At 62.9% G+C, this 56,641-nt stretch carries 52 protein-coding genes and 1 riboswitch (2 of these 53 cut by a window edge); of the genes, 29 read left to right on the top strand and 23 right to left on the bottom strand.

Annotated elements, in window-relative coordinates; translation table 11 throughout:
• The 4 genes in view from FYB76_RS21425 to FYB76_RS21410 are tightly spaced (at most 57 nt apart) and all read left to right on the top strand, a layout consistent with a single transcriptional unit that may run on beyond the window.
• Nucleotides 1-288, top strand: partial view of an ABC transporter ATP-binding protein gene (locus tag FYB76_RS21425; RefSeq protein ID WP_154134976.1) — the 3' end only. Its footprint begins 762 nt before the window's first position; 288 of the gene's 1,050 nt are visible here — the last part of the coding sequence; the start codon falls outside the window, past its left edge; its stop codon occupies nt 286-288.
• Between the two features lie 57 nt (nt 289-345).
• Nucleotides 346-1,638 carry an ABC transporter substrate-binding protein gene (locus FYB76_RS21420; protein ID WP_154134975.1) on the top strand — a complete coding sequence of 431 codons (1,293 nt, stop codon included), beginning with the start codon at nt 346-348 and terminating at the stop codon, nt 1,636-1,638.
• 27 nt (nt 1,639-1,665) lie between these two features.
• Complete coding sequence (locus FYB76_RS21415; RefSeq protein ID WP_154134974.1) at nt 1,666-2,541, top strand: carbohydrate ABC transporter permease; 876 nt, start codon at nt 1,666-1,668, stop codon at nt 2,539-2,541.
• Nucleotides 2,538-3,368, top strand: coding sequence for a carbohydrate ABC transporter permease (locus FYB76_RS21410; protein ID WP_154134973.1), 831 nt, complete (start codon nt 2,538-2,540; stop codon nt 3,366-3,368). The genes FYB76_RS21415 and FYB76_RS21410 overlap by 4 nt, the downstream gene beginning before the upstream one ends.
• Before the next feature lie 12 nt (nt 3,369-3,380).
• Here the strand turns inward: FYB76_RS21410 and bamE are convergent, their stop codons facing one another.
• Nucleotides 3,381-3,908, bottom strand: a complete 528-nt coding sequence (bamE, locus tag FYB76_RS21405; RefSeq protein ID WP_088753264.1) for an outer membrane protein assembly factor BamE — start codon at nt 3,906-3,908, stop codon at nt 3,381-3,383.
• A 71-nt stretch (nt 3,909-3,979) separates the two neighbouring features.
• On the opposite strand from bamE, the gene FYB76_RS21400 reads away from it, so the two are divergent.
• From FYB76_RS21400 to FYB76_RS21385, 4 genes are all read left to right on the top strand, one after another.
• Complete coding sequence (locus FYB76_RS21400) at nt 3,980-4,183, top strand: DUF3460 family protein (RefSeq protein WP_034337181.1); 204 nt, start codon at nt 3,980-3,982, stop codon at nt 4,181-4,183.
• 9 nt (nt 4,184-4,192) lie between these two features.
• Nucleotides 4,193-5,089 carry a ScpA family protein gene (locus tag FYB76_RS21395; RefSeq protein WP_034337179.1) on the top strand — a complete coding sequence of 299 codons (897 nt, stop codon included), beginning with the start codon at nt 4,193-4,195 and terminating at the stop codon, nt 5,087-5,089.
• An 89-nt stretch (nt 5,090-5,178) separates the two neighbouring features.
• The gene (panC, locus tag FYB76_RS21390; protein ID WP_088753262.1) at nt 5,179-6,018 is read left to right on the top strand and encodes a pantoate--beta-alanine ligase; all 840 of its coding nucleotides are present in this window, start codon (nt 5,179-5,181) and stop codon (nt 6,016-6,018) included.
• 3 nt (nt 6,019-6,021) lie between these two features.
• Nucleotides 6,022-6,909, top strand: coding sequence for a cobalamin-binding protein (locus FYB76_RS21385; RefSeq protein ID WP_154134972.1), 888 nt, complete (start codon nt 6,022-6,024; stop codon nt 6,907-6,909).
• A 45-nt stretch (nt 6,910-6,954) separates the two neighbouring features.
• Here the strand turns inward: FYB76_RS21385 and FYB76_RS21380 are convergent, their stop codons facing one another.
• The 5 genes from FYB76_RS21380 to FYB76_RS21360 form a co-directional block, all read right to left on the bottom strand.
• Complete coding sequence (locus tag FYB76_RS21380) at nt 6,955-7,566, bottom strand: porin family protein (protein WP_154134971.1); 612 nt, start codon at nt 7,564-7,566, stop codon at nt 6,955-6,957.
• Nucleotides 7,567-7,917: 351 nt separating this feature from the next.
• Nucleotides 7,918-8,517, bottom strand: coding sequence for an outer membrane beta-barrel protein (locus tag FYB76_RS21375; protein ID WP_154134970.1), 600 nt, complete (start codon nt 8,515-8,517; stop codon nt 7,918-7,920).
• Between the two features lie 192 nt (nt 8,518-8,709).
• Complete coding sequence (locus FYB76_RS21370) at nt 8,710-9,477, bottom strand: ABC transporter ATP-binding protein (protein WP_154134969.1); 768 nt, start codon at nt 9,475-9,477, stop codon at nt 8,710-8,712.
• Nucleotides 9,477-10,460: an iron ABC transporter permease gene (locus FYB76_RS21365; RefSeq protein WP_154134968.1), complete on the bottom strand. Its 984-nt coding sequence runs from the start codon at nt 10,458-10,460 to the stop codon at nt 9,477-9,479. The genes FYB76_RS21370 and FYB76_RS21365 overlap by 1 nt, the downstream gene beginning before the upstream one ends.
• A gap of 22 nt (nt 10,461-10,482) precedes the next feature.
• Nucleotides 10,483-12,459, bottom strand: coding sequence for a TonB-dependent receptor (locus FYB76_RS21360; RefSeq protein WP_154134967.1), 1,977 nt, complete (start codon nt 12,457-12,459; stop codon nt 10,483-10,485).
• A gap of 79 nt (nt 12,460-12,538) precedes the next feature.
• Nucleotides 12,539-12,808, bottom strand: a riboswitch (cobalamin riboswitch).
• Between the two features lie 494 nt (nt 12,809-13,302).
• Here FYB76_RS21360 and FYB76_RS21355 point away from each other — a divergent pair.
• Both FYB76_RS21355 and FYB76_RS21350 read left to right on the top strand, forming a co-directional pair.
• A complete protein-coding gene (locus FYB76_RS21355; protein ID WP_088753257.1) occupies nt 13,303-14,043 on the top strand; it encodes a protein phosphatase CheZ in 741 nt (246 codons plus the stop codon).
• Entirely contained in the window at nt 14,043-15,944 is a 1,902-nt protein-coding gene (locus FYB76_RS21350) for a chemotaxis protein CheA (protein WP_154134966.1), read from the top strand. Before FYB76_RS21355 ends, FYB76_RS21350 begins: the two co-directional genes overlap by 1 nt.
• Nucleotides 15,945-16,036: 92 nt before the next feature.
• Here the strand turns inward: FYB76_RS21350 and FYB76_RS21345 are convergent, their stop codons facing one another.
• Nucleotides 16,037-16,978 (bottom strand): CysB family HTH-type transcriptional regulator, encoded by a 942-nt coding sequence (locus FYB76_RS21345; protein WP_088753255.1) that lies wholly within the window; start codon nt 16,976-16,978, stop codon nt 16,037-16,039.
• Between the two features lie 186 nt (nt 16,979-17,164).
• Between FYB76_RS21345 and FYB76_RS21340 the strand changes: the two genes are divergently transcribed.
• The 8 genes from FYB76_RS21340 (at nt 17,165) to FYB76_RS21305 (ending at nt 24,473) form a co-directional block, all read left to right on the top strand.
• Nucleotides 17,165-17,938, top strand: coding sequence for a sulfite exporter TauE/SafE family protein (locus FYB76_RS21340; RefSeq protein ID WP_088753254.1), 774 nt, complete (start codon nt 17,165-17,167; stop codon nt 17,936-17,938).
• 63 nt (nt 17,939-18,001) lie between these two features.
• Entirely contained in the window at nt 18,002-19,699 is a 1,698-nt protein-coding gene (locus FYB76_RS21335; RefSeq protein ID WP_154134965.1) for a nitrite/sulfite reductase, read from the top strand.
• Nucleotides 19,692-20,219, top strand: a complete 528-nt coding sequence (locus FYB76_RS21330) for a DUF934 domain-containing protein (RefSeq protein ID WP_154134964.1) — start codon at nt 19,692-19,694, stop codon at nt 20,217-20,219. The genes FYB76_RS21335 and FYB76_RS21330 overlap by 8 nt, the downstream gene beginning before the upstream one ends.
• Before the next feature lie 30 nt (nt 20,220-20,249).
• Nucleotides 20,250-20,981: a phosphoadenylyl-sulfate reductase gene (locus FYB76_RS21325; protein WP_154134963.1), complete on the top strand. Its 732-nt coding sequence runs from the start codon at nt 20,250-20,252 to the stop codon at nt 20,979-20,981.
• 49 nt (nt 20,982-21,030) lie between these two features.
• The gene (cysD, locus tag FYB76_RS21320; protein ID WP_034335061.1) at nt 21,031-21,966 is read left to right on the top strand and encodes a sulfate adenylyltransferase subunit CysD; all 936 of its coding nucleotides are present in this window, start codon (nt 21,031-21,033) and stop codon (nt 21,964-21,966) included.
• Nucleotides 21,966-23,297, top strand: coding sequence for a sulfate adenylyltransferase subunit 1 (locus FYB76_RS21315; protein ID WP_154134962.1), 1,332 nt, complete (start codon nt 21,966-21,968; stop codon nt 23,295-23,297). Before cysD ends, FYB76_RS21315 begins: the two co-directional genes overlap by 1 nt.
• 37 nt (nt 23,298-23,334) lie before the next feature.
• Nucleotides 23,335-24,096, top strand: a complete 762-nt coding sequence (gene cobA / locus FYB76_RS21310; RefSeq protein ID WP_088753250.1) for a uroporphyrinogen-III C-methyltransferase — start codon at nt 23,335-23,337, stop codon at nt 24,094-24,096.
• 5 nt (nt 24,097-24,101) lie between these two features.
• Nucleotides 24,102-24,473, top strand: coding sequence for a tRNA-binding protein (locus FYB76_RS21305; protein ID WP_154134961.1), 372 nt, complete (start codon nt 24,102-24,104; stop codon nt 24,471-24,473).
• A gap of 78 nt (nt 24,474-24,551) precedes the next feature.
• Here the strand turns inward: FYB76_RS21305 and FYB76_RS21300 are convergent, their stop codons facing one another.
• The 3 genes from FYB76_RS21300 to lptF are packed head-to-tail and all read right to left on the bottom strand — an operon-like array spanning nt 24,552 to nt 27,246.
• The gene (locus FYB76_RS21300; protein WP_175343668.1) at nt 24,552-24,935 is read right to left on the bottom strand and encodes a sirohydrochlorin chelatase; all 384 of its coding nucleotides are present in this window, start codon (nt 24,933-24,935) and stop codon (nt 24,552-24,554) included.
• A 48-nt stretch (nt 24,936-24,983) separates the two neighbouring features.
• Nucleotides 24,984-26,114 carry an LPS export ABC transporter permease LptG gene (gene lptG / locus FYB76_RS21295; protein ID WP_154134959.1) on the bottom strand — a complete coding sequence of 377 codons (1,131 nt, stop codon included), beginning with the start codon at nt 26,112-26,114 and terminating at the stop codon, nt 24,984-24,986.
• 1 nt (nt 26,115) lies between these two features.
• Entirely contained in the window at nt 26,116-27,246 is a 1,131-nt protein-coding gene (gene lptF / locus FYB76_RS21290; protein ID WP_088753246.1) for an LPS export ABC transporter permease LptF, read from the bottom strand.
• A 166-nt stretch (nt 27,247-27,412) separates the two neighbouring features.
• On the opposite strand from lptF, the gene FYB76_RS21285 reads away from it, so the two are divergent.
• From FYB76_RS21285 to FYB76_RS21265, 5 genes are all read left to right on the top strand, one after another.
• Complete coding sequence (locus tag FYB76_RS21285) at nt 27,413-28,933, top strand: leucyl aminopeptidase (RefSeq protein ID WP_154134958.1); 1,521 nt, start codon at nt 27,413-27,415, stop codon at nt 28,931-28,933.
• 35 nt (nt 28,934-28,968) lie between these two features.
• On the top strand, nt 28,969-29,943 hold the full coding sequence (locus FYB76_RS21280) for a dienelactone hydrolase family protein (RefSeq protein WP_195724692.1): 975 nt from the start codon (nt 28,969-28,971) through the stop codon (nt 29,941-29,943).
• A gap of 155 nt (nt 29,944-30,098) precedes the next feature.
• Nucleotides 30,099-31,205 carry an alkene reductase gene (locus FYB76_RS21275; RefSeq protein ID WP_088753244.1) on the top strand — a complete coding sequence of 369 codons (1,107 nt, stop codon included), beginning with the start codon at nt 30,099-30,101 and terminating at the stop codon, nt 31,203-31,205.
• A gap of 157 nt (nt 31,206-31,362) precedes the next feature.
• Nucleotides 31,363-32,130, top strand: coding sequence for a MipA/OmpV family protein (locus tag FYB76_RS21270; protein ID WP_154134957.1), 768 nt, complete (start codon nt 31,363-31,365; stop codon nt 32,128-32,130).
• 683 nt (nt 32,131-32,813) lie between these two features.
• The gene (locus FYB76_RS21265; protein ID WP_154134956.1) at nt 32,814-33,386 is read left to right on the top strand and encodes an FxDxF family PEP-CTERM protein; all 573 of its coding nucleotides are present in this window, start codon (nt 32,814-32,816) and stop codon (nt 33,384-33,386) included.
• A gap of 303 nt (nt 33,387-33,689) precedes the next feature.
• Here the strand turns inward: FYB76_RS21265 and FYB76_RS21260 are convergent, their stop codons facing one another.
• Nucleotides 33,690-34,652, bottom strand: a complete 963-nt coding sequence (locus FYB76_RS21260) for an acyltransferase family protein (protein WP_154134955.1) — start codon at nt 34,650-34,652, stop codon at nt 33,690-33,692.
• Nucleotides 34,653-35,627: 975 nt separating this feature from the next.
• On the opposite strand from FYB76_RS21260, the gene xth reads away from it, so the two are divergent.
• Complete coding sequence (xth, locus tag FYB76_RS21255) at nt 35,628-36,395, top strand: exodeoxyribonuclease III (protein WP_088756982.1); 768 nt, start codon at nt 35,628-35,630, stop codon at nt 36,393-36,395.
• Nucleotides 36,396-36,476: 81 nt separating this feature from the next.
• On the opposite strand, the gene FYB76_RS21250 is transcribed toward xth, so the two are convergent.
• From FYB76_RS21250 to prpB, 6 genes are all read right to left on the bottom strand, one after another.
• Nucleotides 36,477-36,764, bottom strand: a complete 288-nt coding sequence (locus FYB76_RS21250) for a hypothetical protein (RefSeq protein WP_088757052.1) — start codon at nt 36,762-36,764, stop codon at nt 36,477-36,479.
• Nucleotides 36,764-37,267, bottom strand: coding sequence for an arsinothricin resistance N-acetyltransferase ArsN1 family B (locus FYB76_RS21245; RefSeq protein ID WP_088756983.1), 504 nt, complete (start codon nt 37,265-37,267; stop codon nt 36,764-36,766). The genes FYB76_RS21250 and FYB76_RS21245 overlap by 1 nt, the downstream gene beginning before the upstream one ends.
• 112 nt (nt 37,268-37,379) lie before the next feature.
• Nucleotides 37,380-39,266 (bottom strand): propionate--CoA ligase, encoded by a 1,887-nt coding sequence (locus FYB76_RS21240; protein WP_154134954.1) that lies wholly within the window; start codon nt 39,264-39,266, stop codon nt 37,380-37,382.
• 321 nt (nt 39,267-39,587) lie between these two features.
• Complete coding sequence (locus FYB76_RS21235; protein ID WP_154134991.1) at nt 39,588-40,025, bottom strand: hypothetical protein; 438 nt, start codon at nt 40,023-40,025, stop codon at nt 39,588-39,590.
• Nucleotides 40,026-40,287: 262 nt separating this feature from the next.
• Nucleotides 40,288-41,442, bottom strand: coding sequence for a 2-methylcitrate synthase (gene prpC / locus FYB76_RS21230; protein WP_088756986.1), 1,155 nt, complete (start codon nt 41,440-41,442; stop codon nt 40,288-40,290).
• Between the two features lie 76 nt (nt 41,443-41,518).
• Nucleotides 41,519-42,409, bottom strand: coding sequence for a methylisocitrate lyase (gene prpB, locus FYB76_RS21225; RefSeq protein ID WP_088757053.1), 891 nt, complete (start codon nt 42,407-42,409; stop codon nt 41,519-41,521).
• Nucleotides 42,410-42,728: 319 nt separating this feature from the next.
• Here prpB and prpR point away from each other — a divergent pair, with 319 nt between their 5' ends.
• From prpR to FYB76_RS21210, 3 genes are all read left to right on the top strand, one after another.
• A complete protein-coding gene (gene prpR, locus FYB76_RS21220) occupies nt 42,729-44,411 on the top strand; it encodes a propionate catabolism operon regulatory protein PrpR (protein ID WP_154134953.1) in 1,683 nt (560 codons plus the stop codon).
• Between the two features lie 242 nt (nt 44,412-44,653).
• Nucleotides 44,654-45,937, top strand: a complete 1,284-nt coding sequence (locus FYB76_RS21215) for an MFS transporter (protein WP_154134952.1) — start codon at nt 44,654-44,656, stop codon at nt 45,935-45,937.
• A gap of 461 nt (nt 45,938-46,398) precedes the next feature.
• Entirely contained in the window at nt 46,399-48,030 is a 1,632-nt protein-coding gene (locus FYB76_RS21210; RefSeq protein WP_370516390.1) for a methyl-accepting chemotaxis protein, read from the top strand.
• 193 nt (nt 48,031-48,223) lie between these two features.
• Here the strand turns inward: FYB76_RS21210 and ntrC are convergent, their stop codons facing one another.
• The 4 genes from ntrC to FYB76_RS21190 form a co-directional block, all read right to left on the bottom strand.
• Complete coding sequence (gene ntrC / locus FYB76_RS21205) at nt 48,224-49,723, bottom strand: nitrogen regulation protein NR(I) (protein WP_088756990.1); 1,500 nt, start codon at nt 49,721-49,723, stop codon at nt 48,224-48,226.
• Nucleotides 49,724-49,860: 137 nt separating this feature from the next.
• Nucleotides 49,861-50,934 carry a nitrogen regulation protein NR(II) gene (glnL, locus tag FYB76_RS21200; RefSeq protein WP_034331333.1) on the bottom strand — a complete coding sequence of 358 codons (1,074 nt, stop codon included), beginning with the start codon at nt 50,932-50,934 and terminating at the stop codon, nt 49,861-49,863.
• A gap of 164 nt (nt 50,935-51,098) precedes the next feature.
• On the bottom strand, nt 51,099-52,514 hold the full coding sequence (gene glnA / locus FYB76_RS21195; RefSeq protein WP_034331334.1) for a type I glutamate--ammonia ligase: 1,416 nt from the start codon (nt 52,512-52,514) through the stop codon (nt 51,099-51,101).
• Between the two features lie 97 nt (nt 52,515-52,611).
• A complete protein-coding gene (locus FYB76_RS21190) occupies nt 52,612-52,956 on the bottom strand; it encodes a hypothetical protein (RefSeq protein ID WP_154134950.1) in 345 nt (114 codons plus the stop codon).
• A 53-nt stretch (nt 52,957-53,009) separates the two neighbouring features.
• Between FYB76_RS21190 and FYB76_RS21185 the strand changes: the two genes are divergently transcribed.
• Entirely contained in the window at nt 53,010-53,471 is a 462-nt protein-coding gene (locus tag FYB76_RS21185; protein WP_154134949.1) for a rhodanese-like domain-containing protein, read from the top strand.
• A gap of 16 nt (nt 53,472-53,487) precedes the next feature.
• On the opposite strand, the gene FYB76_RS21180 is transcribed toward FYB76_RS21185, so the two are convergent.
• Nucleotides 53,488-54,216: a response regulator gene (locus tag FYB76_RS21180; RefSeq protein ID WP_229297055.1), complete on the bottom strand. Its 729-nt coding sequence runs from the start codon at nt 54,214-54,216 to the stop codon at nt 53,488-53,490.
• Complete coding sequence (locus FYB76_RS21175; RefSeq protein ID WP_088756992.1) at nt 54,217-54,942, bottom strand: response regulator transcription factor; 726 nt, start codon at nt 54,940-54,942, stop codon at nt 54,217-54,219.
• Between the two features lie 373 nt (nt 54,943-55,315).
• On the opposite strand from FYB76_RS21175, the gene FYB76_RS21170 reads away from it, so the two are divergent.
• Nucleotides 55,316-56,641 carry the 5' portion of a DUF1800 domain-containing protein gene (locus FYB76_RS21170; protein ID WP_154134948.1) on the top strand. Its footprint extends 216 nt past the window's final position, so only the first 1,326 of its 1,542 coding nucleotides appear in the window; it begins with the start codon at nt 55,316-55,318; its stop codon lies off the right edge, out of view.

The following is a 56,641-nucleotide window of genomic DNA, read 5'->3' as shown; positions in this document are numbered from 1 at the left end:
GGCAGCAATGTGGTGCTGCGCGAGCTCGGCCAGACACCGCGGCAACTCGGGCTGCGCCCTGAACATATCCGCCTGGCCGGTGCCAGCGAGGCCACCGCGCCCGCCTTGGTGGAGACGGTCGAATACTTCGGTGCCGACACCATCATCGGCGCCCGCATCGGCAGCGCCTCGCTGCTGGTGCGCGCGCCCGGGCAACACCGGTTCGACGCAGGCGCAGCGATCCACCTGGCCTGGGATACCCGCCACCAGTATTTCTTCGACCAGGAAAGCGGCCTGCGCCGCGCCTGATCCCTCCCCCGACGATTTCCGCAGCAAGCCAACCCATCCACCTCATGGAGATGCATCATGCGTAGAACCTTCCTCAAGTCCTTGGCCGCCCTGGCTGTCTCAGCCGCCTTCTGTGCGCCGGTACTGGCCGCCAATCCGGTCGAGATCAGCTTCTATTACCCGGTCGCCGTGGGCGGCGCGGTCACCAAGACCATCGACAGCATGGTGGCCGATTTCGAGAAGGCCAATCCCGACATCAAGGTCAAGGCCATCTATGCCGGCACCTACCAGGAAAGCATCGTCAAGGCGCTGACTGCCTTCAAGGGCGGCACCCCGCCGACCCTGGCCGTGCTGCTCTCGACCGACCTCTTCACCCTGATCGACGAGAACGCCATCGTCCCCATCGACAGCCTGGCCAGCAGCGCCGAGGACAAGAAGTGGATCGACGGCTTCTACAAGGGCTTCATGGAAAACAGCCAGACCGACGGCAAGACCTGGGGCATTCCCTTCCAGCGCTCGACCATCGTGATGTACTACAACAAGACCCTGTTCAAGGAAGCCGGCCTGAACCCGGAGAAAGCCCCGGCCAACTGGAACGAGATGGTGGAAGCCGCCAAAAAGCTGACCAAGCGCGATGCCGCCGGCAACGTCAGCCAGTGGGGCGTGAAGATTCCTTCCACCGGCTTCGGCTACTGGATGTTCCAGGCCATGACCGCTTCCAATGACACGATCCTCATGAACAGCGCCGGCACCAAGACCTACTTCGACAAGCCGGGCGCCGTGCAGGCCCTGCAGCACTGGGTCGACCTGACCACCAAAGACAAGGTGATGCCGGCCGGCTCCATCGAGTGGGGCACCACACCCAAGGACTTCCTGGAGCAGAAGGCTGCCATGGTCTGGACCACCACCGGCAACCTGACCAACATCCGCACCAACGCCAGCTTCCCCTTCGGCGTGGCCATGCTGCCGGGCATCAAGCACCCTGGCAGCCCCACCGGCGGCGGCAACTTCTACGTCTTCAACAAGACCTCGCCGGCCGAGCAGCAGGCCGCCATGAAGTTCATCCGCTTCGCCACCGAACCGGCGCGCGCGGCGCAGTGGTCCATTGCCACCGGATATGTGGCCCCGCGCCAGGATGCCTGGGATACCCCGGAAATGAAGAAATATTTGCAGGAAGTGCCGGCCGCCGACGTGGCGCGCGAGCAGATGAAGTACGGCGTGGCTGAACTGTCCACCCATGACAACCAGCGCGTGACCAAGGCCCTGAACGACAACCTGCAGGCAGCACTCTCCGGCACCAAGACACCGGAGGCCGCCCTGAAGGATGCCCAGCGCGAAGCCGAGCGCATCCTGCGCGCCTACGGCCGCTAAGCGCGCTCCGTTGCACAAGGCCTGCCGATGAAACGCCTGCCCTCCACCGTGCTGCCCTGGCTGCTGCTGTCACCAGCCATGGTGCTGCTGATCGCCTTCACGCATTACCCGGCGCTGGCCACGCTCTGGCACAGCGTCTTCTCCACGCCCAAGGGAGCCCGCCCGGCGGTCTTCGTCGGGCTGGAGAATTACCGGCTGATGGCGGAGGATCCGGTGTTCTGGCAGGCCCTGTGCAACAACCTCTGGTTCGCCCTCGGCACCATTCCGCTGGCCATTGCCCTGGCCATCCTGATGGCGCTGTGGGTCAACGAGAAACTGGCCGGGCGCGGCGTACTGCGCCTGGCCTATTTCACGCCGACCGTGCTGCCCATGATCGCGGTGGCCAATATCTGGCTGTTCTTCTACACCCCGCAATACGGCTTGCTGGAGCAGATCACCGGTGCGCTGGGCCTGCCCTCGCACAACTGGCTGGGCAATCCGCAGACCGTGCTGGGGGCGCTGATGGTGGTGGCGGTGTGGAAGGAAGCCGGTTTCTTCATGATCTTCTACCTGGCCGCCCTGCAGCAGATCTCGCCGGTGCTGGCCGAAGCGGCCGCACTGGAGGGCGCATCGCGCTGGCAATACTTCTGGCGCGTGCAGTTCCCGCTGCTCATGCCCACCACGCTCTTCGTGCTGATCAATGCGCTCATCAACGCCTTCCGCCTGGTCGACCACATCGTGGTGATGACCAAGGGCGGACCGGACAATGCCAGTTCCCTGCTGCTGTATTACATCTATGAAGTTGGCTTCGCCTTCTGGGATTCTTCCTACGCCGCAGCCCTGACGGTAGTGCTGCTGGCCCTCTTGGGACTGATTGCTCTGGTGAAGTTTCGTGTACTTGACCGCAGGACCCACTACCAATGATCGCGCCCACCTCGCCTTTTGCCGAACGCCATCGCGCGCTGGAGACCGTCTCCGCCTGGGTGCTGGCACTGCTGTGGCTGCTGCCGCTGCTGTATGCGCTGTGGACGGCCTTCCATCCGGCCGCCTACGCCACCCGCTTCGTGCCGGATGCACCGCTGACGCTGCAGAACTTCGCCAACGCCTGGCAAGCTGCACCTTTTCCGCGCTACTTCCTCAACACCTTCCTGCTGGTGACGATGATCCTGGCAGCCCAACTGGTATTGGCCACCCTGGCCGCGTATGCGTTTGCCCGCTTCACTTTTCGGGGCAGCAATGTGATGTTCATGCTGGTACTGCTGCAACTGATGGTGATGCCCGACATCCTGATCGTGGAGAACTACCAGACCATGAACCTGCTGGGCCTGCGCGACACCATCCTCTCGATCGGCCTGCCCTACTTCGCCTCGGCCTTCGGCATCTTCCTGCTGCGCCAGACCTTCAAGACGGTGCCGCGCGAGCTGGATGAAGCCGCCACCGTCGAGGGAGCATCAGCCTGGCAGATCCTGATGCAGGTGTATGTGCCGCTGGCCAGGCCGATCTATATCGCTTTCGGGCTGGTCTCGGTGAGCACCCACTGGAACAACTTCCTCTGGCCGCTGATCGTGACCAATTCGGTGGAATCGCGCCCGCTGACGGTGGGGCTGCAGGTGTTCTCCTCCACCGACCAGGGGGTAGACTGGTCCATCATTACGGCGGCTACGCTGATGACCTCAGCCCCCCTGCTGCTGGCGTTCCTGCTGTTCCAGCGGCAGTTCGTGCAGTCGTTCATGCGGGCGGGGATACGCTGAACCCGTAGCGGTTCAGTGGCCCGAAATTTCAGAAATCGAGGTACGCACGACTTGCTTGGTCGTGATGTCGAAATGCACGTTGAAGAGCCGGTCCTCGTGCACGTAGTGATACTTCCAGTCCCACACTTCCTCATTCTTGCGGGCGAACTGCACTACGCTGCGCGGCCGGCCAAATTCGCGGCGGATCTGCTCGGTAGTCATGCCTGGACGGATAGTGTCGAAATGCTCCTGGGTCAGCACCTGCGTGTAATCGATCAAGGTGCCGGAAGCCCCGATGCGGAACATCCAGGTCCGGATGCCTTCCGGCCCCTTGGGATATTCCAGGGTCCTGGCGCCGCCACCGTCTTCCCAGACGGTATCGGGCTGGCCCATCACGCCGCGCACGTCGGCTTCGCTGGAAACACCCTTTTGCAGCTTGTCCAAACCGAACTCCTCGATGGGATTGCCGTTGCGGTCGCAGCCAAACAGGGCCAAAGCAGCAAGCAAAGCGCCGAAATGACCGGCGTGGCGACGCAGGCGGGTGAAGATGGGTTCACGCATAGGTAATTGATTATCCCTGATGAAGACAAGGTAAAATACGGCTTCTGTGTAACATTTGGCCTGAAAATATCATGCTCTTCGGAAAAAAGACCACCTACGTATCTGAAATCACCCAGTTCATCGACGAACTGAAGACGAAGAACCCGAAGCTGGAAGAGTCCCAACGCGCCGGCCGCGCCCTGCTGTGGGACAAGGAACCGCTGGACCTGGACAAGTCCGCCCGTGACAAGGCTTCGCGCGTGGCCCAGCAGCCCTACGTCTACCAGAGCCACTAAGCTGTTCGCATGACGGTTCAAGCAGGTGGCGCCGACCCCGCCGGCCAGCCCGGCGCGGAACCCAGCGCCGACGCCATCGACATCACCCCCGCAGGCCAGCAGGACACCACGCCCGACGTGATCGACGGCGTGGCATTGGCGCGCCTGTACGGCGAACCGCTGTTCCAGCTGCCCAATGACCTCTACATCCCGCCGGATGCGCTGGAGGTCTTCCTGGAAGCCTTCCAGGGTCCGCTGGACCTGCTGCTCTACCTGATCCGCAAGCAGAACTTCAACATCCTCGACATCCCGCTGGCGCAGGTCACCGCGCAATACCTGGAGTACGTCGAGCAGATCCGCAAGCAGAACCTGGAACTGGCCGCCGAGTACCTGCTGATGGCCGCCATGCTCATCGAAATCAAGTCGCGCATGCTGCTGCCGGCCAAGAAGGCCGAGCCCGGCGAGGAGCCGGAAGATCCGCGCGCCGAGCTGGTACGCCGCCTGCTGGAATATGAACAGATCAAGCTGGCCGCCCAGGAGCTGGACCAGTTGCCGCAGGTCGGCCGCGACTACGTGCGCACCCAGGTCCACATCGAGCAGACCGTGGTCACGCGCTGGCCCGAGGTTGACATCGATGACCTCAAGGCGGTCTGGGCCGATATCTTGAAGCGCGCCAAGCTGACCCAGCATCACCACATCAGCCGCGAAGAATTGTCCGTGCGCGAGCACATGACGGGCATCTTGCGGCGCCTGCAGTCGGCGCGTTTCGTCGAGTTCTCGGACCTCTTCGATCCCTCGCGCGGGGTACCGGTGGTGGTGGTCAACTTCATCGCCCTGCTTGAACTGGCCAAGGAGACGCTCATCGAAATCACCCAGGCCGAAGCCTTCGCGCCCATCTATGTCAGACTGTCGTACTCGCCCAGCTGAGCGGGCGCAGCCGACCGGCAACCGGGGCCGGGCCGCGCAGGCTTGAGCGACAAGCCACGCGACGGTCCGCCCGCAACCAGAGAATCCGCATGAAAATCATTTCCTCCATCGAAGAACTCCGCGACCACCTGCGCGGCCAGTTGCGCACCGCCTTCGTGGCCACCATGGGCAACCTGCACGAGGGCCATCTGTCCCTGATGCGCCTGGCGCGTACCCATGGCGACCCGGTGGTCGCCTCGATCTTCGTGAACCGCTTGCAATTCGGCCCCAACGAGGACTTCGACAAGTATCCCCGTACCTTCCAGGCCGACGTCGAGAAGCTGGAAAAGGAAGGCGTCTATGTGCTCTTCGCCCCGACCGAAAAGGACATGTACCCGGAACCGCAGGAATACCGCGTGCAGCCGCCCAATGACCTGGGCAACATCCTGGAGGGCGAATTCCGCCCCGGCTTCTTCACCGGCGTCTCCACCGTGGTGATGAAATTGTTTTCCTGCGTGCAACCGCGCGTGGCCGTGTTCGGCAAGAAGGATTACCAGCAGCTCATGATCGTTCGCAACATGGCGCGCCAGTTCGCCCTGCCCACTGAAATCGTCGGCGCCGAGACCTACCGCGCCGAAGACGGCTTGGCGCTATCTTCGCGCAACGGCTACCTGTCGGCGGAAGAACGCGCCGAAGCGCCGCTGCTCTACAAGGTGCTCAACGACGTCGCCAACGAAGTGCGCGGCGGCCAGCACAACGTCGCCCTGGTCGAGCAACTGGCCATGGAACGCCTGGCCGGCCGTGGCTGGCAGCCGGACTACGTGGCCGTGCGCAAGCGTATCGACCTGCAGCCGCCGTCGGCTGCGGACATGGAGCAAGGCGCACCGCTGGTGGTGCTGTCGGCCGCCAAGCTGGGCGCCACGCGCCTGATCGACAACCTGGAAATCTGATCCATGCCTGCGCTGGCGGCCAGGCTGCTGTTCTTCACCGGACTGCTGGCCGCCGGCGCGGCCCAGGCGAGCATCACCGTCCAGGATGACCTGGGCCAGAACGTCACCCTGCCCCAGCCCGCGCGCCGCATCGTCAGCCTGGCGCCGCATGTCACCGAACTGCTGTACGCGGCCGGCGCGGGCGAACAGATCGTCGGCGCCAGCAATCACAGCGACTATCCCCCGCAAGCTGCGCGGCTGCCCAACCTGGGCGGCTACAACGCGCTCGACCTGGAGCGCATCGCCAGCCTCAAGCCCGATCTCATCGTGGCCTGGCACAGCGGCAACAAACCCCTGCAACTGGCGCGCCTGCGCAGCCTGGGCATTCCCGTCTTCGAGAGCCAGCCGGCCGATTTCGGCATGATCGCTTCTTCGCTGGAACGTCTCGGCCAGTTGGCCGGTACCGAGGCCACTGCGCAGGGAGCGGCGACCGCCTTCCGTGCGCGTTGGCAGCAGCTGGAAACGCAATATCGCGGCCGTACGCCGGTGAGCGTGTTCTATCAGATCTGGAGCCAGCCGCTGATGACGCTCAACGGCCAGCACATGGTCTCCTCCGTACTGCGCCTGTGCGGCGGCCGCAACATCTTCGCCGACCTGCCGCAACTGGCGCCCACGGTCAGTGTGGAAGCGGTCGTGGCAGCGGATCCCCAAGTGATCCTCACGGCGGGCGACGCGCGCGACCAGCCGCTGGAGCGCTGGAAAGCCTTTCCACGCCTGCGTGCCGTGCGCGACGGGCAGCTCCATACCGTCAATGCGGATTGGCTGAACCGCGCCGGGCCACGGGTACTGGAGGCGGCCCAGGAAGTGTGCGGGAAGTTGGACCAGGCGCGGCAAGCAACACGCGCACAATGAAAACATCCCTCACGAGGAGGGATGCGTGGCGCCGGAATGAAGCACTCAGAAGCGATATTTCAGGCCCAGGCTGAACAGATTGACGTCAGCTTTGGAATTGCCGCCCAGGCTCTGGTAGCGGGTATAACCGCCGTTGAGGCTGACGCTTTTGGTCACGTCATACTCGTAGCCCAACCCCAGCAGATAGCCAGCTCCCGATTGGCTTGCACGCTCATGGCTGACCGATGACGTGTAGCCATCGTTGAATTCATAGGAGCCAGTCTCCGTCAATGTTGCCAAGGTAAGCCCGCCCTTGACATACACTCCCGGCAACACACTGGTGAATTTATAGGTCGCCAGCAGATCGAAGCCCTTCACATCGCCGCTGTAAAACTCCCGGGAATATCTGTCGCGATATTCCAGCGTCGTATCCCCGATCCGGAAATAACCAGCCTCCACCGAAAAATTGGGATTGAACTGATAACCCACGCCCAGCCGTACCATGCCGGCATCATTGTTTTCGCGGACATCATGGTGGCGTTCGATATCGATATCGTAGGTGGCGGCACCACCTTCCAGGCCCACATAGAATCCCTGGTCAGCCTTTACCGCCTGCGCCGATGCGACGGAGGTCACCAGCAGCATCGTCCCGGAAACCAGCAATTTGATTTTTTTCATCATTACCCCGACAAAGTAAGTGCATGTTTGACAGACCCGCAACGGCAAACGGCCCGCGCGGAGATTGCCATCCGGCCCAGACAGCGGCATCGGAAAGCGGGCGCGATATTAATGAGCATCAGGATTGCGCTGGCTGTCCAACACCAAAGTTCAGCTGCTTTGTCGATGGAGTTCGATGTCACTCCAGAAGCTTTTCTAGATTTGATGAAAGTTTGACTTTCCCCTCTGCGGCGTAATGGGAAAAGCCTGCCCGACCTGCAACGGGAAAACAGATCGTCATCAAATTGCACGGGCAAAAAAAATCCCTCCACAAGGGAGGGATTTCAAGACCCGCAAAACTGCAGGTCAATCTTAGAACTTGTACTTCACGCCAGCCGAGTACAGATTCATCTTGTTGTTGCTTTCGCCACCCAGCTTTTCGAAGCGGGTGTAGCCGACGTTGATACCGACGCTCTGGGCCACGGCGAACTCATAGCCCAGGCCGAACAGGTAACCGGTACCGCTCTGCGACGCACTGGAGGAGCCAGCCGGCTGGTTCAGTGTCAGGGAGACCTTGGAATGGGTAGCACCCGCCTTCAGGTACAGGCCCGGCACGAATTCGGTGAACTTGTAGATCAAGGACAGATCCGCGCCCTTGACATCAGCCTTGACGTTATAACGCACAGTACCGGTGCGGTTGGTACCATCCTGCTTGAAATCGTCGGTAGCGAAGTAGCCCAGTTCGACCGCGAAGTTCTTGTTGATCTGATAACCGACCAGTGCACGCAGGGCCGCGGCTTCGTTGGTCTCGGAGGTCTTCACGCCATTGGTCGGGGTAGCGATGGCGCTGATGGAGGCGATGCCGCCTTCCAGGCCGATGTACAAACCGCTGTCGACGGTCTGGGCAGCCACCGAACCGGCGGCCATCATTGCTGCGATTGCTGCGACTGCTGCTGCGATATTCTTTTTCATTCCTGATTTCCCTTGATAATTGTCAGAACTTCTTCAGGGTTTTCCCCGGCGGCAATTATATCGGGAGATGAGAATACGTAAATATCAGTAAAGAGATTGACGTTGAATTTTCGAGGCATTTTGTACAAATACAACATATCGCGCGGTGAGAACATGAAGTAAATGACAAATGCTGCGGCGTTGCGGCGCGCCCTACCTCGCCACGAAGACCACCCCGTGCTGGCTGCCGATCTGCTCAAACCGACAGCCGAAGGCCGCGGCGAGGAGAGCCGGCTGCATCACGGTTTCGACATTGCCGGCGTTAGCGCTCGTGCCATCGAGCAGCAAGATATGAGAGGCAAAGCGCCGCGCCAGGTTGATGTCATGACAACTGGCCACCACCGCCTTGCCTTGCTGCGCCAGGCCTTCCAGCAATTGCATGACTTGCAACTGCGCGGCGATGTCCTGATGGGAGGTCGGTTCGTCCAGCAGGTACAGCGCCGGCGATTGCACCAGCAAGGTTGCCAGCGCCACGCGTTGACGTTCCCCGCCTGAGAGGCGCAGGACATCCTGTGTGCCGAGATGGCCCAGGCCGACCTGCTCCAGCGCTTGCCGCGCCAGGCCGAGGTGGGCGCCGGGGCCACCCCAACCGTCGCCATGGGCAAAGCGGCCCGCCATGACGGCCTCCAGCACCGGCAGGGAGAACGCATCCTGCTGGTGCTGCAGCACCAGCCCGCGCCGCAGCGCCAGTTGCAGAGGCGAGAAGGCCGACAAGGCTTGCCCCTGCAGCAGCACCTCACCCTCAAACGGATGCAAGCCGGCCACCGCGTGCAACAGGGTGCTCTTGCCGATGCCGTTGCGCCCGAGCACGCACCAGAATTCCCCGGCCTGCACACGCCAGTCCAAGCCTTGCAGAAGCGCCCGCGACCCGGCGCGCAAGGTCAGCTGGCGCGCCTGCAAGAGCACAGGAGGAGATGGCATCACAGGCGGCTCCTCGCCAGCAGCCACAGGAAAAGAGGTACCCCCACCAGCGCCGTGATCACGCCCACCGGCAGCTGGATGGGCGCCACCACCGTGCGCGCCAGCAGGTCCGCCAGGCTCAGCATCGCCCCGCCTGCCAGCACGCACGCCGGCAACAGCAGGCGCTGGTCATTGCCCAGCAGCAGCCGCAGACCATGCGGCACTACCAGCCCGACAAAGCCGATGGTCCCGGCCATGGCCACTGCACAGGCGGTACAGGCTGCCGCTACGCACAGCAGCATCACCCGCAGCCGCCGCACCGGCACACCCAGCAATTGCGCGAAAGCGTCGCCGCGCGCGAGCAGGTTCAGCGAAGCGGCATGGCGCCAGCTCCACAGCAGCGCCAGCAGCAGCACCAGCGCCGCCAAGGGCAGCAGCCGTGCATCATCGAGGTCGCCAATGAGCCAGAACACCATGCCGCGCAACTGCGCATCCGGTGCGATGGACAAGGCCAGGGAAATGACGGCGCCAAACCCTGCAGCCAGCATCACGCCGGTCAACAACAGGCGCTGGCTGGAGAGCAAGGGCGACATCGCCAGATGCCGCAGCGAGGAACGCACCAGTCCGAACAGCAGGAGCATGGCTAGCGCGGCGCCCAGCAGAGCGCCCGGCGCCGTCACCGCCTGCAAGGGCCAGCCCAGCCGCAGTGCCGCCAGCATGGCCAGCAAGGCGCCGGCGGCCGATCCCCCGGACAGCCCCAGCACATAAGGATCGGCCAGCGGGTTGCGCAACAGCACCTGCATCAGCGCCCCCGACAAGGCCAGCGCGCCGCCCACCGCAAAGGCAGTCAGCGCGCGCGGCACGCGCAGCGACAGCAGCAGCGCCACGTTGTCGGCCGAGGCCGAGACACGCAAACAGCCCGTGCTGCCGCACAGCACCGCCGCCGACAAGGCCAGCAGGGACAGCAGCAGCAAGGTGCACAGCACGGGCAGGTAACGTCGCATCGGTGGCAGGGTCAGGTCAGGATCAGAAGTCGTAGCGGGCGGTGAATTTTACTGCCCGTCCGTCTTCCGGGTAGATGCCGGAGACCGAACCGCCGCTGCAGTCATAGGCCTGCGAGTAATACTTGCGGTCGGCCAGGTTGGTGCCGGTCACGGCAAATTCCCAGGCGCTCACCCGCACCGCATAGCGGGCATCGAAGGTCGTGAAGGACGGCATGCGCGCGCAGGTGTTGGCAAAGTCGTTGCCCATGCGCTGGCGGTCCACCCAGCGTGCGCCCACGTCGGCACTCTGCTGGCCCGACTTCCAGTTCAGGCGCGTCGACAGCGTATTGGCCGGCACCAGCGCCAGCTGCTTGCCGCTGTTGTCGCCCTGGTCGAAACGGGCGTCGATGTGCTGGTAGGTGGCATTCCAGCCGAGCGTCTCGGTCAGCTGCACGCGCGCTTCCAGCTCCACGCCCTGGTGGCGGGTCGGGGCCAGGTTGCTGTTGGCCCCGAAGCCGCCATTGGCGGTCGGGTCGTAATACAGTTCGTCGCGCACGCGATGGCGGAACCAGCGCAGCGTCACCTGGCGCGCCGTATTGCCCAAGGTCGCGCCCAGTTCCACGTCATGCGAACGCTGCGGTTTGAGGACCGTGCCGCTGGGCAAGGCGGTAAAGCCGTTCTCGTCGGCGGTCGCCAGGCGGTAACTCTGGCCGGTCTTGACGAAACCGCGCAGCAGCGGCAGCGGCGCATAGCTGGCCTGCAGGTCCCAGGCGTTGACCGCGCTGTTGCGGCCATAGGCGCCGGAAACGCTCTGCTGGGTGAACTGCTCGCGGCGCACGCCACCCGCGAGGCGGGCGTTGCGGTCGAACTCGATTTCATCGCGCAGGTACAGCGCCTTCGAATGCTGGGAGGCATCGCTGTTGCCATAGCTGGCATTGGTGGCCGAACTCCATTCGGCCAGGTCCACCCCGGCAATGGCCTCGTTCTTCCACGCGCCGCTGTCGATCACATGGCGCAGGCGCGGCGAAAACTGGGTGGTCCGGATGTTGGCTTGCGCCGTGGAGCCGCTGCTCACATAGGTGGAGCGCGAAATCTTCTCGCGATGCGACAGCTCGGCTGCCACGTCGAAGCTGCCGAAGCGGCGCTCCAGGAAGGCAGTGATGCTGTCATTGTCATAGGAGCCATGGTCCAGCGGCTTGCTGGTCTGGCGCGCATTGGCCTCGTATTGGGCTTGCGTAAGGCTGCCGGGCAGGCCGAAATCAGAGCGCGCGAGGTTGGCGCGCAGGCCGAAGCGCCAGTCGCTGGCGAACCATTGCACGGTGGTGCTGAGGTTTTCCTGATTGGACTTGCTGTTGTCGCGCCAGTTGTCGGCATGCGACTTGGCATAGCTGGCGTCGATGGACATGTTGTCCCAGCCGCGCGATACCGCTGCCCGGCCGGCGCGTTGGCCATTGCTGCCGACTTCGCCGACGACGGTGCCGCGCACCGCATTGGCCTGCGGGCGCCGCGTGATGATCTGGATGGTGCCGCCGGTGGCGCCGCTGCCATAAAGCACGCTGCTGCCGCCGCGCACGATCTCGATGCGCTCGATGGTCTCGATGGGAATGGCCGACAACAGGGGCGTGCTCAATTCGTTTTCGGAAATGCGCACGCCATCGACCAGTACCACCATGTTCTGGTCGCCATTGGGCCCGAAGCCGCGCAGGTCCAGCGGGAAGTCGCGCGGGCCGGACAGGCTCTGGCGCCCATAGACGCCGCCCAGCTTGCGGATGGCTTCGTTGGCGTTGTCGATACCCGCATCGCGGATCTGCTCGGCAGTGATGACAGTGGCCGCCACCGGGGGAAATGCCGGGTCATTGGGAAAGCGCGAGGCTGACACCACCACGGCCGACAGGGGCACATTGGCATCGGCAGCCTGGCTGGCGGCGGCGACGACCGAGAGGACCAGCGCGCCGGTGGTACGCAGGGCAAAACGGGGGCGAGGACCGCGGCAGCGGGCCTGGAAATAAGCGATATGCATGAAAATGTAAGCAATAGATAGGTGCAGCCTGCCTCCCCGCAGGCTGCAATCAACGGAAAACCGCACCAGCGTTGACTGTGCAGCCTCCTCCTGTTCTGGCCGGTCTCCGGACTGCAGGCATGACTCTCGGCCTTCCCATGTGGCGAAGTGAAGGTTCGCGCAAAAACACAGTGGCGTGGAAGAGCGTCTTGCCGGCGAGACGCAGCGCATCGTCGCCGGCACCTGGTTACCGTTGCGGGGGCAGTACACCTTGGCCGGACCTGCTGCTTTACACAGGGGACTGGCGCGTGTTTCCCGTTTAACTGCCGGCGAGGACACGCCGGCGGGCACCAAAAACGCGCCATTGTAGGCGTGCAGCGTAGCGGCCACAAGCCGAACGCCCCGGATGATGTAAATCAGCACAAGCGGGATAGCCGCAATTGCTTTCAGGAAAAAGACGGATAGAATTCATCCTCAGTGCTTTTATATAGAACAAATTCGATTTTTTTATCGAAAAACATTTGAACCGTGGTTTCCATCCTGTGCCGGGGCGGAAAAATGGAAACAAATGGGGGATTTCACTCGCTGTTTGGCCGATGAGATAGCGGCAAGCGGTCCTATACTCGGCGCCATGGCATCGTCGACCGGGGGACCCTTGCGTGGTCGGCCGGCCTCACCTGTCATCCTGAACGTTGTCGTGGTCTGCGGGCCTTCAGAGACTGCCTCTGGCTGCCGATATCAGTCTGATATCGGGGAAGTGGTGGTGGCTGTGCCTCCCGGAACGACGCATTAGATCCGCCTACGGGCAACTTTGCACAGCAGTGCGCCGACGAGCGCACACCTTTGTTGGGAGAATCAGTAATCATGAGCGACGACGTTGATCTGGAAGCATTGTTTGACGAAATTTCCTCGCAGACGCTACCGGGCATGACCGCCGAGCCGGCTGCTGCGGCCACCGCCGCCGGCACCGACGAAGCGGCTGCGGGCGAGCAGGAGGACCAGAGCGACAAGCCCATGTATGAACGCCTGGGCGGTATCGTGCGCCTGCTGCACGACTCCATGCGCGAGCTGGGCTACGATCGTTCGCTCACCGACGTGGCCGAACAGATCGGGGACGCCCAGAGCCGCCTGGAACACATCGCCACCCTCACCGAGCAGGCCGCCAACAAGGTGCTCAATGCCCTGGATTCGGGCATGCCTGCCCAGGACCGCCTGCAGGAACAAGCCAAGGACATCAACGCCCGCTGGACCAAGCTCTATGCCGGCCAGATGAGCATCGACGAATTCAAGGCGCTGGCCGGCGACTCGCAGCAGTTTTCCAACGCGGTGCTGGAATCGACCGAAGCCGAAAAGGCACGCATGCTGGAAATCATGATGGCCCAGGATTTCCAGGACATCACCGGCCAGCTGATCAAGAAGATCGTGGCCATTACCGCCAGTGCCGAGCGTGAACTGGCGCAGTTGCTGCGCGACAATGCACCGCCGGAAGTCAAGGCACAGATCGATGCCGACAAACCGGTCACCCTGATGAATGGCCCTTCCGTCGGCGGCACGGCCATGGGTCAGGACGATGTGGACGACTTACTCGATAGCCTGGGGTTCTAATGGATGACGAAATGCTCAAGGATTTTGTCGTTGAAGCGTTGGAGCTCGCCACCAACGTGGAAGAGCACCTGCTGACGCTGGAACGACATCCTGATGACCTTGAAATCCTCAACGCGGTCTTCCGCGCATTCCACACCATCAAGGGTGGCGCCGGGTTCGTGAACCTGCCGGCCATGGTGTCGGCCTGCCACCTGACCGAAAACCTGTTCGATGCGCTGCGCACCGGCAAGGCCCCGGTCACGCCGCTGGCCATCGAAGCTGCGCTGCAGGCCAGCGGCTTCGTGGCCGACCAGTTGAACGAATTGTCCAACGGCGCCGCGCCCGACAGCCTGGCCTCGATGCCGGCGGAACTGAAAGACATCCTGACCCAGGCCATCGAAGGCAAGAGCGAAGCGCCGGCACCCGCCGCGGCTGCACCTGCCCCGGCGGCAGCGGCACCCGCGGCCGCGCCGGTGGCAGCAGCCCCCGCTGCAGCAGCCAGCGTCGATGGCAGTGCCAGCGTGATGAAGAATGGCGAACTGGACTGGCCCGCGCTGTATCAGGCGCTGGTGCCCGGTGCTGCCGTGGCTGCACCGGCTGCCGCCGAGAGCAGCGCCAGCGCTGCCCCGGCCGCGCCTGCGGCGGCGCCCGCTGCCGCTCCGGCCGCTGCCGCCGATGGCGAGCCCAAGGCCGCCGCCCCGGTCCAGCAGAATCGCCGCGCCACCGACTCCCCTGGCGGGGCCAAGGAAGAAAGCATCCGTATCGATGCCGTCAAGCTGGACGCCCTGCTGGAAGTGGCCGGCGAATCGGTGCAGGCCGCCAACCAGGCGGCCGTGCTGCTGGAAAAGCTGCAGCAGTTCAAGTTCGAAGGGACTGCGGCAGCACTGATGTCGACCCTGGCCGAAACCCTGGGCCGCGCCTCGCGCTACTCCAGCGAACTGCAACGCGCCACGCTGTCCACGCGCATGCAGCCGGTGGGCCGCCTGTTCCAGAAATTCCCCCGACTGGTGCGCGAACTGGCCAAGGACCTGGGCAAGGACGTGGACCTGGTCATCACCGGTGCCGAAACCGAAGTCGACCGTGTGGTGGTGGACAGCCTCTACGACCCGCTGGTGCACATGCTGCGCAACTCGCTGGACCACGGTATCGAAGTGGACCGCGCCGCCGCCGGCAAGCCCAACAAGGCCACCATCTCGCTCAACGCCTGGCAGGCCGGCAGCAGCGTGATGATCGAAGTCTTCGATGACGGCAAGGGCATGGACCCTGACATGCTGCGCAGCAAGGCGCTGGCCAAGGGCCTGATCAACGAGCACCAGGCGCTGACCGCAGATGAAGCCTTGCAGCTGGTGTTCCTGCCCGGATTCTCGACCAAGGAAGTGGCTTCCAGCGTCTCGGGACGCGGCGTGGGCATGGACGTGGTCAAGACGGCGGTGGAAAAGCATCGCGGCACCATCCGCATCGAATCCACGATTGGCAAGGGGACCAAGTTCTCGATCCGCCTGCCCATCGAACTGTCGATCATCCCGACCATGCTGGTGCGCTGTGCCGGTGCCCCGTTGGCCCTGCCCATGGCGGTGGTGGAGCGCGTGGTCGAACTGCCCGAGACCTTCGACGAAGTCGGCGGCGCCCCGGTGCTGCGCGACCAGGGCCGGCCACTGCCGGTCAATTCGCTGGCCGGCGTACTGGGCTACGAGCCGGGCAATGAGCGCGTGGGTATCGTCATGGCGGTTCCGCACCCCTACATCCTGGGCGTGGAATCGGTGGAAGGCACGGCCGACCTGGTGATCAAGCCGCTGACCGCCATCCACACCGCCGGCATCACCGGCACGGCCCGTTCGGCCGAAGGTGAACTGGTGCTGGTGGTGGGCTTGTCCTTCCTGCTCGATGGCTGCCGCGACCTGGAGCGCACGGCAGTGGCATAAGGCTCGCGCCAACAGCTGCAAATGCAAACGGCCGGATCTGCAAGGATCCGGCCGTTTTGCTTCAGGCCTGGCGTGGTGCCCGGCGCCGGGACTTAAAGTTCATACATGTCCTTCTCGCCTTCCATGACCTGCGCAATGAGCTTGCGATTGAGGGTCGGGGCCAGCAATTCGATGAAGGTATAGACATATCCCCGCAAATAAGCGCCTTGCTTCAAGGCCACGCGCGAGACATTGGTGCCGAACAGGTGGCCGGCCGGAATGGCGCGCAGGCCACGGTCACGCTCGGCATCGAAGGCGATGCCGGCAATGATGCCCACGCCCATGCCCAGCTCCACATAGGTCTTGATGACGTCGGCGTCGATGGCCTCGAGCACCACGTCCGGCTTCAGGTGGCGCAGCGAGAAGGCGTGATCGATCTTGCTGCGGCCGCTGAAGGCGGAATCATAGGTAATGAGCGGATTGCCGGCGATCTCTTCGAGCGTGAGGCTCTTGGACTGCAGCAAGGGGTGATCCGGCGGCACCACCACCACGTGCTCCCACTGGTAGCAAGGCAGCGAGACCAGGCCCTCGCCTGAGGCCAGTGCCTCGGTGGCAATGGCAATGTCCGCCTGGTCGTTGCGCACCATCTCGGTGATCTGCTTGGGGTTGCCCTGGAGTAAAGAAAGATGCACTTTCGGATACTTCTGGGTGAACGCCTGCACCACCTTGGGCAGCGCATAGCGCGCCTGGGTGTGGGTGGTGGCGATGGTGAAACTGCCGCTGTCGTGGGCAGCGAATTCCTTGCCGATGCGCTTCAAGCCATCCACTTCCTGCATGATCAGCTCCACCGAGCGCAGCACTGCCCTGCCCGGCTCGGTCAGGCCGCGAATCCGCTTGCCGTGGCGGGTGAAGATGTCCACGCCCAGTTCTTCCTCCAGCTCGATGATGGCCTTGGAAACGCCTGGCTGCGAGGTGTACAGGGCCTTGGCGGCCTCCGTGAGGTTGAAGTTCTGCCGTACCGCTTCACGAACGAAACGGAATTGATGAAGATTCATGTGGGAATTCCTTCGCTTCTACATGGTACGGCGGCGTCCCGCGCCTGCCTTGCCGGCCTCACTGGCCTTACCTGCCTCGTTTGGCGCATTTCCATATGCCAAAGGCGTATATAAGCAAATAAATACTATGTAGTTTGGTTTGAAACATAAGTTTATTACGATTCGCAGACTAATGGGCGAGGTGTTATGACTGTTTCTTATGTAGTAAGCGGATTTGCCGTAGGACTGCTGGTCGGACTGACCGGGGTCGGTGGCGGCTCGCTCATGACACCGCTGTTGACCTTGCTGTTCGGCATTCATCCCTCGGTGGCCGTGGGCACCGACCTGGCGTTCGCCTCTGCCACCAAGACCGCCGGCACCCTGGCCCACCGCTTCAAGGGCACGGTACGCTGGGACGTGGTGCGCCGCCTGTCTTACGGCGCCCTGCCCGCTGCACTGGTGACCACGTTGCTGCTCAAGCATTTCGGTGCCGTCAGCGACGGCATTGCCCTGACCATCCGCTACTCGATTGCGATCTCGGTGTTCCTGACCGTGATAGCCCTGCTGTTTCGCGCGCGCATGCAAGCCTGGCTCAATGCCCATCCGCAGCGCCAGCTGCAAGGTGCCACGCTGTCCAACGCCACCATCGCCGCAGGTGCCCTGCTGGGCACGCTGGTGACCATTTCTTCCATCGGTGCCGGTGCCGTGGGCGCCACCCTGCTCGTGTTGCTGTATCCTCGCCTGTCTCCGGCGGAAATTGCGGGCACCGACATCGCCTATGCCGTACCGCTGACGGCCATTGCGGCACTGGGCCACTGGTGGCTGGGTTCGATCAATTGGGAACTGCTGGCGACCTTGTTGCTGGGTTCGGTCCCGGGCATCACCATCGGATCGCTCGCAGCGCGAGCGGTGCCGGAGAAATTCTTGCGCGGCCTGCTGGCCATTACGCTGACGAGCGTTGCAGTCAAGCTGATTTGGTAGGCTCATTTTCAATCGGGCGCACCCTGATCCGGGCGCCCATAAGACGTTAACAGGGAAGACAAGATGTACCGCTATGACCAATACGATCACCTGATCGTCAAAGAGCGAGTCGCACAATACCGGGACCAGGTGCGTCGGCGCCTGTCGGATGAACTGGCCGAAGACGAATTCCGCATCCTGCGCCTGCAGAACGGGCTCTACCTGCAACGCCATGCCTACATGCTGCGCATCGCCATTCCCTACGGCATGCTGGCCTCCAATCAACTGCGCAAGTTCGCCGAGATCGCCGTCAAGTATGACCGCGGCTACGGTCACTTCACCACCCGCCAGAACATCCAGTTCAACTGGATCAAGCTGGAAGAATCGCCCGATATCCTGGACGAACTGGCCAGCGTGGAAATGCACGCCATCCAGACCTCCGGCAACTGCATTCGCAATACCACCTCGGACGAACTGGCCGGCGTGGCCGCCGATGAAATCGTCGATCCGCGTCCCTATGCCGAACTGATCCGCGAGTGGAGCACCTTCCACCCCGAGTTCGCCTACCTGCCACGCAAGTTCAAGATCGCCATCAGCGGCGCTGCCGAAGACCGTGCCGCCACTGCCGTGCACGACATCGGCCTGCATGTCATCAAGAACGAGGCTGGCGAAGTCGGCTTCCGTGTGCTGGTCGGTGGCGGCATGGGCCGCACCCCGATCCTGGGCAGCGTGATCCGTGACTTCCTGCCCTGGAAGCACGCCATGTCCTACCTGGAAGCGATCCTGCGTGTGTACAACCAGCACGGCCGCCGCGACAACATGTACAAGGCGCGCATCAAGATCCTGGTCAAGGCCATCGGCCCCGAGGAGTTCGCGCGCCAGGTCGAAGCCGAATGGGCCGACATCAAGGATGGCCCCTCCACCCTGACCGAAGAAGAACTGCAGCGCGTGGCCAAGTTCTTCACCGATCCGGCCTACGAAACCCTGCCGGCCGTGGATGCGGAATATGAACGCCTGAAGGCTGAAGACCGTGGTTTCGCCAACTGGATCAAGCGCAACGTCAAGGCGCACAAGAAGGCCGGCTATGCAGCCGTGCTGCTGTCGCTCAAAAAACCGGGCGTGCCGCCGGGCGACATCACCGCCGACCAGATGAACTTCGTGGCCGACCTGGCCGACCAGTACAGCTTCGGCGAACTGCGCGTGACCCACGAACAGAACCTGGTGCTGGCCGACGTCAAGCAGTCTGATCTGTATGCGCTGTGGAAGGCCGCCAAGTCGCATGGCCTGGCTACGCCCAACATCGGCCTCTTGACCGACATCATCTGCTGCCCCGGCGGCGACTTCTGCTCGCTGGCCAATGCCAAGTCGATCCCGATCGCCCAGGCCATCGCCGAGAAATTCGAGAACATCGACTTCCAGCATGACATCGGCGACATCGAACTGAACATCTCCGGTTGCATCAACGCCTGCGGCCACCATCACGTGGGCAACATCGGCATCCTCGGCGTGGACAAGGATGGCTCCGAGTGGTACCAGGTGTCGCTGGGCGGTGCCCAGGGCAACGAGTCCTCGATCGGCAAGATCATCGGCCCCTCGTTCTCGGCCACCCAGATGCCCACCGTGATCGACCGCCTGCTGCAGGTGTATGTCAAGCAGCGCACCGAGGAAGAACGCTTCATCGACACCGTGCGCCGCATCGGTGTGACCCCGTTCAAGGAATTCGTTTACGCAACGCCGATCCGTTCGGCCGAGTATGTCGCAGGAGAGGACGCAAATGCCTGAAATCATCAAGAACAAGACCGTCGTGAGCGACGACTGGACCGTCCTGCGCCTGGCTGAAGGCGAGACCGCAGAGACCGTGACCGTGCCGCAAGGCCGCGTGATCGTGCCGCTGAAGGTGTGGCAGGCACAGGGCGAGGCCCTGAAGGCGCGCGCCGAGATCGGCGTGTGGCTGGCCAGCGACGAACGTCCGGAAGAACTGAAGGGCCAGCTGGACAGCTTCAAGGTCGTCGCCGTGGACTTCCCCAAGTTCGCCGATGGCCGTGGCTATTCCATCGCCTACAACCTGCGTGCCCGCCTGGGCTATACCGGTGAGCTGCGTGCCATCGGCGACGTGCTGCGCGACCAGCTGTTCTACATGCAGCGCGTGGGCTTTGACGCCTTCGCCGTGCGTGCCGACAAGAACATCCACGATGCCGTCAAGGGCCTGACCGACTTCTCCGAGAAGTACCAGACCTCCTGGGACGAGAAGAACCCGCTGTTCCGCCGCGTCAAGCGCGACACCGTGCAGGCCGCTGACTGAACGGCCATTGTGAAGAAGGAAGGACAGCCCATGGCCAACCCAGGCTTGCAAGAACTCATCGCCAAGACCCAGGCCACCCTGGAACGCATCGCCGCCGAGTACGCCCCGGCGGCGCTGGCCTCCAGCCTGGCCGCGGAGGACATGGTGCTGACCGACCTGATCCTGCGCGGCAAGCTGCAGGATCGCATCAGCATCTTCACGCTGGAAACCGGTCGCCTGCACAAGGAAACCGTCGGCATGATCGACCGCATCCGCGAGACCTACGATTACGACGTCGCACCCTACCGTCCCCGGCCTGAGGCGGTCGAGGCTTACGTGCAGAAGAACGGCGCCAACGCCTTCTACGACAGCGTGGAACTGCGCAAGGAGTGCTGCCACATCCGCAAGATGGAGCCGCTCAATCGCGCCCTGCAGGGCAAGGCCTCCTGGGTGACCGGCCAGCGCCGCGCACAATCGGTCACGCGGGCCGAGCTGCACGTGCAGGAACGTGACGAAGCCCACGGCATGGAGAAGTTCAACCCCCTGGCCGACTGGTCCGAACAGGACGTCTGGGACTACATTCGCGCCAATGACGTGCCCTACAACCCGCTGCACGACCAGGGTTACCCGTCCATCGGCTGCGAGCCCTGTACCCGGGCCATCCAGCCAGGTGAAGACATCCGCGCCGGCCGCTGGTGGTGGGAGAACCCCGACTCCAAGGAATGCGGCCTGCACGTGGTCGACGGCAAGCTGGTGCGCATCAAGGCGCATGCGGCGAGCTGAACCAGAATTCAATCAAGGCAACAACAAGCAAAGCATCGGAAGGTCCGGCATGAACACTGCGGTAGACACCCTCTTTTTGGACAACGCCAGCAACCGTCACCTCGACTGGCTGGAATCGGAAGCCATCCACATCATGCGCGAGGTCGCTGCCGAGTGCAGCAACCCGGCGCTGCTGTTCTCCGGCGGCAAGGACTCGGTGGTGCTGCTGCGCATCGCCGAGAAGGCCTTCCGCCCCGGCAAGTTCCCCTTCCCGCTGGTGCACATCGACACCGGCCACAACTTCCCGGAAGTCATCGAATTCCGTGACCGCCGCGCCGCCGAACTGGGCGAGCGCCTGGTGGTGCGTTCGGTGGAAGATTCGATCAAGCGTGGCACCGTGCGCCTGCGCAATCCGCAAACCGATTCGCGCAATGCCGCGCAAGCCGTGACGCTGCTGGAAACCATCGAGGAATTCAAGTTCGACGCCTGTATCGGCGGCGCGCGCCGCGACGAAGAAAAGGCCCGCGCCAAGGAGCGCATCTTCTCCTTCCGCGACGAATTCGGCCAATGGAATCCCAAGGCCCAGCGCCCCGAGCTGTGGGACCTGTATAACACCCGCGTGCATCCGGGCGAGAACATGCGCGTCTTCCCCATCTCGAACTGGACCGAACTGGACGTCTGGCAATACATCGCCCGCGAAAAGCTGGCCCTGCCCTCGATCTACTTCGCCCATGAGCGCGAGGTGATCCCGCGCAATGGCCTCCTGGTGCCGCTGACCGACCTCACCCCGGCCCGCGAAGGCGAGACCGTGGAAAAGCAGGTCGTCCGCTTCCGTACCGTGGGCGACATTTCCTGCACCTGCCCGGTGTCTTCCGATGCCGCTTCCGTGGAAGCCATCATCGCCGAGACCGCAGTGACCCAGATTACCGAGCGCGGCGCGACCCGCATGGACGACCAGACGTCCGAAGCCTCGATGGAAAAACGCAAGAAGGAAGGATATTTCTGATGAACGCCGCCGCAACCCAAGCACAACTGGCCCAGGCCTCCGCACAATCGCACGAACGCGGCCTGCTGCGCTTCATCACCGCCGGTTCCGTGGACGATGGCAAGAGCACCCTGATCGGCCGCCTGCTGTTCGACAGCAAGGGCATCTTCGCCGACCAGCTCGACGCCATCTCGCGCGCCAAGCACAAGCGCACCGTGGGCGATACCGTGGACCTGTCGCTGCTCACCGATGGCCTGGAAGCCGAGCGCGAGCAAGGCATCACCATCGACGTGGCCTATCGCTACTTCGCCACGCCCAAGCGCAAGTTCATCATCGCCGACACCCCGGGCCATGAGCAGTACACCCGCAACATGGTCACCGGTGCCTCGACTGCTGACGCCGTCATCATCCTGGTGGACGTGTCCAAGGTGAAATTGGGCGACGATGGCAGCGTGGAACTGCTGACCCAGACCAAGCGCCACTCCACCATCGCCCACCTGCTGCAGATCCAGCACGTGATCGTGGCCGTCAACAAGATGGACCTGGTGGATTACGACCAGACCGTCTACGACCGCATCGTCGGGGCTTACCAGCAGTTCGCGCAGCAACTGGGGCTGAAGGACGTGCACGCCATCCCGCTGTCTGCCCTGGCCGGCGACAATGTGGTGGAAGCCAGCGCACGCATGGCCTGGTACCAGGGTCCGACGCTGATCACGCTGCTCGAATCGCTGTCGGTGTATGAAGATGCGCACGAGGAGGCCTTCCGTTTCCCGGTCCAGCTGGTGGCACGCCACAACGGTCATGAAGCCAATGACTTCCGTGGCTACATGGGCCGCATCGAGGCCGGCAAGGTGGCCAAGGGTGACAAGCTGGTGGTGCTGCCCAGCGGCCAGAGCGCTACCGTCAAGGATATCCAGACCCTGGATGGTTCGCTGGAATCGGCCACGGCCGGCCAGTCGGTGACCCTCCTGCTGGACGAATACCTGGACATCTCGCGCGGCGACCTGCTGGCAGCCGAGGCACAACCCTCCACCATCCTGAAGACCGTCAACGCCGATGTGTGCTGGCTCTCCGAAGAACCGCTGGACCTGCGCCGCAAGTACTGGCTCAAGCACACCACCAAGCAGGTGGCAGCGCGCGTGGCCAAGGTCGATACGCTCCTGGACATCAACACCCAGGAACGCCGTCCCGCCGACACGCTCAAGCTCAACGACATCGCCCGCATCAGCGTGAACGTGCAGCAGCCCATCGCGGCCGATGCCTACCAGAACATCCGCGCCACCGGCGCCTTCATCCTGATCGACGAAGTGAGCCACCAGACGGTGGCCGCTGGTATGATTCGGATCGACTGAATTTCCTTCGATCCGCAATCGTCTCTTCGACCAGGCCATGGCCACCCAACAGGCAGCGACTTCCCCTTCTTCCGATTCACCCGCCCCCAGCCCGGAAACCCCGGGCATGGTGTGGCTGATCGGCTCCGGCCCCGGGGCCGCTGACCTGTTGACGGTACGCGCCGCACGCCTGCTGGCGCAAGCCGACATCGTGCTGCACGACGCCCTGGTTACCGAAGAGATCCTGGCCCTGTGCCCGCAAGCCGTGCAGGTGTCGGTCGGCAAGCGCAGCGGCCAGCGCTCCACGGCCCAGCCGGTCATCAACCAGAAGCTGGTCGAGGCCGCGCAGCAGTATCGCCGCGTGGTGCGCTTGAAAGGCGGCGACCCCATGCTCTTCGGCCGTGCCGATGAAGAGATGCGGGCACTCGAAGCCAACCATATCCCTTACGAAATCGTCCCCGGCATTACTGCCGCGCTGGCTGCCGCCTCGGCCGCCAAGCGGCCGCTCACGCGCCGGGGGATTGCGCGCAGCGTCTCGCTGTTCACCTCCAGCACGGGCGTGGATGAGCCGGATGAAGTCCGTATGCCCAATGGCGATACGCTGGTCCAGTACATGGGCGGACGCGAAGCCACGGCCACCGCACAACGCTTGCTGGCGCTAGGCCATGCGCCTGATACGCCGGTGGTGGTGGTGGAGAACTGCAGCCGCCCTGACCAGCACATCTACCATCTGCAACTGGCAGGGCTGGAAGCCGGGCTGCAGGCCTGCAGCGGGCCGGTACTGGTGATGATCGGGCCGGCGCTGGCGGATCGGGACTGACGCCCATGCACCTGCTCCACGACGCTGCGGCCCCTGCGGCCGATCCCATCGATTTCGAGGCCTTCCTCAAGGTCGATATCCGTATCGGCACCATCATCGCCGCCGATGCCTTCCCTGAAGCCCGCAAGCCTGCGTTCAAACTGAAGATCGATTTCGGTCCGGGCATCGGTGTGCGCCAGAGCAGCGCCCAGATCACTACCCACTACACGCTGGAGCAGCTGGTCGGTCGCCAGGTGGCGGCTGTCGTGAATTTTCCGCCGCGCCAGATCGGCAAGTTCATGTCGGAAGTGCTCACGCTGGGCTTTCCGGATGCCCAGGGCGAGGTAGTGCTATTCAAGCCGGACCAGGCCGTACCCAACGGCGCCCGCCTGTTCTGAAGGGCTCAAGCCCTCCCCCAAAAAGCAGATGGCCCGTTTTTCCGGCCATCCTCATCTCCAGTAGTGCCGATGGCAGGATCAGCTATTGGCCGTCCCCACGCAATAAGCGGCAATCGCCTGCAACACTGCCTCATCCTCGCCCACCGCAGCGACGGTGCGCACTTCCACGCCTGGATGCGCCTGGCGCAGTTGCTCCAGCAATTCCGGCAGGTCACGGCGCACGTGCCCGCCCTGCCCCAGGAACACCGGAATGACGGTCACGCGCCGACTGCCGGCGGCAATCTGCCGCGCCGCCACGGTCGGCAGGTCCGGCTGCATCAGCTCCAGGAAGGCAAGCTCCACGCTGGTCCCCGGCATGGCCGCCTGCGTGAGCGCGCGCAGGCGCTCGAAGGGCGCCGCCCAGGCGGGGTCACGAGCGCCGTGGGCGAACAGGATCAGGCTTTGGGAGGTGGCTTGGCTCATGATGTGCAACAGTCTTTCAGGCTAAATATTCGAGATTACGGGACGGACTCAGGTCCGCTCCACCCACCACAGCGCGCCAATGGCCAGCGCCATGAACAGCAGGCTGGGCAAGGCCGCCGTCATGAAGGCCGGCCAGGTATTGAGCAGGCCCAGGTGGGAGAACAGGCTATTGATGAGCTGGAAGCACACGCCGATCATGATGCCGGTGAAAATCTTCAGGCTCACACCCCCGGCGCGGAAATGCAGGTAGGCAAACGGCAAGGCCAGCGCCAGCATCACGAAGATCGACAGCGGATAGACGATCTTCTTCCAGAACGCGATCTCGTAGCGGTCGGTGCGCTGGTTGTTGGCCTCCAGGTGCTTGGTATAGGCCAGCAGGTCATAGGCCGACATGCGGTCCGGGTCGGCGAAGAGCACCGACAGGATTTCCGGTGTCACCTCCGAGACCAGCTTCATCTGGGGGATCTTGACGGTCTTGACCGGTTCGGTGATCTTGCGGTTGCCGCCGCCGGTAAAGTCCGACTGCACCACCTGGTTGAGCACCCACTGGTGGTTGCCCTCGTACATGCCATCCTTGGCCGTGACCATGCGCGCCATGTGGAAATCGGTATCGAGCTCATAGAGCTTGACACCTTCGATGCGGCCATCCGGCTGCACGGTCTGGATGTTGATGAAACGGCTGCCGGTAACATTGCCTTCCAGCCCCTTGTCCTTGATCACGTCCTTGGCCCACATGCCCGAGCGGAACTGCGAGGACATCGACGCCCCCTGCGCCTGCAGCTTGAGCTTTTCCGCCCATTCCGAGGCCTTGGGCGCGATCAGCTCGCCAAACACGATGGTGAGCACCGCAAAGCCCACTCCGATGCGCAAGAGCACCTTGGCCGCCATGCCGGTAGACATGCTGGAGACGCGCATGATGGTGAATTCCGAGCGTGCCGCCAGCTGCGAAAGGGTGTAGATGGTGCCGATCAGCACCGCCGTGGGCATGAGTTCATAGACATTGCCGGGCAAACCCATGAGCACATAGAACACCGCCTGCTGCAGCTTGTAGCCATTGCGGCCGACCTGTTCCAGCTGGCCCATCATTTCGAAGAAGGCGAACAGCGCCAGGAAGGCCGCCAGCGCGAAGAGCACCGAGCGGGTGATCTCGGAGGTGAAGTAACGTTGGATGACTCTCATCTCAGGCCTCGCGCTGGAACGTCATGGCGCGGCGCACGCGGCTCCACAACCGGGATGGGTGGTAGGGATGGTTGATGTTCAGGCGCAGGGCGAACATGCCCACCACCAGCAGCGCCACGATCACGTGCACCGGCCACCAGGCCATCATGAAACTCATGCGCTGCTGCGCTACCGAGGCCTGGAACACGCTGACCGTGTTGCTGTACACCACGAACAGCAGCAAGGCCACCAGCAGCCCCAGCGAGCGGCCCGCGCGCGGGTTCACGAAGGACAGCGGAATGGCCAGTAGCATGAGCGCCAGCGACATGAGCGGCAGCGCGATGCGCCAGAGCAGTTCGCCGCGGGCAAAGCCGTCCTGCTTGGCCAGCAGTTCGACCATCTGCAGCGCGCGCGCCGAACGCTCACCGGCTGCGGTCTGCGACTGGTTGCCGATGAGCAGGCCATAGCGCTCGAAATCGACGATCTGGAAATCGGGCAGGCTGGGCGAGCCATCGTAGCGGCGGCCCTTGTTCATGACCACGAATTTCTCGCCATCGGCATCGACCGTGGTTTCACCTTCCTTGGCGACCACCACGCTGTTCTTGCCGTCGGAATTGATGGTGTTGACGAAGATGTTGCGTACCTTGGAGGCATCGCCGGAAATACCCTCGACGAAGAAGATCCGGTTGGCCGCCGCCGACTCCTGGAACTTGCCCGGGGAGACGCGGGCAATGTCCTCGCGCTGCTCGAAACGGCTGCGGTATTCGCTGCTCTGTTCATTGGCCCAGGGCGTAACCACGAAGGACAGCACGCCCACCAGGGCCACGATGGGCCAGCCGAAGCGCAGTACCGGGGCGATCCAGCGGGTGAGCGACATGCCGCAGGCGAACCAGACCACGATTTCGGAATCCTGGTAGCTGCGTGTCATCACCAGCAGCACCGAAATGAAGCCGGTGAGGATCAGGATGATGGGCATGTAGTTCAGCGACTGGAAGCCGATCAGGGCCAGCACGTCTTGCGACGCCACCTGGCCGCCCGCGGCCTGGCCGAGGATCTTGATGAGCATCACCGTCAGCGTGATGGTGAACAGGGTAGTGAAGACCCCACCTGCGGTGCTGGTCAGTTCGCGTCTGAGGGCGCGTTGGAAAATCATGGGAAGGCTGGCTTGGTTTCTGGTGTCGGGGTCATTAACGGATGGCCTGCGCGGATGTCCGGCGCCCGGCATCGTGTCCGAAGCTGGCTTACCTGGGAGAACTCATGCGCGCGTCGCGACGAAATGGGCTCTATAATCGCCAAGTAATTCATATAAAGGACGAACGATGGACTTTAGCACAAAAACATTGGACGCAAAAAACGCCTTGACGGGCGTAAAGACCGGCGCACTGGTCGTTGGCATCTATGAAAACCGCAAGCTGTCCAAGGCCGCCGGCGCCCTCGACAAGCTGGGCGCCATCAGCGCCGCGCTGAAGTCGGGCGACATTTCCGGCAAGCCTGGCTCGACCCTGCTGCTGCGCGGCGTCACCGGCATCGCCGCCGAACGCATCGTGCTGCTGGGCCTGGGTAACGAAGACGAGGCCGCTGACAAGAACTTTGCCGCCGCCAGCGCCGGCCTGGTGCGCGCACTGGCCACCCTGGGCTGTGACGACGCCGCCCTGGCCCTGCCCTTCGATGGCATCAAGGGTCGTGGCCTGGACTGGGCCATCCGCACCGTGGTGCTGGCCGGCCGTGACGCCGCCTATCGTTCCGACACGATGAAGAGCAAGAAGGACCCGGCCCCCACCGGCGTCAAAAAGATCACCCTGCTGGTGGCCGCCGAACAAGGCGCCGCCGCCAAGGCCGCCCTGGGCGAAGCCGTGGCGCTGGCCAACGGCATGGCCCTGACCAAGGAACTGGGCAACCTGCCGGGCAACGTCTGCACCCCGACCTACCTGGCCACTACCGCCAAGAAACTGGCCAAGGAATTCAAGCTGGGCGTGGAAGTGCTGGAACGCAAGCAGCTCGAAGCGCTCAAGATGGGCAGCTTCCTGTCGGTCACCCATGGCAGCGACCAGCCGCCCAAGTTCATCGTCTTGAAGCACCTGGGCGGCAAGGCCAAGGATGCGCCGGTGGTGCTGGTGGGCAAGGGCATCACCTTCGACACCGGCGGCATCTCGCTCAAGCCGGGCCTGAACATGGACGAGATGAAGTACGACATGTGCGGCGCCGCCTCGGTGCTGGGCACCTTCCGTACCGTCGCCGAACTGGGCCTGAAGTTGAACGTCATCGGCGTCATCCCGACCTGCGAAAACATGCCTTCGGGCCGTGCCACCAAGCCGGGCGACATCGTCACCTCGATGTCCGGACAGACCATCGAAGTCCTCAATACCGACGCCGAAGGCCGTCTGATCCTGTGCGACGCGCTGACCTACGTGGAGCGTTTCAAGCCGGCCGCAGTGGTCGATATCGCCACCCTGACCGGCGCCTGCGTGGTGGCCTTGGGCCATCACAACACGGGCCTGTTCACCCGCGAGGATGACACCCACGACCAGCTGGCCAACGCCCTGCTGGCGGCCGGCAAGGAAAGCGGCGACACCGCCTGGCGCATGCCGATCCAGGACGCCTACCAGGAGCAGTTGAAGTCCAACTTTGCCGACATCGCCAACATCGGCGGCCAGCCCGGCGGCAGCGTGACGGCAGCCTGCTTCCTGGAACGCTTCACCCGCAAGTACACCTGGGCCCACCTGGACATCGCCGGCACCGCCTGGAAGAGCGGCGCAGCCAAGGGTGCCACCGGCCGCCCGGTGCCGCTGCTGACCACCTGGCTGCTCAACCAGGCGCGCGCCAAGGCGGCACGCGGCTGATGGGCTTGCGGCTCGGGGACGCAACAGGCCATGCCATGACCGCCCTCCTGCCGCAGACCTGGCTGAACGCAGGAAGACCACCGCAGCACCTCGTGCTGCGGTGGTTTTTTTTCATCTTTTTACGGGTGCTGGGCGGGGCCGCACTGATCCTGCCGGACGCGGCCATGGCGCAAGACGCGCCGATGCCGCCCGCACAGACCGTGCGTTTTCCTTCATCTGACGGCAAAACCACCCTGACCGGCTATCTCTACGATCCCTTCGGCGCCGGGCCGCATCCGGCCATCATCCTGCTGCACGGCCGCGCCGGGCTCTACTCGGCGCGCATCAATGGCACCTGCACGCAGGTCGGCCCGGCCATTCCCTCCCCCTGCGATGCCGGTACACTCTCCGCACGCCATCTGGACTGGACGCGCTACTGGCTGGCACGCGGCTACGTGGTCCTGCTGGTGGACAGCTTCGGTCCGCGCGGCGTGGCCCATGGCTTTGGCCGCTACACGCACGGCTCGCCCGAGCGCGCGGCCACCAATGAACTGACCGTGCGTCCGCTTGATGCCGAGGGCGCACTGCAATGGCTGGCCACGCGCAGCGAAGTCGATGTCCGCCACATCATGCTGCAAGGCTGGTCCAATGGCGCCAGCACTGCACTGAACGTGATGCAGCGCCAGGCGGCAAGGCCATCAGGCGATTCACCCTCTTTCGCGGCCGCGCTGGTGTTCTATCCGGGCTGCGGCAAGCAGGCACTGCTGTCTTCCCACCCTGAGCTGGACAAACCCGTACAGGTCCTGCTGGGCAGCGCCGACGAGGAAGTTTCGCCGGCAACCTGCCAGCGCGTGTTGCGCCAGGCAATTCCCGTACGCCAGGCGCCACCGCCGATGGTCACCGTCTATACCGGCGCCACGCATGACTTCGACGATCCGGGCCGCGTGCGCCAGTCGATCCAGGCCAACCGCGCTGCGCGCGAGGAGGCCAGGTCTCGCGTGGGGCCTTGGCTGGACCGGATCACACCCTGAACATTGCCGCCCGGCAAGGCCGCCTCGACCGCCTGCAGCGTCGTACGTTCCCGAATAGACTGGGGATCTTTTTCCGGAACACGGCCGCACCCGCCGTGGTCGGTAGCAAGGTCGACGCAGTTCATTCCAATCAATGCCAACAAGAAAGGATCAGCATGACCAACGCCAATGCGCACCTTCACAGTGACCTCTTCAAGCCCGTGCAACTGGGCGCAGTGCAATTGCAGAATCGCATCGTCATGGCGCCGCTCACCCGCAGCCGCGCCAAGGCGGGCGATGTGCCTACCGAGCTGGCGGCCGAATACTATGCCCAACGTGCCGGAGCCGGCCTGATCATCGCCGAGGCGACCCAGATCTCGCCGCAGGGCAAGGGCTATGCCTGGACCCCGGGCATCTACAACGAATCGCACGTGGCCGGCTGGAAGAAGATCACCGATGCCGTGCATGCCAAGGGCGGCCGCATCTTCCTGCAACTGTGGCACGTGGGCCGCATCTCGCACCCTGACCTGCAGCCTGGCAACGCACTGCCGGTAGCGCCCTCGGCCATCAAGCCGGACGGCAATGCCTTCACCGAGAGCGGCTTCAAGCCCTTTGTCGAGCCACGTGCACTGGAGGCTTCGGAACTGCCCGCCATCGTGGAGCAATACAAGATCGCCGCGCAGCTCTCGCTGCAGGCAGGATTCGATGGCGTGGAAATCCACGCCGCCAACGGCTACCTGCTGGACCAGTTCCTGCGCGACAAGACCAACCAGCGCACCGACAACTACGGCGGCAGCATCGAGAACCGTGCCCGCCTGCTGCTGGAAGTGGTGGAAGCGGTGACCTCGGTGATCCCCAGCGAGCGCGTGGGTATCCGCCTCTCGCCCATCAGCCCGGCCAACGACATCGCCGACAGCAATCCCAAGGCCCTCTTCAGCTACGTGGTGGAGCAGCTCAACCGCTACAAGCTGGTCTACCTGCACGTGGTGGAGGGTGCCACCGGCGGCCCGCGCGAAGTCGACGGCGGCTTTGACCTGCAGGTATTGCGTGACCTCTTCAAGGGCATCTACATCGCCAACAATGGCTACGACCTGGAGATGGCCGTCAAGGCACGCGATCGCAACCTGGCCGACCTGGTGGCCTTCGGCCGTCCGTGGATCGCCAACCCCGACCTGGTGGAACGCTTCAAGGCCGGCGCAGCGCTGGCCGAGTTCAACCAGGCCACGCTCTATGGCGGCGGCGCCGAAGGCTATACCGACTACCCGCCGATGCAGCAGTCCTGATGCACTGTGCCGTGCCGTGCCGCCCGCACGGCGCCCGGCACGCACAGCCCATGACCACCATGGCCTGCCTTCCCGGCAGGCCATTTTCGTGGGCGGCGCTTGCAGCCGCCCGGCGGGCCGCTACAATGCCGCTTGCCTTCCCACTCCACTGCCCATCATGAAAACAATATTCGCCACGCTCACCCTGGCCTGCTGCGCCCTTCCGGCCCTGGCCCAGCAAACCGCTCCCACCACTGGCACGAACGATCCCCTGCAACTGCAGGACCGCCTCACCGGGGACCTCGGTGCAGGCGTCTACCGCGTCGACAGCAACGGGCCCGATGCGCATCGCCACACCCAGGTGCTGCCCTATGCTTACGCCGACTACGGCCGCTTCTTTGCGCGCCTGGACACCTTCGGCGTCAAGACCGCGCGCATGGGTTACGGCTACCTGGAACTGGCCGGGCGTGTGAGCCTGGACGGCTTCGATGCAAAGCGCGGCGTGCAGCGCCGCTCGGACCCGATCCCGCTGGGCATCGGCACCTACCAGGAAACGCCCATCGGCGGCTTCTTCCTCAACGTTTTCCGGGACTTCAACAAATCGCACGGCACCCTGGCCGAAGCCATCTATGCGGCCCAGATCGATGTGGGCCCGGTGAGCTTCTATCCGCAGGTCGGCGTGGAATATCGCAGCGGCAGCTACAACGATTACTTCGTCGGCGTCTCCGCCAGTGAAGCCGCTGCCAGCGGCCTGCGGCAATACAGCGCCGGTGCGTCCACCAGCCCCACCCTCGGCCTGGCCGCCGATGTCCCCTTGACCGGTGACTGGCACCTCAACCTGCACCTGCGCCGCAAGTGGCTGGACAACGCGGTGGGCGACAGCCCGCTGGTACGCCGGCACACCGATGACACTGCCATCGTGGCAGTGAGCTATCGTTTCAAGTAACGCCCCTTCCCTGCCCGCCTGAGGCTGGTCGCCTGGCCTGCCCCAGGGCGGCCAGCGCCCGCATTTCCCTCCTTCGGTTCCCTCCTGCCTTTGCTCCTGAGTTGGCTGCTGCCGCGAGCCACGCCTGGCCGCGGAGAGCACCCCGGCGTTGAAGCTGACGCATACGCCTCATCCCTTTCCTCACCCACTGCTGATGAGCTTGCTCTGCTTGCGAATTTTTTTCTTGTAGAGCTGGGCGCTACTGCCGAGCTTCCAATCCGTAAATAGTTCCTGAATATTTTCATGCGTCACTTTTTCTGACGCAAATTTTGTCCTGTTTTTCAGCCGATGAGAGAGAGGCTGTGTTGCCGTAAAAACTTAGTTTCCACATCCAAACAAATTGCCGCACGAGAACCCATATATCGTCGGAAACCCTTTACCAGAGCGACTTCCTGAATTCCTACATCGCAACAGGAGTTACAGGAAAAACGTAATAATTTATTGCAAACGTTAGTATTTTTCCATTATTCTCACTCCGTCTCCTTGAACAAAAATCACAAAGAGAGACGCGATTCCGGCCTTGCCAACATCAACAATAAAACCTGTCGGAATGCTTTTCCCCCTTGCAGTGCTTTCGCAATCAGATACCAATCGAAGTACCCATCGAATACCAACCAATCAATCGAACTGGAAAGAGGTGTGTTATGAAAAAACTGTTGAGCAGTTTCCTTGTCGCGTCCGCATTCGTCGCCATGGCTTCCTCGGCCAGCGCAGCCGATATCGAAAGCACCCGTGCCCTGGTCTGGACTGACGCCACGTCGACCTTCAACGCCCGCTTCGGCGATGGCACGACCGGCCAGACCTTCCTGGAGAACTTCACCTTCAACATCGGCGGCGCCGGTGGCTCGGTGTCCTCGGCACTGGTGTCGATCGCCCTGGACGGCCTTTCGCGCGTGGGCATCAACAGCTTCACCCTGAGCGGCAATGGCAAGACCTACACCGGCTCCCAAATGAGCAGCGGTGACCTGCAAACCTTCGCACTGCGCACCAACGGCCTGACCTCTGGTCTGTACACCCTGTCGGTCGCCGGTACCGTGCTGGGTTCGGCCGGCGGCAGCTTCGCTGGCAACATCAGCATCGCACCGGTGCCGGAAGCTTCGACCACCGCCATGATGATCGGCGGCCTGGGCCTGATCGGCTTTGCGGCCTATCGTCGTCGCAAGGCGGGTGACAAGGGTGACAAGGCGCAGATGAATGCGCAGATGATGCCGGCTTGATTGCCAGGCTTTGATCGTTCTGCCCCGCATGCGGGCACATAACGACAGCAAGACGAAGGGGGGAATGCTTGCGAAGGCGTTCCCCCTTTTTTCTTTTGAAAGAGAACCGAGCGCGCCTTAGACGAGTGGTTTGCGTGCCGTTTTCATGATGGCCATTTGGAGGTCGAACAAGCAAGCGGATGACGGGTGCCCCTCCGCATTCTTGCCAACATGGGCGCTTCATACGTGCATAGCATCGGCGACGAGCGAGGTTGGCTGCAACGAGGTTACATGAAATCCTAAGTCGCAGTCATTTTCTGTTCATCACACACGGCCGTTGAGGACGCGACCCACAGTCCCCATTCTCATCGTAAGAGCAGCAATGATCATGAGGATCATCACCTCGATCACGAAGAGAGCCAGTCCCTCGACGTAGAGATTGATGCGCTGCTCAATCAGATAATTCAACCCGACTATCGGTATGCTGATCTGAGCAAGTTGGGGTAGAAGTGGCAGCCAGGACAGCATACGGGCCATCTGAATAATCAGGAACGTCCCCACCAGTGCGACAACCGTAGAAAGAAGCACCACAGGACCATTTCCGAGATATCCGCTATTCAATTGAACGGTGGGCGTAAACATCGCGGGCACCAACCATGCCAGTACAAGTATTGCGAACCAAAGATAGGAAGTGTCTTTCACAGGAGCGTTAAATAGCTCTTTCAACAGAACTCCGATTTGGAAAAACAGAATGCCAGTCAGCGCGTATCTGATCTGGATCGGCAGAAATTCGGTGTAGGTCGCGGGTGTAATACACAAGAAGATGAGCAGCACTCCAACCAGCGCGCTCCGTGATTTCTTCGCCAGCACCTCCCTGCCAAGGATCTCAAATAGGTAAACAAAGAAAATCGCGTATAAAAACCACAAGGGCGTGCAATTGAACGTGTCGTTCGTTTGCGCAGCACCGGTGAAGGTACCGACGGCGCGATGAATGAATTCAGGAAGGCCGACGGTTCCCCTCAGCACTCGGCCAAGGAAAGGCAAGCCGTTGATTGCGCCAAAGACCCATGCTGGAATGATCAAGCGCTTGAACTTGCTCCAGACAAGATCCGGTTTGGCGGCGGTGCTGGAGAAATGAGTCATCCCGGCGATGATGAAAAAGGCCGGCATGTGGAAGGAGTAAATGAGATGGTTAAGCGTGGGATTGATGCCTTTGGTATGCCCTGCAATCATCAAAAGCAGACATAGCCCCTTCGCAACATCCAAATGGATGCTTCTTTCTTTCATAAATCCCCCACCCCAGCGTAAGGTCATCGGACGAAATATGGCCTAAATGACAACTTCCATCACTATAGCGCATATTCGCCACCTTACGCTACGACTCCCGCAACTCACTTCAATAATGGCCTCGGGGCTAGAGGATGCAAGAGCAATGACTCAAGTGGAACTGTACGGCTAGACCTCTGGCCATAGCGATAAAAGAAGTGAGGCGGCAATGGCTGCTGACCATACGTAGGCAAGCATCTCCCATCCGGAATCGTTCATAAGCTGTTCCCCTGCAGTGAAATACTGGTTGGAACAGACTCGAGCTGATCAACAAATGACTGCAGCTCTGCATACAGCGAATATGCGTCAAGGCGGTCTGAACAAAAGGTTGTCAGACCCAGCACGCCCTCTATAAAGTCAGTACGGCGACGCGCCGACCGAACTGAGATGTCCATTGATTCCCCCGAATCGAAATAGCCCCCAAATCATTACTAAAAATATAACATTTTATTGATGAGCTTTGCTACTTCAAATTTACAATCCAGATTTTGCGTTTTAAAAATGGCATCACAAATCAAGTGTGATCTTTTACGTGGGAGACACTGGGGGTGAGTACCGCAATACCGAGTCATACTGATCGAGAACCTGCGGCACCGACCAGACGGGAGCGCCTATTTGGCTGGCCCATCAGGGCAAAGATTTTCAACTTGGAGGCAGCGAAGCATCGCGAGTGACGCCCGCGGGACCTGTGGATCGGCCAAAGAAGCCCTCCCATCCATTAAGGATCGACGAGCGTTCCACCGGCATTACCGCCACCAGCATTGCCGCCATGATCAAGCAGAACAAGGTCAGCCGCTAATGCTATAGTGCCGCCTCAGCAACGCTTTGCGCACCCGGCCAAGCCCTCAAAAGTGGGTAGTCAGGTGGGTAGCCAGACCAAATTTCCAGCCACCCACACCGCGCAAAGCCGCACCGAACAAGGACTCTGCACACCCTATGAAAATCGCCACCTGGAACGTCAACTCCCTCAAGGTCCGCCTGCCGCAAGTACTGAAATGGCTGGAAGAAAACCCGGTCGACGTACTCTGCCTGCAGGAAACCAAGCTGACCGACGACAAGTTCCCCGCCGCCGAAATCGCAGCCGCCGGTTACCTGGTCGAGTTCTCGGGCCAGAAGACCTACAACGGCGTGGCCATCCTCTCGCGCCATCCGATGACCGACGTGGTCAAGAACAATCCGCTCTTCCCCGATGAACAGCAGCGCATCATCGCTGCCACCATCGAAGGCGTGCGCTATGTCTGTGCCTATATTCCCAACGGCCAGTCGCTGGAATCCGAAAAATATCCCTACAAGCTCAGCTGGCTGGCCGCCCTGCACGAATGGCTGGCCCAGGAAAAGGCGAAGAACCCGCGCCTGGCCCTGCTGGGCGACTACAACATCGCCCCCGAAGACCGCGACGTCCACGACCCGGTCGCCTGGCAAGGCCAGGTGCTGGTCTCGGAACCGGAACGCGAGGCTTTCCGCAAGCTGCAGGCCCTCGGCCTGACCGATTCCTATCGCCTCTTCGAACAACCGGAAAAGATGTACAGCTGGTGGGATTACCGCCAGATGGGCTTCCGCCTCAACCGCGGCCTGCGCATCGACCATATCCTGCTGTCCGAAGAACTGGTACCCCGCTGCACAGCCTGCGTCATCGACAAGGTCCCGCGCAAATGGGAACAACCCTCGGACCACGCACCGGTGATCGCCACCCTGGCGGACTGAGGCGCAAGCCACGTCAGCCATAAAAAAAACGGCAAATGATTTATATCATTTGCCGTTTTTCATTGAACTGCGTACCAGAGACTATTCAACGCCACTTTCAGGTGGCGTTTGCTCTTTCTTGTTGCGCATGTTCTTCTCGAACTGCACATCCAGCTTGCTCACCCGCTTGGCCTTCTGCGGCCCCTGGGCATTGACGAAGCGCACGAAGTCATCCAGCTCCATGGCCTCGTTGAGCTTCTCCAGCGGCTGCCCGGCCACGCGCCGGGTCAGGATGAAACGTTCATCGGAGGTGCGCAGCATGGAATATTCGCGCGATTCGGTGCGTTCGTTCAGGCGCTCGATGGCGCTGGCGGCTCGGGTCGATCTCATCATTGGGCCTCTTGCAGTTTGAGTTGCCAGTATCCCACGTCGATCCAGCGCCCCATCTTGTAACCCACTTCCGTAAACACGCCACAGTGCACGAAGCCCACGCTCTCGTGCAGCGCCACGCTGGCCGGATTGGGCTGGGCAATGCCGCCGATGACCAGGTGCACACCCAGGGGCTTCAACTGCGCAATCAATTCACGATAGAGCTGTTTGCCGATGCCGCGTCCACCGGCATCGTGGCGCAGGTAGACCGAGCTTTCCACCGAGTGCCGGTAAGCCGCGCGCGGCTTCCACTTGCTGGCATAGGCATAGCCCAGCACCTCGCCCTGCTCTTCAAAGACCAGCCAGGGGAAATCGGCCTGCACGTCGGCGATGCGTGCGGCCATGGTCTCGGCACTGACCGCTTCGGTCTCGAAGCTGATGGCGGTGGTCTGCACGTAGTGGTTGTAGATGCCGCAGAGGGCGGGAGCATCGGCAGCGGTGGCCGGGCGGATGGAGGGCGACATGGGCAGGACGGAGTCGAGGAAAATCAGAAGCCCTCAGTGTAACCAAATTACGACGGGTACGGCGCCCCTGCTCCGCTGCAGGGGCGCCGTACCTCGGCGAGAGCAGCGCGAGTCAGCCCTTGATGACCGCGCGCACCTGCTCCAGCGCCGCCGGATCCTCGATGGTGGGCAGGTCGCCCGGATCGCGTCCTTCACAGATGGACTGGATGGCACGGCGCAAGAGCTTGCCCGAGCGCGTCTTGGGCAAGCCGCTGACGAAGAACACCCGCGCCGGCCGGCCCACTGCACCGATCTGCTTGTCCACCACGCCCATGATTTCGGCTTCCAGCGCGCGCCGACCCTCAGGCGTGGCAATCGCATCAGCCTGCTTGGCAATGGCGAAGGCAATCGCGACTTGTCCCTTGAGCTTGTCTTCCACACCGACCACGGCCACCTCGGAGACGTTGGGATGGCTGGAGATGCTCTCCTCGATTTCGCGCGTGCCCAGGCGGTGGCCCGCTACGTTGATGACGTCGTCGGTGCGGCCCAGGATGAAGTAGTAACCATCCTGGTCCTTGATGCCCCAGTCGAAGGTCGAGTACACCTCGCGCGGCAGGCTGCGCCAGTAGGTGTTGACGAAGCGCTCATCGTCGCCATAGACGGTCTGCATGCAGCCCGGCGGCAGTGGCCCTTCGATGGCAACCACACCCTTCTCGCCCGCCGCGCAAGGCGCGCCGGTGGCCTCATCGAGAATGGCCAGGCGGTAGCCCGGCATCGGCACGCCAGGGCTGCCCAGGCGCGTGGGCTTGTCGCTGATGCCCTTGGCGATCGAGATGATGGGCCAGCCCGATTCGGTCTGCCAGTAGTTGTCGATGACCGGCACCTTCAGCGCACCCGAGATCCAGCTCGACGTGGTTTCATCGAGCGGCTCGCCGGCCAGATACAGGGCCTTGAGCGAGGACGTGTCGTAGCGCTCCATGCATTCGGCCGGCTGCTTCTTGAGCACGCGGATGGCCGTGGGCGCGGAAAACATGCGCGTCACCTTGTATTTCTCGACGATGCTCCACCAGATGCCCGCATCGGGCCGGATCGGCAGCCCCTCATAGAGCACCGTCGCCATGCCCGCAATGAGCGGGCCATAGACGATATAGGAGTGGCCCACCACCCAGCCGATGTCGGAGGTGCAGAAGTAGGTCTCACCCGGCTTGCCGCAAAAGATGTGCTGCATCGATGAGGCCAGCGCCACTGCATAGCCGCCCACGTCGCGCTGCACGCCCTTGGGCTTGCCGGTGGTGCCGGAGGTATAGAGCACGTAGCTGGCCTCATTCGACTCCAGCCAGGCAACCGGCACCGGCTGGTCCAGGTGCTGCTCACGCAAGGGCGCGTAGTCGACGTCGCGTTGTGCCGTGCGCGCCATCTCCGCCAGGCCACGATCGACCAGCAAGACCTTCTGCGGCTTGTGCTGCGCCAGGTTGATGGCTTCGTCCAGCAAGCCCTTGTAGGGAATCACCTTGCCGCCACGCGAACCGGCATCGGCCGAGACGATCAGGGTGGGCTGTGCATCATCGATGCGCGAGGCCAGGCTGTTGGAAGCAAAGCCGCCGAACACCACCGAATGCACCGCGCCGATGCGGGCGCAGGCCAGCATGGCGAAGACCGCTTCGGCGATCATCGGCATGTAGATCAGCACGCGGTCGCCGCGCCGCACGCCCAGGGACAGCATGCTGGCCGCCATGGCCTGCACTTCGCGATGCAGCTCGGCAAAGTCGTAGACGCGTTCGCTGTTGGTCTCGGTGGAGATGGCAATGAGTGCCGCCTGTTTGCCGCGTTCGCCCAAGTGGCGATCCACAGCATTGAAGCAGAGATTGGTGGTGCCGCCGATGAACCAGCGTGCGAAGGGCGCGCGGGAATAATCGAGGGTGCGGGTGAAGGGCTTGTCCCAATGGATGCGCTGCGCTTCTTCTGCCCAATAGGCCTCAGGCTGCTCGATGGAACGGCGATGGAAATCCTCGTATTGCATGACGTCTCCTCATGTCTTTCGAATTGAAAACCGCTGTCGGCCTTGCACGGCGTGGCTTGCAGGCCGATGGTCGCGTGGCTCTGGAGCATGTGCAAAAAGCGTCTTTGCCATGCGTGGCCCTCATGCGACGATGAAACCAGTCTTGCACCTGAATCTTACGAGGGGCTGAATCCGTCGCTTGCGCAAGCGATCTTGGATGATTCAAATCAAGCGGGAGCGATGCCGGCAGCAAGACGCCATTGGCATGACAAGGGAGGAAGGAATGCGAGGTGGAAAGAACGCGCCGGCGTCAGGCCTGCACGACGGCGCGGCGCTGCAATGTCAGCGCGTGCGGCAGTCGTTGGCCAGCTGCTGCCCGACCTTGGAATTGAGCAGCATGGACTTCGACGGGATCTGGATCCACACCAGGCCTTCGCCCTTGTTCTCCAGACGCACTGCACCGGTCGAGGTGCTGACCGGATTCATCATGTAACTGCTGCCCTTCCACACCAGCGTGACGCCATCGGTCACGCGGCCATCCATGCGGATTTCGACCTTGTTGCCCATCTCGCAGCTGAAGGCACCGGTCTTGAGTTGCGTAGCCCAGCTCGGCTGTGTGGCCGCAGGCGATTGCAGCAGCTGCGGCAGCACCGGCTTGGTCTCGGTGACCGGTACGGGCGTGGATGAACAAGCGGACAGTGCAACGGTCAAGGCACCGGCCAGTGCGAAGGAAGTCAGGGGCAATGCGGAAAGACGGCGGGAAACGATGGCAGCAATCATCGGATGATCCATGGAGAGTCAGGGGTGGACGCGGGGGCGGAAAAGATCCGACCGCATCTTAGCAAGTTATTGCACCTGACTCGACCACATGTAACGCTTGTTACAAATCTGCCTGCGCACTGCCATTGTCCCCGGGGAATGGGGCGGCCGACACGCGCCAGCCGCCGCTTCCTTCTTCTTGCTGCGCCCTCTCCCTCTCTTGCCCCTCATGCCCGCGCCATCGCGCCATCGGCTCATGACGCAACTGCGCGGGCGCTTGCTCTTACTTGCGCTTGCCGATCGGCACGAACTTCAGGTCTTCCGGGCCCACGTAGTTGGCCGAGGGGCGGATGATCTTGTTGTCGATGCGCTGTTCGATGATGTGCGCAGCCCAGCCCGAGGTACGGGCGATGACGAACAGCGGCGTGAACATCGCCGTCGGCACGCCCATCATGTGGTAGGACACGGCCGAGAACCAGTCCAGGTTGGGGAACATCTTCTTGATGTCCCACATGACCGTTTCCAGGCGTTCGGCGATGTCGAACATCTTGGTGGAGCCGGCTTCCTTGGAGAGCTTGCGCGCCACTTCCTTGATGACCTTGTTGCGCGGGTCGGAGATGGTGTAGACCGGGTGGCCGAAACCGATCACCACTTCCTTGTTCTCGACGCGGCGGCGGATATCGGCTTCTGCTTCGTCGGGGTTGTCGTAGCGCTTCTGGATCTCGAAGGCCACTTCATTGGCACCGCCGTGCTTGGGGCCGCGCAGTGCGCCGATGGCGCCGGTGATGGCCGAATACATGTCCGATCCGGTACCGGCAATGACGCGGCCGGTGAAGGTGGAGGCGTTGAATTCGTGTTCCGCGTACAGGATCAGCGAGGTATGCATGGCCTTCTCCCAGGCCTCGGAAGGCTTCTCACCGTGCAGCAGGTGCAGGAAATGCGCGCCGATGGAATCATCATCGGTCTCGACCTCGATGCGGTTGCCGTTGTGGCTGTAGTGGTACCAGTACAGCAGCATGGAACCGAGCGACGCCATCAGGCGGTCGGCGATGTCACGCGCGCCGGGGGTGTTGTGGTCATCCTTCTCGGGCAAGACGCAACCCAGCGCGGAGACACCGGTGCGCATCACGTCCATCGGATGCGAGGCTGCAGGCAGCCATTCCAGCGCCGCCTTGACGTTGGCCGGCAGGCCGCGCAGGGCCTTGAGCTTGGCCTTGTAGGCGCGCAGTTCGGCGGCGGTGGGCAGCTTGCCATGCACCAGCAGGTGGGCGATTTCCTCGAACTCGCAGCTGTCGGCCACATCCAGGATGTCGTAGCCGCGATAGTGCAGGTCATTGCCGGTCTTGCCGACGGTACACAAGGCGGTGTTGCCGGCGGTGACGCCGGAGAGGGCAACGGATTTCTTGGGCTTGAAACCGGGGGTTTGCTGATCGCTCATCGTGTTCTCCTCGTAGTCTGTATTAGGTCAAAGCTAATTATCGGAAGCGGGTATTCAGTTTTGCGTTGATGTCGTCTTACTTGTTCTTCTGCTGTGCAAACAACGCATCCAGACGCTGCTCGTAGCTGTGGTAATCGATGCGGTCATAGAGTTCCATGCGGGTCTGCATGGTGTCGACCACGTTCTTCTGGGTGCCGTCACGGCGGATCGCCTGGTAGACGTTTTCGGCCGCCTTGTTCATGGCGCGGAAGGCCGAGAGCGGATAGAGCACCAGGCCCACATCGGCGCCCTTCAGTTCGTCCACAGTAAACAGCGGGGTCGAGCCGAATTCGGTAATGTTGGCCAGGATCGGCACCTTCACCGCATTGGCGAACTGCTTGTACATGGCCAGGTCGGTGATGGCTTCCGGGAAGATCATGTCGGCACCGGCCTCCACGCAGGCGACGGCGCGTTCGATGGCGGCGTCCAGTCCTTCGACGGCCAGCGCATCGGTGCGCGCCATGATCACGAAGTTCTCATCGGTGCGGGCATCGACGGCGGCCTTGATGCGGTCCACCATTTCCTGCTTGCTGACGATTTCCTTGTTGGGACGATGACCGCAGCGCTTGGCGCCGACCTGGTCTTCGATGTGCATGGCGGCCGCGCCGAACTTGATCATGGACTTGACCGTGCGCGCCACGTTGAAGGCCGAGGCACCGAAGCCGGTATCGACGTCCACCAGCAGCGGCAGGTCGCAGACGTCGGTGATGCGGCGCACGTCAGTGAGCACGTCATCCAGGTTGGAGATGCCCAGGTCGGGCAGGCCCAGCGAACCCGCGGCCACGCCGCCGCCGGACAGGTAGATCGCACGGAAGCCGGCCCGCTTGGCCAGCAGGGCGTGATTGGCGTTGATGGCGCCGATGACTTGCAAGGGGGATTCTTCCTGGACGGCCTGGCGGAACGCTGCGCCTGCGGAGTGGAGAGCCATGGTGGACACCTTCTCGATGAGGTTGAAATACTGGAAAGTCGGATGGTCTGGCTGCGGCCGGGCGGGGAAACACAGCACCCGCCCTGCGACACATGCGTTCATCATTGCAACGGCCGTGCCATCGCAGTGCAGCATTGCCTGGCGCAAGGCCTGAAGAAACCTTCATCTCGCATGGAACCGCCGTGGGACAAGGCTTGCAGGCTGCCCTTCCGATGCCCTTGACAGAGGTGCTGCACCTCCTCCCCCTTGATGTACCGCAACCGGAGGCGTTTCATCAGTGTTACATTAACGTTTCACTGAAACGCCGCAAACACCTGTCATGAAACGCCCTGCCCCCGCTGACCGCCTGGCCGACAAACCCGTGATCTGGACCGTGTCCGTGTCGCGGCTCTCGGAACTCTTCCGCGACATCACGCTGGAGTTCGACGGCGTGGCCGATATCGAGCCCATTCATCTCGGCTTCGACGAGGCCGTGCGCGCCATTCGCGAGCGCCTGGCCAGCGAGCGCTGCGATGTGGTGATCTCGGCCGGCTCCAACGGCGCTTACCTCAAGAGCCGCCTGCCGGTGCCGGTGGTGGTGGCGCGCGCCAGCGGCTTCGACGTGATGCAGGCGCTGGCCCGCGCCCGCCAGATCAGCGCGCGCATCGGGCTGGTCACCTACCAGGAGGCGATGCCGGCCCTGGCCGAGTTCCAGCAGATGTTCGGGCTGGACATTGCCCAGCGCACCTACGCCACCGAGGAAGATGCGCGTGCCGTGGTGCAGGAACTGAAAGCCGGCGGCGTGCAGGCGGTGGTCGGGGCGGGCCTCATCACCGACCTGGCCGAGGAAGCGGGAATGCAGGGCATCTTCCTCTACTCCTCGGCCACGGTGCGCCAGGCCTTTGAAGATGCGCTGGAACTGGCGCGCCTGACGCAGCTGGAAAGCACGCGCGGCCCCAGCCTGCCCGTGGCCGACAGCCTGCGCGCACGGCATCACCTGAAGGACTTGCGCGGCGATTCGGAAGTGATGGAAACGGTGCGCCAGTCCATCACCCTCTTTGCGCGCTCGCCGGCCAACGTGCTGATCCAGGGCGAGACCGGCACCGGCAAGGAACTGGCGGCGCAAGCCATCCATCGCGCCCATCCGCGCATGCAGGGCAAGACCCAGGCCGCCCACCCCTTCGTGGCCATCAATTGCGGCGCGCTGGCTGAATCGCTGCTCGAATCCGAACTGTTCGGTTATGAGGAAGGCGCATTCACCGGCTCACGCCGTGGCGGACGCGCCGGTGTCTTTGAAGCGGCGCATCGCGGCACGCTGCTGCTCGATGAAATCGGCGAGATGCCGCTGCCGCTGCAGACACGCCTGCTGCGCGTGCTGGAAGAGCGCGAGGTCGTGCGCGTGGGCGGCACGCGGCCCATTGCGGTCCAGGTGCGCATCATCAGCGCCACGCACTGCGACCTGGAAGCGCGGGTGCGTGATGGCCGTTTTCGCGCGGACCTGTATTACCGGCTCAGCGTACTGCGTTTGCAGTTGCCGCCCTTGCGGGCGCGCCGCGAGGATATTGCCGCGCTGGCCGAATGGCATCTCAAGCATGCGCTGGCCGCACTGGATGCACGTCCGCATGCCAACCTGGGCGCGGAGCTCCTGCGCTGCGCGCCGCTGCTGGGCGCCTATGACTGGCCGGGCAACGTGCGCGAGCTGCGCAACCTGATGGAGAGGCTGGCCCTGTTCCTGGCCGCAGAACCATTGCAGGCGCTCACCCCCGCGCTGATCCAGCGGGTGGCACCGGAGCTGGCGGGGATGGCTGGAATGGCGCAGCCGCTGCTGTCGAGCGCGGCAGAAATGGTGGCACCGCATGCGCTGACCTCTCCCGACATCGCCCCCGACGCTGACGCCATTGAAGCCGCACTGCGTCGCTTCCGAGGCAACCGCGCCGCTGCGGCGCGCCATCTCGGGATCAGCCGCACCACCCTCTGGCGCAAGCTCAAGGAAGCCGAAGCGCAGCCGAAAGCCCAGGCGTGAGTCTGCATGCACGGGAAACGAGAAAATGATTTCGCAAAACCAGCTGTGCGTCCTGCCTCCTGATAATCCCCCGCACTGCGCCTTGACAGTGCCGCATCGCGCCGCCTATCCTCGCCCGCTGTAACGGCCCCGGCCGTCACAGGGAGCCCACAACCAACCATACACAGCCAGGCAGCCTCCTGCCCCGCCAGGGTCAGAACGGCGTGCTGCTCCTCCATCCACGTATCCATCAGGGAGTCTCCATGACCAGCAACACCACGGCGCCTGGCGCCGGCACCACGCATCCGCAGGCGCGGCGTGCGATCATCTCGTCCTCCATCGGCAATGCGCTCGAATGGTTCGACATCCTCATCTATGGCGCCTTTGCCGTCGTCATCGCCAAACAGTTCTTCCCTACGGGCGACGACAGCGTCTCGCTGCTGCTGACCTTCGCCACCTTCGGCGTGTCCTTCTTCATGCGTCCGCTGGGCGCGGTGGTGCTGGGCGCCTACTCCGACCGTGCAGGCCGCAAGGCGGCGCTGATGCTGTCCATCATGCTCATGACCATCGGCACGGCCATGATCGCCTTCATGCCCAGCTACGCCAGCATCGGCCTGCTGGCACCGGCCGGCATCGCGCTGGGCAAGATGATCCAGGGCTTCTCCGCCGGTGGCGAATTCGGCAGCTCCACCGCCTTCCTGGTGGAACACGCCCCGCATCGCCGTGGTTTCTTCTCCAGCTGGCAGGTGGCCAGCCAGGGCATCAGCCTGCTGCTGGCGGCCATCTTCGGCGCCGTGCTCAACAACATGCTCACCCCCGAGCAACTGGCCTCCTGGGGCTGGCGCGTGCCCTTCATCTTCGGTTTGCTGATCGCACCGGCCGGCATCTATATCCGCCGCCACCTGGATGAAGCGCCCGAGTTCAAGGAATCGAGCGAAAAGACCGATGCGCCGCTGCGCGATACCTTCGCACACCAGAAGATGCGCCTCTTGATCGGTGCCGGCAGCGTCATCATGGCCACCGTCTCGGTGTACCTGTCGCTGTACATCCCGACCTATGCGGTCAAGCAGCTGGGCCTGCCGGCCTGGTCCTCGTTTGCCGCCATGTCGGTGGCCGGCCTGATCATGTTCATCGGCTCGCCGCTGGTGGGCGCCCTGTCCGACAAGATCGGCCGCACGCCCTTCATGATCACCAGCAGCGCGCTCTACATCGTGCTGACCTATCCGATGTTCGTGTTCCTGACCAACTCGCCGGGCTTCCTGCAACTGCTGTTGCTGCAGACCGTCATCGGCGTGCTCATGACCATGTATTTCGCCTCCATGCCAGCCCTGCTGGCCGACATCTTCCCGGTGGCCACGCGCGGCACCGGCATGTCGCTGGCCTATAACATCGCCGTGACCATCTTCGGCGGCTTCGCCGGCCTGATCATCACCTGGCTGATCGACTTCACCGGCAACAAGCTGTCGGTGAGCTACTTCGTCATCTTCGGCGCGGTATTGAGCCTGATCGCCACGCTGGCGGCGCGTTTCGTGCTGCGCCTGCGCTGACCGGAAACAGCCCGGTGCCACAAATCAAAATGATATAAATCATTTACTGCTGTTGAACGGATCGAGTGTCGCTGCGACAGCGACTCCCGCTCCGTCCGTGGCACACCCGCCCGATGGCCAGGATCCCGCGATCCTGGCCATTTTTCTTGATGAAATCCTCATTGCCTGCGCACGAGGCAATTTGTCAGCTTTGATCGATATGCTGTGCACTTCGGTCAACTTGTTGCCAATGTATATTTATGTTTTGACATGCATAATTTGAATAGTGTTTCTGTTTGGCCTCATCCCGTCAAATTCATCTTGAATTTGGGCAAGACTGCCATTACAGTTCAAGGCGCTTCCCCCGGAGCTCATCCTGACGGCCTTGCCGCTCTCCCTTGCAGGCCTTGCGCCTGCGCCGGAAACATCATCCACCCTTTGTCTGCCGTCCATGGCGGCAGGCCAGCCCCCAGAGGGATGTCGTGAATTTCAGACAGACCAAAGTTGCCACCCAGCTTATGTTGGGTTTTTCCGTTTTGATCCTCTTCATGGCCGTGCTTGGTGCAGCGGCCTGGTACGGACTCAATACCGTCGAAGCACAGCTCAGCGAAGTGCAGACCAACCTGATGCCCAGCGTGGCCACGGCCAAGACCATGCAGGCCGAGATCCGCGCCTTCAACCTGGCCCAATATCGCGCGCTCACGGCCAATGATGCGCAACGCATGCAGGACGCCCGCACGCGCCTGACTGCCTCGCTGGGGCGCTACACCAGTGCCGCCGATCAGTATCGTCCGCTCATCCATACGTCCGAGGAGCAAGCCGCCTACGATGAACTGCAAGCCCTGCTGCCGAAGTACCTGGCCGTGAGCCAGCAGATGCTGGCCGCGCTGGAGCAAGGCCGGCAGGAGCAGGCGGTGGACATCATGAAAGATCAACTCTTCCCGCTGCGCGCGGCGATGGAAGTGCAGATCCAGCGTCTCATCACCGTCAACGAAAAGGGCGTCGCCGAAGCCGCCACCAACGCCCGCGACGCCTATGCCAGCAGCCGCATGCTGATCATCGGCCTGACCCTGGCGTCGGCGCTGATCGGCCTGCTGATCGCGCTGCTGATCAGCCGCCGCCTCACGCGCCAGCTGGGTGGCGAGCCAGCTGAAGCGATGTGGCTGTCGGCCCAGATCGCCGCCGGCAACCTGACCGCGCAACTGCAACTGCGCAAGGATGACCGCGCCAGCCTGATGCATTCGCTCATGACCATGCGCGAACAGCTGGCCGGCCTGGTCGGCCAGATCCAGCAGGCCAGCGGCGCCATCCACGTGGCCGCACGCGAAATCGCCCAGGGCAATACCGATCTCTCGCAGCGCACCGAAGAACAGGCCGCCTCGCTGGAGGAAACTGCCTCCAGCATGGAACAGCTGACCAGCACCGTGCAGCAGAATACCGACCACGCCCGCAAGGCCAGCCACGTCGCCAGTGCCGGTGCCGATGTGGCCCGCCGTGGTGAAACGGAAATCGCGCAAGTGGTCAGCACCATGCGCGAGATCGCCGTCAGCTCGCACCAGATGTCGGACATCATCACCGTCATCGAAGGCATCGCTTTCCAGACCAATATCCTGGCCCTCAATGCCGCCGTGGAAGCGGCACGCGCCGGCGAGAACGGTCGCGGTTTCGCCGTGGTGGCCACCGAAGTGCGCGCGCTGGCCCAGCGCAGCGCCGGTGCCGCCAAGGAAATCAAGGGACTCATCGAAGGTTCGGTCAACCGCATCCGGAGCGGCACGACACTGGTGGAAACGGCCGGTGGCACCATCGCCGAAGTCATGCGCGCCTCGGTCGATACCACCCGCATCATCAGCGACATCGCGCATGCCTCGGAAGAGCAAAGCGCCGGCATCACGCAGATCAACGCAGCCATCCTGCAGATGGACCAGGTCACGCAGCAGAACGCCGCGTTGGTGGAACAGGCCGCCGCTGCCGCCCAGGCCATGATGCAGCAGGCCGAACAATTGACGGCGGCGGCATCGGTGTTCCACATCGATGCGCAGCTCCTGCATGCCGCACCGCTCATGCCCGCCCTGGGCACGAATGGCCAGCCGCCCATGCCGCGCCTTGCCATGTGAACGCGCCCTCTTGCTGAATCAGCCAAATGATTTAAATTTTATAAATCGTTTATCGGCAGCAGCAATAAAAATGGCCTGGATCTCGCGATCCAGGCCATTTCCTTTTTTGTGGCCGCCGCCTCTTCCCCTTGCTGATCCTGCCCACGCGGCGGCTCGCGGGCAGGCCTCCCCTGCTTGATGGTGTCGCTGCGCGTCAGTCGTCTTCCGCGCCGCCGATGCCCAGTTCCTGGATCTTGCGGGTGATGGTGTTGCGACCGATGCCCAGGCGCACGGCAGCATCGTTCTTGCGGCCGTGGGTGTGTTTCAGGGCGATCTTGATGAGCGCCGCTTCGAACTGGCGACCGAGGATGTCCATCACCTCGGGCTGTTCGGAGGCCAGCATCTGCGCGGCCTCCACTTCCAGCAGCGAGATCCAGTTGCCGGCCGCCGCTTCGGCGGGTGCGGCAGCAGCCGCCGGATCGGCATACGCCACCGGGGCGGCCACGGCAGCCGCCGAGGCGGGCGCGGAGACGGTCTGCGCCGGTTGCGGTGCATGCACGCGTTCTTCCACCAGGTCCTGCGGCAGGTCCTTGATCTCGACCGTCTGGCCCGGGGCCATCACGGTGATCCAGTTGCACAGGTTTTCCAGCTGGCGCACGTTGCCGGGGAACTCCAGCTGCGACAGGAACTGCATGGCCTGCGGCGACAGGCGCTTGGCTTCCACGCCCAGCTGGCGCGCGCTCTGTGCCAGGAAGTAGCGGGCCAGGATGGGAATGTCTTCGCTGCGTTCGCGCAGGCTGGGCAGGCGCAGGCGGATCACGTTCAGGCGATGGTACAAGTCCTCGCGGAACAAACCTTCACGTACACGCTGCTCCAGGTTCTGGTGGGTGGCCGCAATGACGCGAACGTTGGCCTTCAGCGATTGATGGCCGCCCACGCGATAGAAGTGACCGTCGGAGAGCACCCGCAACAGGCGCGTCTGCAGGTCCAGCGGCATGTCGCCGATTTCATCGAGGAACAGCGTGCCGCCTTCGGCCTGCTCGAAACGGCCACGGCGCATGGCTTGCGCGCCGGTGAAAGCGCCGCGTTCATGGCCGAACAGTTCGGATTCCAGCAAGTCCTTGGGGATGGCTGCGGTATTGAGCGCCACGAAAGGCTGGCTGGCGCGCGGGCTGTGCTTGTGCAGGGCACGCGCCACCAGCTCCTTGCCGGAACCGGATTCACCGGTGATGAGCACCGTGACATTGGATTGCGACAGGCGGCCGATGGCGCGGAACACGTCCTGCATCGCAGGGGCCTGCCCGAGGATTTCGGGGGTCTGGGCAGCGCCCTGTTCGATGTCGGTTTCGCGCAGGCTCTCGTCGAGCGCGCGGCGAATCAGTTCGACCGCCTTGTCGACGTCGAAGGGCTTGGCCAGGTATTCGAAGGCGCCGCCCTGGAAGGCAGAGACCGCCGAATCCAGGTCCGAGAAAGCGGTGATGATGATCACCGGGATGCCGGGGTGCTTGGCCTTGATGGTCTGCAGCAGTTCCAGGCCGGAGGCGCCTGGCATGCGGATGTCGGACACCAGCACTTGCGGCGTGCCGTTCTGCAGGGCTGCCATCGCATCGCGTGCGCTGGAAAAACTCTGCGTGGCGAGATTTTCTCGGGCCAGGGCTTTTTCGAGCACCCAGCGTATCGATTCGTCGTCGTCAACAATCCAGATTGGCTTCATAAATAACTTCTTCCTGCGTTGGTCATGCTGTTAATGCTCCCGCGATCCACGGCGCTTCTGGCGCCCTGTCCGCAGCCCCCTTGGTGGACCGGATGCCCGGCATCCACTCGGCTTTGGCGCGCCGCCTGCGGCCATGCTCACGGCAGCGGTATAAGTATTCTGAAATCGGTACAACCGGGCCGGCTGTCGCATTCGATGACACCCATGTGCTGATGCACGAAGGTTTGCGCCAGGGTCAGCCCCAGTCCGCTGCCTCCCTCGCGCCCCGACACCAGCGGATAGAAGATTCTTTCCTGGATGTCGGGAGGAATGCCCGGACCGTTATCGATGATATGCAAGTCTAGTGCCAGCCGGTATCTGACCTTGGATAGCGTCACCTGGCGCGAGACGCGCGTGCGCAGGATCAGCTCGCCATCTCCGGCGCGGATGCGGTCGGCCAGTGCTTGTGCAGCGTTGTGCACGATGTTCAACACGGCCTGGATCAGCTGTTCCTTGTCGCCACGGAATTCGGGGATCGACAAGTCATAGTCGCGCTTGATGGTGAGCCCCTGCGGGAATTCGGCCATCACCAGGCTGCGCACGCGTTCGCAGACTTCGTGGATGTTGACGTCGCCGACGATATGCGGATGGCGGTGCGGGGCCAGCAGGCGATCCACCAGGGTCTGCAGGCGATCGGCCTCCTTGATGATGACCTGGGTGTATTCGCGCAATTCCTTCAAGTGCCGCTCGGGCAGCTCCAGCTCCAGCAGCTGCGCTGCGCCGCGAATGCCGCCCAGCGGATTCTTGATCTCGTGGGCCAGGTTGCGGATCAGTTCCTTGTTGGCCTGGCTCTGGTCGAACATGCGCTCTTCACGGTCCAGCTTGAGTTGCTGGACGTTCTCGCGCAGCTCCAGCAGCACCGGCCAGTCGGTGCTGTCCAGGGGCGTGACGATGGTGTGGACCTGCAGCGGCTCGCGGTTGGCGCGTTCCAGTACCAGGTCCAGGCGCTTGTCGGCGAACTGGTGCTCGATGGCCTGGTAAAACAGCGCGGTCAGCTCCTTGCCATTGAGGAAGAGCTCCGAGAGCTTCTGCTGCGAGAGCACCTTGAAGGAACTCTCCAGCAGGTTCTCGGCGGCGGCATTGGCGTAGACGATGCCGCCATTGGCATCGAGGATGATGACGGCCGAAGCCAGCAGGTCGAGGCCATCGAGGGATGGAAGCGGTGTCTTCATGGGAGGATTCGTGATGCCTGGGGTCATGTCTTCTTGCTCGTCTTGCGCAGTCGTTGATCCATCCTGACTAGCAATTTTCGGGCGCACTGCGCGCTGAGATCGATCGCGCCGCGCATAAAAAAAGGGGAAGCAAGCTTCCCCTTTTTCTCCGGATACGGATTCGATTACAGCGAGTAGTACATGTCGAATTCGATCGGGTGCGTGGTCATGCGGAAGCGTTGGACTTCCTGCATCTTCAGCTCGATGTAGGCATCGATCATGCTGTCGGTGAACACGCCGCCACGGGTCAGGAACTCGCGGTCCTTGTCCAGGTGCTCCAGGGCTTCATCCAGCGAAGCACAGACGGTCGGGATCAGCTTGTCTTCTTCCGGCGGCAGGTGGTACAGGTCCTTGGTAGCCGCTTCGCCCGGGTGGATCTTGTTCTGCACGCCATCCAGACCGGCCATCAGCAGGGCCGAGAAGCACAGGTACGGGTTGGCCAGGGGATCCGGGAAACGGGTCTCGATGCGGCGGCCCTTCGGGTTGGCCACGTGCGGGATACGGATCGAGGCGGAACGGTTGCGGGCCGAGTAGGCCAGCTTGACCGGGGCTTCGAAGCCGGGGACCAGACGCTTGTACGAGTTGGTGCCGGGGTTGGTGATGGCGTTCAATGCCTTGGCGTGCTTGATGATGCCGCCGATGTAGTACAGCGCGAACTCGGACAGGCCGGCATAGCCGTCGCCAGCGAACAGGTTCTTGCCGTCCTTCCACACGGACTGGTGCACGTGCATGCCGGAGCCGTTGTCGCCAACCAGGGGCTTGGGCATGAAGGTCGCGGTCTTGCCATAGGTGTGGGCGACGTTCCAGATCACGTACTTCAGGGTCTGGGTCCAGTCAGCGCGCTCGACCAGGGTCGAGAACTTGGTGCCCAGTTCGTTCTGGCCAGCGCCAGCGACTTCGTGGTGGTGCACTTCGACGGGGATGCCCAGGGATTCCAGGATCAGGGACATTTCCGAACGCATGTCCTGGAAGCTGTCGACCGGGGGAACCGGGAAGTAGCCGCCCTTGACGGTCGGACGGTGGCCGGAGTTGCCGCCTTCGATCTTGGCGCCGGTGCTCCAGGAAGCTTCTTCGGAGTCGATCTTGACGAAGGAACCGGACATGTCGGCACCCCAACGGACGCCGTCGAAGATGAAGAATTCGGGTTCCGGACCGAAGTAGGCGGTGTCGCCCAGGCCGGAGGACTTCAGGTAGGCTTCAGCGCGCTTGGCGATGGAGCGCGGATCGCGGTCGTAGCCCTTGCCGTCGGACGGCTCGATCACGTCACATTGCATGAAGAGGGTGGTCTCTTCCATGAACGGGTCGATGTTGGCGGTGTTCGGGTCCGGGATCAGCAGCATGTCGGAGGCTTCGATACCCTTCCAGCCGGCGATCGACGAACCGTCGAAGGCGTGACCGGATTCGAACTTGTCGATGTCGAAATGCGAAACAGGCACGGAAACGTGCTGTTCCTTGCCACGGGTGTCAGCGAAACGGAAGTCGACAAACTTGACTTCGTTGTCCTTCACCATCTTCAAAACCTCTGCGGCCGTCCTTGCCATGCGAATCTCCTAAAACGAGGAAGTAGTATAAATTGGGGTGTTGAGCCGTTTTCTGCGACTGGATCTTTGCATTTGATACAACGGTCTTGCGCCGAACTCAGTCGCGGATGATAGCAGATTCCATGCCACCAACCTTTCGGGTGCGCCAATAATGGAAGTTTTTAGGGAGGTCGCGCCAGTTGGGGCGCTGCGCGCGGTGCAGAGCGCGCACCTGCATGCATTGTTTTGGTGCAATTTCATCCAAATGCACCAACAAAATGCATATATTGGACAGACGATGCGAATTGCACCGATTACGTGCATGCGCCGTGTTGGGGCATGCGCCCGCCTGAGGGAAATCCGTGCACCGGCTTGGGAAAATTGCCCAACTGTTTATATTGTTTAAAATCATCTCCCTTGGGGCGCGTTGAGCAGATTGCGCTTCATGGGCTTTTACTGGCATTCCTGCGCGCGCCTGAGCGCACTTCTTTCTTATCAAGACAAGAGACTTTTCCCATGAGCAACGATTCGATTCTCAGCACTGCCACCCAACGTGCCGCCGACGGCCAGCTCCCCTACGCCGGCGCAGTGACCCCGCAGGAAGCACTGGCCCTGCTGCAGTCCGATCCCGCCATCAAGCTGGTCGATGTGCGTACCCGCGCCGAACGCGACTGGGTGGGCGTGGTCCAGATCCCGGCGGCGCAGCACCTGGCGGTGCAGTGGAATCTCTACCCCGAAGGCAAACCCAATCCGCAATTCCTGGAGCAACTGCAGCAAGCGGCGCAGCCGGGTGATGTGCTGCTGTTCCTGTGCCGCTCGGGCGTGCGTTCCAAGCATGCCGCCAAGCTGGCTACGGAGAACGGCTATACACGCTGCTTCGACATCCTCGAAGGGTTCGAGGGCAACAAGGACGCCAACGGCCACCGCAAGACCATCGAGGGCTGGTGCAAGGCCGGCCTGCCCTGGCTGGGCGCCTGAGACGAGCGTCGAGCGCTCAGGCCTGCAGGCTGCGCGCCTGCAAGGCACTGCCCAGCGACTGCAGCAGCAGGCCGATGGCTTCCCGGCCGTCGGCGTCGGCGCGCAGCGCTTCTTCCATGCAATCGAGCAAGGCCACGATCTCCAGCCGTCCCATGGTGAGGGCGGCGCCCTTCATGCGGTGTGCCAGCTGTACCATGCGCACGCGGTCGGCTGACAGGCTGGCCTGTTCCAGGGCCTGCAGGTCATTGCGGGTGGTCTGCAGGAACAGCTGGTCCAGGTCGCGGCTGTGTTGCTCTTCGGCCGTGGCGGCGTCCCCCTCATCCTCACTCTCGTGATCGCACCAGAGCGCCAGCAGGCGGCGGATCGCCTGGGTCTGCAAGGGCTTGCCCAGCATCCCGTCCATGCCGCTGTCCAGGCAGCGCTGCACGTGCTGGGCGTCGGTCTCGCCGGAAATGCCGATCAGGGGCGTGTAGGGGCGCTGCGGATCCTGCTGCTCCATGTGGCGCACCTGGCGCGCAACTTCCTGGCCCGGCATGTCAGGCAGGAAGCAATCCAGCAGGACCAGGCCATAGGGCCGCGCCCGGATGGCGGCCAGTGCGGTGGCGCCATCGGCCACGCAGTCAACCTGGCAGCCCAGCCGCTGCAGGCGGTTCTGGATGGCGTAGCGGATGGTGGCCGAATCGTCGACCAGCAGCACGCCGGGCACTTGCGGCTGGGTGTGGGCGCTTTGCATCGGTTGCGGCATTTACAGCTCCTTGATCTGGTATTCGATCTTGAACAATTCGTTGTCGCTGCGTACGCCCAGCTTGCGGAAGGCCGATTGCTTCTGTCCGCTGATGGTCTTGACGCTGCGGGCGAATTTTTCGGCGATCTCGGTGACCGACATGCCATCCAGGCAGCAGCGCAGGACTTCACGTTCTCGCGGCGAGAGGCTGGGCATATCCGAGAGCGTATCGGAGGACACCGTCGCGCTGCGCGTGCGACGGGGCGGCGGACGGACCTCGGGCTGGCTGCGCGCGGCCGCCTCGGCGGCCTGCATGGCGGCCAGTTCGCGGGCCATGGCACTGTTGAGATATTCACGTCCGCGTGTGACGATGCGAATGGCCTGGATCAATTCGGTCAGTTCCTGCGACTTGCCCACGAAACCGCGCGCACCCGCCTTCATGGCCATGGCCACGGTGGCCGGGCTGCTGTGGGCCGAGCTCACCAGGATCTTGCTGCGCGGGAAGCGCACCCGCAGCGCGCGGATCAGGTTCAGGCCATCGATGTCGTTGCTGCCCAGTGAATAATCGATGAGCAGCAAGTCGGCGGGCGAGGCGCGCAGCGCCGCCATGAGTTCCTTGCTGGTGGCGAATGCGCCGATGACGGCAAAGTCCGGCTCCTCGGCCAGGCGCTTGGCCAGGCCATAGCGCACCACGGCGTGGTCATCCAGCAAGGCGATGCGCGTCGCCGATGCCAAGGTCCATGTCATGCGCCCTCTCCCAAGAATTCTGATGTGATGAAGCTGCTGCAGTGCGTAATCCGGCATGCAGGTCGTGCACACTGGCAAAGGCGCTATTGTGGTCGAGTGCCGCCGATGAGCGCATAAGAATCGTCTGAAAAACCGCGACAAATCGCGATGTCCCACACTTTACAGCGCTTGCCGGAAGCTGACGAACGCGTCAGCTTTGTAACACCCTGTATGAAGCTTGATGCTTGCTGCGCTACAGTGGCGCGGCTCGCCCGGCACACCGCATTACACTTTATTACAGCCCGCCTGCAGGCCCCTGACCATACTGGCCTGACGCCGTTACCCGGCGTTGCACTCCAGTTCAGCACTGTTCCCGATCTCACGAGGCACCTCGATGCAAGCAACACCCAAGCGAACCCCGCCGCTACCTTCGGTACTCCTGATGCTGGCCGTGCTGTCCTGCACCTTGGGGCAGGTGCAGCCGGCCACCGCCGGGGACAACAACATGCCGCTGTCGGACCAGGAGCGCGCCCTGCATGTACTGAACCGCCTGGCGTACGGCCCCCGCCCCGGCGACCTGGAACAGGTCGAACGCATGGGCGTCAAGCGCTACATCGACCAGCAGCTGCATCCCGAGCGCATCGCGCTGCCAGAGGACTTGCAGGCGCGGCTGGCGGCCCTGCCGGGGCTGCAGATGACGCCTGCACAATTGTTTGTCGACTATGGTCCGCCGTCTTTCGACCGCAGCGCCAGCAAGGAGCAACAGCAGGCCGCCCGCCAGCGTGCAGCGCGCGAGCTGACCCCGCAAGTACACATGGCGCGCCTGCTGCAAGCCACCGAGAGCCCGCGCCAACTGGAAGAGGTGATGACCGAATTCTGGGCCAATCACTTCAACGTCTTCGAAGGCAAGGAGTGGGTGCGCTACTGGGTGGGCGACTATGAAAAGAACGCCATCCGTCCCTATGCACTGGGCAACTTCCGCGACCTGCTGGGTGCGGTGGCGCATCATCCTGCCATGCTCTACTACCTCGACAACTGGCTCTCCAGCGGGGCCGGCACGCCCGGTGCACGTGGGCGCTTCAAGGGCCTGAACGAAAACTACGCACGCGAGCTGATGGAACTGCATACCCTGGGAGTGGATGGTGGCTACCAGCAAGCCGACGTGATCACGCTGGCCCGCATCCTCTCCGGCTGGACCATTGATGTGGATGCGATGAAAGCGGGCGCTGCACCCTTCCGCTTCGTCGCCCAGCGGCACGACAACGATCCCAAGGTCTTCCTTGGAAAACCGCTGCAGGCCAGCGGCTACCAGGAAGGCGAGGCAGCGCTGGACATCCTGGCCAATCATCCTTCGACAGCACGCTTCATCTCGACCCAGCTGGTGGAGTACTTCGTCTCGGACCGTCCCGATCCGGCGCTGGTGGCCAAGCTTTCGCAAAAATTCCTGGCCACCGGTGGCGATATCCGCGCAGTGTTGCAGACGCTGTTCGACAGCCCGCAATTCTGGGCCCGCAGCAACTACCAGACACAGTTCAAGACGCCCTACCAATTCATGGTCTCGGCCCTGCGCGCAGGCGATATTACGGTGCGCAATGCCAAGCCGGTCAATGGCGAACTGGGGCAATCCGGCATGCCGCTCTATGGCTGGCTTACGCCCGAAGGCTACAAGTATTCGGAGGCGGCCTGGCTCAACCCGGGGGCGCTGCTGCGGCGGATCAAC

This window comes from Herbaspirillum sp. CAH-3 (assembly GCF_009668275.1).
Lineage (GTDB): Bacteria > Pseudomonadota > Gammaproteobacteria > Burkholderiales > Burkholderiaceae_D > Herbaspirillum > Herbaspirillum aquaticum.
This window is presented reverse-complemented; position numbering and strand designations above follow the sequence as displayed.

Bases quoted from the DNA above. Each gene is read 5' to 3' on its own strand.
- FYB76_RS21240 (WP_154134954.1), bottom strand. From the start codon at position 39,266: ATGCAATACGAGGATTTCCATCGCCGTTCCATCGAGCAGCCTGAGGCC.
- FYB76_RS21360 (WP_154134967.1), bottom strand. From the start codon at position 12,459: ATGCATATCGCTTATTTCCAGGCCCGCTGCCGCGGTCCTCGCCCCCGT.
- FYB76_RS21365 (WP_154134968.1), bottom strand. From the start codon at position 10,460: ATGCGACGTTACCTGCCCGTGCTGTGCACCTTGCTGCTGCTGTCCCTG.
- FYB76_RS21385 (WP_154134972.1), top strand. From the start codon at position 6,022: ATGCCTGCGCTGGCGGCCAGGCTGCTGTTCTTCACCGGACTGCTGGCC.
- prpR (WP_154134953.1), top strand. From the start codon at position 42,729: ATGAAACGCCCTGCCCCCGCTGACCGCCTGGCCGACAAACCCGTGATC.
- FYB76_RS21355 (WP_088753257.1), top strand. From the start codon at position 13,303: ATGAGCGACGACGTTGATCTGGAAGCATTGTTTGACGAAATTTCCTCG.
- FYB76_RS21185 (WP_154134949.1), top strand. From the start codon at position 53,010: ATGAGCAACGATTCGATTCTCAGCACTGCCACCCAACGTGCCGCCGAC.
- FYB76_RS21375 (WP_154134970.1), bottom strand. From the start codon at position 8,517: ATGAAAAAGAATATCGCAGCAGCAGTCGCAGCAATCGCAGCAATGATG.
- FYB76_RS21410 (WP_154134973.1), top strand. From the start codon at position 2,538: ATGATCGCGCCCACCTCGCCTTTTGCCGAACGCCATCGCGCGCTGGAG.
- FYB76_RS21245 (WP_088756983.1), bottom strand. From the start codon at position 37,267: ATGTCGCCCTCCATCCGCCCGGCCACCGCTGCCGATGCTCCCGCCCTC.
- lptG (WP_154134959.1), bottom strand. From the start codon at position 26,114: ATGAGAGTCATCCAACGTTACTTCACCTCCGAGATCACCCGCTCGGTG.
- FYB76_RS21315 (WP_154134962.1), top strand. From the start codon at position 21,966: ATGAACGCCGCCGCAACCCAAGCACAACTGGCCCAGGCCTCCGCACAA.
- xth (WP_088756982.1), top strand. From the start codon at position 35,628: ATGAAAATCGCCACCTGGAACGTCAACTCCCTCAAGGTCCGCCTGCCG.
- FYB76_RS21335 (WP_154134965.1), top strand. From the start codon at position 18,002: ATGTACCGCTATGACCAATACGATCACCTGATCGTCAAAGAGCGAGTC.
- prpC (WP_088756986.1), bottom strand. From the start codon at position 41,442: ATGAGCGATCAGCAAACCCCCGGTTTCAAGCCCAAGAAATCCGTTGCC.
- FYB76_RS21235 (WP_154134991.1), bottom strand. From the start codon at position 40,025: ATGATTGCTGCCATCGTTTCCCGCCGTCTTTCCGCATTGCCCCTGACT.
- FYB76_RS21180 (WP_229297055.1), bottom strand. From the start codon at position 54,216: ATGCCGCAACCGATGCAAAGCGCCCACACCCAGCCGCAAGTGCCCGGC.
- bamE (WP_088753264.1), bottom strand. From the start codon at position 3,908: ATGCGTGAACCCATCTTCACCCGCCTGCGTCGCCACGCCGGTCATTTC.
- cobA (WP_088753250.1), top strand. From the start codon at position 23,335: ATGGCCACCCAACAGGCAGCGACTTCCCCTTCTTCCGATTCACCCGCC.
- FYB76_RS21350 (WP_154134966.1), top strand. From the start codon at position 14,043: ATGGATGACGAAATGCTCAAGGATTTTGTCGTTGAAGCGTTGGAGCTC.
- FYB76_RS21190 (WP_154134950.1), bottom strand. From the start codon at position 52,956: ATGCCAGTAAAAGCCCATGAAGCGCAATCTGCTCAACGCGCCCCAAGG.
- cysD (WP_034335061.1), top strand. From the start codon at position 21,031: ATGAACACTGCGGTAGACACCCTCTTTTTGGACAACGCCAGCAACCGT.
- FYB76_RS21340 (WP_088753254.1), top strand. From the start codon at position 17,165: ATGACTGTTTCTTATGTAGTAAGCGGATTTGCCGTAGGACTGCTGGTC.
- FYB76_RS21420 (WP_154134975.1), top strand. From the start codon at position 346: ATGCGTAGAACCTTCCTCAAGTCCTTGGCCGCCCTGGCTGTCTCAGCC.
- FYB76_RS21280 (WP_195724692.1), top strand. From the start codon at position 28,969: ATGACCGCCCTCCTGCCGCAGACCTGGCTGAACGCAGGAAGACCACCG.
- FYB76_RS21265 (WP_154134956.1), top strand. From the start codon at position 32,814: ATGAAAAAACTGTTGAGCAGTTTCCTTGTCGCGTCCGCATTCGTCGCC.
- FYB76_RS21285 (WP_154134958.1), top strand. From the start codon at position 27,413: ATGGACTTTAGCACAAAAACATTGGACGCAAAAAACGCCTTGACGGGC.
- FYB76_RS21395 (WP_034337179.1), top strand. From the start codon at position 4,193: ATGACGGTTCAAGCAGGTGGCGCCGACCCCGCCGGCCAGCCCGGCGCG.
- ntrC (WP_088756990.1), bottom strand. From the start codon at position 49,723: ATGAAGCCAATCTGGATTGTTGACGACGACGAATCGATACGCTGGGTG.
- FYB76_RS21215 (WP_154134952.1), top strand. From the start codon at position 44,654: ATGACCAGCAACACCACGGCGCCTGGCGCCGGCACCACGCATCCGCAG.
- FYB76_RS21300 (WP_175343668.1), bottom strand. From the start codon at position 24,935: ATGAGCCAAGCCACCTCCCAAAGCCTGATCCTGTTCGCCCACGGCGCT.
- FYB76_RS21415 (WP_154134974.1), top strand. From the start codon at position 1,666: ATGAAACGCCTGCCCTCCACCGTGCTGCCCTGGCTGCTGCTGTCACCA.
- FYB76_RS21175 (WP_088756992.1), bottom strand. From the start codon at position 54,942: ATGACATGGACCTTGGCATCGGCGACGCGCATCGCCTTGCTGGATGAC.
- glnL (WP_034331333.1), bottom strand. From the start codon at position 50,934: ATGAAGACACCGCTTCCATCCCTCGATGGCCTCGACCTGCTGGCTTCG.
- FYB76_RS21330 (WP_154134964.1), top strand. From the start codon at position 19,692: ATGCCTGAAATCATCAAGAACAAGACCGTCGTGAGCGACGACTGGACC.
- FYB76_RS21380 (WP_154134971.1), bottom strand. From the start codon at position 7,566: ATGAAAAAAATCAAATTGCTGGTTTCCGGGACGATGCTGCTGGTGACC.
- FYB76_RS21260 (WP_154134955.1), bottom strand. From the start codon at position 34,652: ATGAAAGAAAGAAGCATCCATTTGGATGTTGCGAAGGGGCTATGTCTG.
- glnA (WP_034331334.1), bottom strand. From the start codon at position 52,514: ATGGCAAGGACGGCCGCAGAGGTTTTGAAGATGGTGAAGGACAACGAA.
- prpB (WP_088757053.1), bottom strand. From the start codon at position 42,409: ATGGCTCTCCACTCCGCAGGCGCAGCGTTCCGCCAGGCCGTCCAGGAA.
- FYB76_RS21345 (WP_088753255.1), bottom strand. From the start codon at position 16,978: ATGAATCTTCATCAATTCCGTTTCGTTCGTGAAGCGGTACGGCAGAAC.
- panC (WP_088753262.1), top strand. From the start codon at position 5,179: ATGAAAATCATTTCCTCCATCGAAGAACTCCGCGACCACCTGCGCGGC.
- FYB76_RS21275 (WP_088753244.1), top strand. From the start codon at position 30,099: ATGACCAACGCCAATGCGCACCTTCACAGTGACCTCTTCAAGCCCGTG.
- FYB76_RS21250 (WP_088757052.1), bottom strand. From the start codon at position 36,764: ATGAGATCGACCCGAGCCGCCAGCGCCATCGAGCGCCTGAACGAACGC.
- FYB76_RS21325 (WP_154134963.1), top strand. From the start codon at position 20,250: ATGGCCAACCCAGGCTTGCAAGAACTCATCGCCAAGACCCAGGCCACC.
- FYB76_RS21270 (WP_154134957.1), top strand. From the start codon at position 31,363: ATGAAAACAATATTCGCCACGCTCACCCTGGCCTGCTGCGCCCTTCCG.
- FYB76_RS21400 (WP_034337181.1), top strand. From the start codon at position 3,980: ATGCTCTTCGGAAAAAAGACCACCTACGTATCTGAAATCACCCAGTTC.
- lptF (WP_088753246.1), bottom strand. From the start codon at position 27,246: ATGATTTTCCAACGCGCCCTCAGACGCGAACTGACCAGCACCGCAGGT.
- FYB76_RS21370 (WP_154134969.1), bottom strand. From the start codon at position 9,477: ATGCCATCTCCTCCTGTGCTCTTGCAGGCGCGCCAGCTGACCTTGCGC.
- FYB76_RS21305 (WP_154134961.1), top strand. From the start codon at position 24,102: ATGCACCTGCTCCACGACGCTGCGGCCCCTGCGGCCGATCCCATCGAT.